52 protein-coding genes (1 of these 52 cut by a window edge) are annotated in these 56,152 nt (G+C 73.6%); 23 read left to right on the top strand and 29 right to left on the bottom strand.

The genetic code is table 11. The features are described 5' to 3' along the window. Window positions 1-1,461, top strand: partial view of a protein kinase gene (locus ACFWA9_RS13850; RefSeq protein WP_380386696.1) — the 3' portion only. 384 nt of this gene lie to the left of the window's left edge; only the last 1,461 of its 1,845 coding nucleotides appear in the window; the start codon falls outside the window, past its left edge; it ends in the stop codon at window positions 1,459-1,461. 67 nt (window positions 1,462-1,528) lie between these two features. Here the strand turns inward: ACFWA9_RS13850 and ACFWA9_RS13845 are convergent, their stop codons facing one another. From ACFWA9_RS13845 to ACFWA9_RS13825, 5 genes are all read right to left on the bottom strand, one after another. Beyond that, on the bottom strand, window positions 1,529-2,626 hold the full coding sequence (locus ACFWA9_RS13845) for an LLM class flavin-dependent oxidoreductase (protein ID WP_352288230.1): 1,098 nt from the start codon (window positions 2,624-2,626) through the stop codon (window positions 1,529-1,531). A 377-nt stretch (window positions 2,627-3,003) separates the two neighbouring features. Continuing rightward, window positions 3,004-4,026, bottom strand: a complete 1,023-nt coding sequence (gene glnII / locus ACFWA9_RS13840; RefSeq protein WP_329490065.1) for a glutamine synthetase — start codon at window positions 4,024-4,026, stop codon at window positions 3,004-3,006. 266 nt (window positions 4,027-4,292) lie between these two features. Beyond that, a complete protein-coding gene (locus tag ACFWA9_RS13835) occupies window positions 4,293-5,318 on the bottom strand; it encodes an SCO1860 family LAETG-anchored protein (protein WP_380386692.1) in 1,026 nt (341 codons plus the stop codon). A gap of 244 nt (window positions 5,319-5,562) precedes the next feature. Further along, window positions 5,563-6,240: a uracil-DNA glycosylase gene (locus ACFWA9_RS13830; RefSeq protein WP_380386689.1), complete on the bottom strand. Its 678-nt coding sequence runs from the start codon at window positions 6,238-6,240 to the stop codon at window positions 5,563-5,565. A gap of 91 nt (window positions 6,241-6,331) precedes the next feature. After that, window positions 6,332-7,423, bottom strand: coding sequence for an amidohydrolase family protein (locus tag ACFWA9_RS13825; protein ID WP_380386686.1), 1,092 nt, complete (start codon window positions 7,421-7,423; stop codon window positions 6,332-6,334). A gap of 167 nt (window positions 7,424-7,590) precedes the next feature. On the opposite strand from ACFWA9_RS13825, the gene ACFWA9_RS13820 reads away from it, so the two are divergent. Beyond that, on the top strand, window positions 7,591-8,718 hold the full coding sequence (locus tag ACFWA9_RS13820) for an aminotransferase class V-fold PLP-dependent enzyme (protein WP_380386684.1): 1,128 nt from the start codon (window positions 7,591-7,593) through the stop codon (window positions 8,716-8,718). A gap of 159 nt (window positions 8,719-8,877) precedes the next feature. Further along, window positions 8,878-10,482, top strand: a complete 1,605-nt coding sequence (locus ACFWA9_RS13815) for a TauD/TfdA family dioxygenase (RefSeq protein WP_380386681.1) — start codon at window positions 8,878-8,880, stop codon at window positions 10,480-10,482. A gap of 48 nt (window positions 10,483-10,530) precedes the next feature. Here the strand turns inward: ACFWA9_RS13815 and ACFWA9_RS13810 are convergent, their stop codons facing one another. Beyond that, the gene (locus tag ACFWA9_RS13810; RefSeq protein WP_380386711.1) at window positions 10,531-11,358 is read right to left on the bottom strand and encodes a GntR family transcriptional regulator; all 828 of its coding nucleotides are present in this window, start codon (window positions 11,356-11,358) and stop codon (window positions 10,531-10,533) included. Window positions 11,359-11,700: 342 nt separating this feature from the next. Between ACFWA9_RS13810 and ACFWA9_RS13805 the strand changes: the two genes are divergently transcribed. From ACFWA9_RS13805 to ACFWA9_RS13770, 8 genes are all read left to right on the top strand, one after another. Then, the gene (locus ACFWA9_RS13805) at window positions 11,701-12,873 is read left to right on the top strand and encodes an ABC transporter substrate-binding protein (protein WP_329490059.1); all 1,173 of its coding nucleotides are present in this window, start codon (window positions 11,701-11,703) and stop codon (window positions 12,871-12,873) included. A gap of 39 nt (window positions 12,874-12,912) precedes the next feature. Further along, window positions 12,913-13,872 carry an ABC transporter permease gene (locus ACFWA9_RS13800; protein WP_380386677.1) on the top strand — a complete coding sequence of 320 codons (960 nt, stop codon included), beginning with the start codon at window positions 12,913-12,915 and terminating at the stop codon, window positions 13,870-13,872. Further along, complete coding sequence (locus ACFWA9_RS13795) at window positions 13,860-14,708, top strand: ABC transporter permease subunit (protein WP_329490056.1); 849 nt, start codon at window positions 13,860-13,862, stop codon at window positions 14,706-14,708. Before ACFWA9_RS13800 ends, ACFWA9_RS13795 begins: the two co-directional genes overlap by 13 nt. A gap of 22 nt (window positions 14,709-14,730) precedes the next feature. After that, window positions 14,731-15,816: an ABC transporter ATP-binding protein gene (locus ACFWA9_RS13790; protein WP_380386674.1), complete on the top strand. Its 1,086-nt coding sequence runs from the start codon at window positions 14,731-14,733 to the stop codon at window positions 15,814-15,816. A gap of 188 nt (window positions 15,817-16,004) precedes the next feature. Next, window positions 16,005-16,649 carry an HAD family hydrolase gene (locus ACFWA9_RS13785; RefSeq protein ID WP_380386708.1) on the top strand — a complete coding sequence of 215 codons (645 nt, stop codon included), beginning with the start codon at window positions 16,005-16,007 and terminating at the stop codon, window positions 16,647-16,649. Window positions 16,650-16,655: 6 nt separating this feature from the next. Continuing rightward, a complete protein-coding gene (locus tag ACFWA9_RS13780) occupies window positions 16,656-16,976 on the top strand; it encodes a multidrug efflux SMR transporter (RefSeq protein ID WP_329490053.1) in 321 nt (106 codons plus the stop codon). Between the two features lie 139 nt (window positions 16,977-17,115). Next, window positions 17,116-17,343, top strand: coding sequence for a phospholipase domain-containing protein (locus ACFWA9_RS13775; protein ID WP_380386670.1), 228 nt, complete (start codon window positions 17,116-17,118; stop codon window positions 17,341-17,343). Window positions 17,344-17,468: 125 nt separating this feature from the next. Beyond that, complete coding sequence (locus tag ACFWA9_RS13770; protein WP_380386667.1) at window positions 17,469-18,119, top strand: HAD family hydrolase; 651 nt, start codon at window positions 17,469-17,471, stop codon at window positions 18,117-18,119. Between the two features lie 77 nt (window positions 18,120-18,196). Here the strand turns inward: ACFWA9_RS13770 and ACFWA9_RS13765 are convergent, their stop codons facing one another. The 4 genes from ACFWA9_RS13765 to ACFWA9_RS13750 all read right to left on the bottom strand — a co-directional run bounded on the left by ACFWA9_RS13765 (window position 18,197) and on the right by ACFWA9_RS13750 (window position 21,603). Beyond that, complete coding sequence (locus tag ACFWA9_RS13765; RefSeq protein ID WP_329490050.1) at window positions 18,197-18,874, bottom strand: phosphonatase-like hydrolase; 678 nt, start codon at window positions 18,872-18,874, stop codon at window positions 18,197-18,199. An 11-nt stretch (window positions 18,875-18,885) separates the two neighbouring features. Beyond that, window positions 18,886-20,007, bottom strand: coding sequence for a TIGR03364 family FAD-dependent oxidoreductase (locus ACFWA9_RS13760; RefSeq protein WP_380386663.1), 1,122 nt, complete (start codon window positions 20,005-20,007; stop codon window positions 18,886-18,888). Between the two features lie 244 nt (window positions 20,008-20,251). Further along, complete coding sequence (locus ACFWA9_RS13755; protein ID WP_380386660.1) at window positions 20,252-20,932, bottom strand: phosphatase PAP2 family protein; 681 nt, start codon at window positions 20,930-20,932, stop codon at window positions 20,252-20,254. Next, window positions 20,929-21,603 carry a VTT domain-containing protein gene (locus ACFWA9_RS13750; RefSeq protein ID WP_352288194.1) on the bottom strand — a complete coding sequence of 225 codons (675 nt, stop codon included), beginning with the start codon at window positions 21,601-21,603 and terminating at the stop codon, window positions 20,929-20,931. Before ACFWA9_RS13750 ends, ACFWA9_RS13755 begins: the two co-directional genes overlap by 4 nt. A 106-nt stretch (window positions 21,604-21,709) precedes the next feature. Here ACFWA9_RS13750 and ACFWA9_RS13745 point away from each other — a divergent pair, with 106 nt between their 5' ends. Beyond that, complete coding sequence (locus tag ACFWA9_RS13745) at window positions 21,710-22,180, top strand: BlaI/MecI/CopY family transcriptional regulator (protein ID WP_380386657.1); 471 nt, start codon at window positions 21,710-21,712, stop codon at window positions 22,178-22,180. A 410-nt stretch (window positions 22,181-22,590) separates the two neighbouring features. Continuing rightward, entirely contained in the window at window positions 22,591-24,081 is a 1,491-nt protein-coding gene (locus ACFWA9_RS13740; protein ID WP_380386654.1) for a GAF domain-containing protein, read from the top strand. Here ACFWA9_RS13740 and ACFWA9_RS13735 read toward each other — a convergent pair. Further along, window positions 24,033-24,533, bottom strand: coding sequence for an SsgA family sporulation/cell division regulator (locus ACFWA9_RS13735; protein WP_329490044.1), 501 nt, complete (start codon window positions 24,531-24,533; stop codon window positions 24,033-24,035). The genes ACFWA9_RS13740 and ACFWA9_RS13735 overlap by 49 nt on opposite strands. A 391-nt stretch (window positions 24,534-24,924) precedes the next feature. Between ACFWA9_RS13735 and ACFWA9_RS13730 the strand changes: the two genes are divergently transcribed. The 3 genes from ACFWA9_RS13730 (at window position 24,925) to ACFWA9_RS13720 (ending at window position 28,193) form a co-directional block, all read left to right on the top strand. Next, window positions 24,925-26,244 (top strand): hypothetical protein, encoded by a 1,320-nt coding sequence (locus ACFWA9_RS13730; RefSeq protein ID WP_380386651.1) that lies wholly within the window; start codon window positions 24,925-24,927, stop codon window positions 26,242-26,244. A 151-nt stretch (window positions 26,245-26,395) separates the two neighbouring features. Continuing rightward, the gene (locus ACFWA9_RS13725; RefSeq protein ID WP_380386705.1) at window positions 26,396-27,625 is read left to right on the top strand and encodes a TerD family protein; all 1,230 of its coding nucleotides are present in this window, start codon (window positions 26,396-26,398) and stop codon (window positions 27,623-27,625) included. A 79-nt stretch (window positions 27,626-27,704) separates the two neighbouring features. After that, window positions 27,705-28,193, top strand: a complete 489-nt coding sequence (locus tag ACFWA9_RS13720) for a GNAT family N-acetyltransferase (protein ID WP_359834510.1) — start codon at window positions 27,705-27,707, stop codon at window positions 28,191-28,193. Window positions 28,194-28,211: 18 nt separating this feature from the next. On the opposite strand, the gene ACFWA9_RS13715 is transcribed toward ACFWA9_RS13720, so the two are convergent. From ACFWA9_RS13715 to pruA, 3 genes are all read right to left on the bottom strand, one after another. After that, window positions 28,212-28,904, bottom strand: a complete 693-nt coding sequence (locus ACFWA9_RS13715; protein WP_352288374.1) for an RraA family protein — start codon at window positions 28,902-28,904, stop codon at window positions 28,212-28,214. 137 nt (window positions 28,905-29,041) lie between these two features. Beyond that, complete coding sequence (locus ACFWA9_RS13710; RefSeq protein WP_380386648.1) at window positions 29,042-29,971, bottom strand: proline dehydrogenase family protein; 930 nt, start codon at window positions 29,969-29,971, stop codon at window positions 29,042-29,044. A 125-nt stretch (window positions 29,972-30,096) separates the two neighbouring features. Then, complete coding sequence (gene pruA / locus ACFWA9_RS13705) at window positions 30,097-31,725, bottom strand: L-glutamate gamma-semialdehyde dehydrogenase (protein WP_359804415.1); 1,629 nt, start codon at window positions 31,723-31,725, stop codon at window positions 30,097-30,099. Window positions 31,726-32,072: 347 nt separating this feature from the next. On the opposite strand from pruA, the gene ACFWA9_RS13700 reads away from it, so the two are divergent. Next, window positions 32,073-33,674 carry a PucR family transcriptional regulator gene (locus ACFWA9_RS13700; protein ID WP_380386645.1) on the top strand — a complete coding sequence of 534 codons (1,602 nt, stop codon included), beginning with the start codon at window positions 32,073-32,075 and terminating at the stop codon, window positions 33,672-33,674. Between the two features lie 132 nt (window positions 33,675-33,806). Here ACFWA9_RS13700 and ACFWA9_RS13695 read toward each other — a convergent pair whose 3' ends face one another. Beyond that, window positions 33,807-35,288 (bottom strand): alkaline phosphatase PhoX, encoded by a 1,482-nt coding sequence (locus ACFWA9_RS13695; protein WP_380386642.1) that lies wholly within the window; start codon window positions 35,286-35,288, stop codon window positions 33,807-33,809. Window positions 35,289-35,627: 339 nt separating this feature from the next. Next, the gene (locus ACFWA9_RS13690) at window positions 35,628-36,773 is read right to left on the bottom strand and encodes a hypothetical protein (RefSeq protein ID WP_380386639.1); all 1,146 of its coding nucleotides are present in this window, start codon (window positions 36,771-36,773) and stop codon (window positions 35,628-35,630) included. A gap of 223 nt (window positions 36,774-36,996) precedes the next feature. Here ACFWA9_RS13690 and ACFWA9_RS13685 point away from each other — a divergent pair, with 223 nt between their 5' ends. Beyond that, on the top strand, window positions 36,997-37,440 hold the full coding sequence (locus tag ACFWA9_RS13685) for a VOC family protein (RefSeq protein ID WP_329490036.1): 444 nt from the start codon (window positions 36,997-36,999) through the stop codon (window positions 37,438-37,440). Window positions 37,441-37,492: 52 nt separating this feature from the next. Here ACFWA9_RS13685 and ACFWA9_RS13680 read toward each other — a convergent pair whose 3' ends face one another. Then, on the bottom strand, window positions 37,493-39,163 hold the full coding sequence (locus tag ACFWA9_RS13680; RefSeq protein ID WP_380386636.1) for a hypothetical protein: 1,671 nt from the start codon (window positions 39,161-39,163) through the stop codon (window positions 37,493-37,495). Between the two features lie 366 nt (window positions 39,164-39,529). On the opposite strand from ACFWA9_RS13680, the gene ACFWA9_RS13675 reads away from it, so the two are divergent. Then, window positions 39,530-40,861, top strand: coding sequence for an MFS transporter (locus ACFWA9_RS13675; RefSeq protein WP_352288165.1), 1,332 nt, complete (start codon window positions 39,530-39,532; stop codon window positions 40,859-40,861). Between the two features lie 58 nt (window positions 40,862-40,919). Here ACFWA9_RS13675 and ACFWA9_RS13670 read toward each other — a convergent pair whose 3' ends face one another. The 9 genes from ACFWA9_RS13670 to ACFWA9_RS13630 form a co-directional block, all read right to left on the bottom strand. Continuing rightward, the gene (locus ACFWA9_RS13670) at window positions 40,920-41,579 is read right to left on the bottom strand and encodes a Uma2 family endonuclease (RefSeq protein ID WP_380386633.1); all 660 of its coding nucleotides are present in this window, start codon (window positions 41,577-41,579) and stop codon (window positions 40,920-40,922) included. A gap of 123 nt (window positions 41,580-41,702) precedes the next feature. Further along, the gene (locus ACFWA9_RS13665; RefSeq protein ID WP_329490032.1) at window positions 41,703-42,083 is read right to left on the bottom strand and encodes a metal-sulfur cluster assembly factor; all 381 of its coding nucleotides are present in this window, start codon (window positions 42,081-42,083) and stop codon (window positions 41,703-41,705) included. 22 nt (window positions 42,084-42,105) lie between these two features. Further along, the gene (sufU, locus tag ACFWA9_RS13660) at window positions 42,106-42,567 is read right to left on the bottom strand and encodes a Fe-S cluster assembly sulfur transfer protein SufU (RefSeq protein ID WP_329490031.1); all 462 of its coding nucleotides are present in this window, start codon (window positions 42,565-42,567) and stop codon (window positions 42,106-42,108) included. A gap of 16 nt (window positions 42,568-42,583) precedes the next feature. Next, the gene (locus ACFWA9_RS13655) at window positions 42,584-43,867 is read right to left on the bottom strand and encodes a cysteine desulfurase (protein ID WP_380386702.1); all 1,284 of its coding nucleotides are present in this window, start codon (window positions 43,865-43,867) and stop codon (window positions 42,584-42,586) included. Further along, a complete protein-coding gene (gene sufC, locus ACFWA9_RS13650) occupies window positions 43,867-44,631 on the bottom strand; it encodes a Fe-S cluster assembly ATPase SufC (RefSeq protein ID WP_359804421.1) in 765 nt (254 codons plus the stop codon). Before sufC ends, ACFWA9_RS13655 begins: the two co-directional genes overlap by 1 nt. Window positions 44,632-44,637: 6 nt before the next feature. Then, entirely contained in the window at window positions 44,638-44,955 is a 318-nt protein-coding gene (locus ACFWA9_RS13645) for a bifunctional 3-phenylpropionate/cinnamic acid dioxygenase ferredoxin subunit (protein WP_352288157.1), read from the bottom strand. A 5-nt stretch (window positions 44,956-44,960) separates the two neighbouring features. Then, a complete protein-coding gene (gene sufD / locus ACFWA9_RS13640; RefSeq protein ID WP_329490028.1) occupies window positions 44,961-46,208 on the bottom strand; it encodes a Fe-S cluster assembly protein SufD in 1,248 nt (415 codons plus the stop codon). A 57-nt stretch (window positions 46,209-46,265) separates the two neighbouring features. Next, window positions 46,266-47,681 carry a Fe-S cluster assembly protein SufB gene (gene sufB, locus ACFWA9_RS13635; protein WP_329490027.1) on the bottom strand — a complete coding sequence of 472 codons (1,416 nt, stop codon included), beginning with the start codon at window positions 47,679-47,681 and terminating at the stop codon, window positions 46,266-46,268. Window positions 47,682-47,690: 9 nt separating this feature from the next. After that, window positions 47,691-48,533 (bottom strand): helix-turn-helix transcriptional regulator, encoded by an 843-nt coding sequence (locus tag ACFWA9_RS13630; RefSeq protein WP_380386627.1) that lies wholly within the window; start codon window positions 48,531-48,533, stop codon window positions 47,691-47,693. A 301-nt stretch (window positions 48,534-48,834) separates the two neighbouring features. Between ACFWA9_RS13630 and ACFWA9_RS13625 the strand changes: the two genes are divergently transcribed. Together ACFWA9_RS13625 and ACFWA9_RS13620 are read left to right on the top strand one after the other, a co-directional pair. Then, window positions 48,835-49,761 carry an ABC transporter ATP-binding protein gene (locus ACFWA9_RS13625; protein WP_352288154.1) on the top strand — a complete coding sequence of 309 codons (927 nt, stop codon included), beginning with the start codon at window positions 48,835-48,837 and terminating at the stop codon, window positions 49,759-49,761. 47 nt (window positions 49,762-49,808) lie between these two features. Beyond that, on the top strand, window positions 49,809-50,528 hold the full coding sequence (locus ACFWA9_RS13620; protein ID WP_329492288.1) for an ABC transporter permease: 720 nt from the start codon (window positions 49,809-49,811) through the stop codon (window positions 50,526-50,528). Window positions 50,529-50,550: 22 nt separating this feature from the next. Here the strand turns inward: ACFWA9_RS13620 and ACFWA9_RS13615 are convergent, their stop codons facing one another. After that, window positions 50,551-51,408, bottom strand: a complete 858-nt coding sequence (locus ACFWA9_RS13615) for a YhjD/YihY/BrkB family envelope integrity protein (RefSeq protein WP_380386624.1) — start codon at window positions 51,406-51,408, stop codon at window positions 50,551-50,553. 435 nt (window positions 51,409-51,843) lie between these two features. Here ACFWA9_RS13615 and ACFWA9_RS13610 point away from each other — a divergent pair, with 435 nt between their 5' ends. Then, window positions 51,844-52,434, top strand: coding sequence for a 1,4-alpha-glucan branching protein (locus ACFWA9_RS13610; RefSeq protein ID WP_380386621.1), 591 nt, complete (start codon window positions 51,844-51,846; stop codon window positions 52,432-52,434). A gap of 84 nt (window positions 52,435-52,518) precedes the next feature. Here the strand turns inward: ACFWA9_RS13610 and ACFWA9_RS13605 are convergent, their stop codons facing one another. Further along, window positions 52,519-53,235 carry an LAETG motif-containing sortase-dependent surface protein gene (locus ACFWA9_RS13605; protein ID WP_380386618.1) on the bottom strand — a complete coding sequence of 239 codons (717 nt, stop codon included), beginning with the start codon at window positions 53,233-53,235 and terminating at the stop codon, window positions 52,519-52,521. A gap of 299 nt (window positions 53,236-53,534) precedes the next feature. Further along, window positions 53,535-54,881, bottom strand: coding sequence for a choice-of-anchor A family protein (locus tag ACFWA9_RS13600; protein WP_380386615.1), 1,347 nt, complete (start codon window positions 54,879-54,881; stop codon window positions 53,535-53,537). Between the two features lie 254 nt (window positions 54,882-55,135). On the opposite strand from ACFWA9_RS13600, the gene ACFWA9_RS13595 reads away from it, so the two are divergent. Continuing rightward, window positions 55,136-56,116 carry a heme A synthase gene (locus ACFWA9_RS13595; RefSeq protein WP_380386699.1) on the top strand — a complete coding sequence of 327 codons (981 nt, stop codon included), beginning with the start codon at window positions 55,136-55,138 and terminating at the stop codon, window positions 56,114-56,116. Window positions 56,117-56,152 lie beyond the last annotated feature (36 nt).

The raw sequence follows: 56,152 nt of genomic DNA, 5'->3' as shown, positions 1-56,152 counted from the left end.
CTGCACGCCGCCCACCGGCAGGAGATCGTGCACCGCGACGTCAAACCGTCCAATCTGATGGTCCGGTCCGAGGGCCGGGTGACGGTGACCGACTTCGGCATCGCGCGGGCGGTCGCCAGCACCCGGATCACCGCCTCCCACGCGGTGATCGGGACGGCGCTCTACATGGCCCCCGAACAGGCCGAGGGACAGGCCATCACCCCGGCCTCGGACCTCTACTCGATCGGCGTGGTCGGCTACGAACTGCTCACCGGACAGCCGCCGTTCGTCGGCGAGAGCGTGCTGGAGGTCGCCCTCAAGCACATCCGGGAGCCCGCTCCGGAGCTGCCGGCGGCCGTTCCGGAGGCGGTGCGCGGGCTGATCGCCACCGCGCTGGCCAAGAAGCCGGAGGACCGCTTCGCCGACGCCGGCGCGATGGCCGCGGCGGCGCGGGCCGCGATCGCCGCCGCTCCCGGCGCCCCCGCGCTGCCGGCGCCGCCGGTCGTTCCGGTGATACCCGCGACGCCCGCCGTAGCCGCGGCCGACGTCGGCAAGGTGGAGTCCCGGGACGCCACCGAACCCGGCACCCGTCGGCGGCGGCGCGGCTTCCTCGTCCCCATCGTCATACCGGTGATCATCACGGCGGGCACCGCGACCGTGCTGCTGATCGACCGCACGCCCTTCACCTCCGAGGCGAAGACGCCCGGGACGCAGCCGTCCGTCACGGTCTCCGGCCCGGCGAACCCCGGCGGCCCGGCAACGCCGGCCGAGAACGCGACGACCCCGCCGCCGACCACCCCCGCGCCGACCGGCACCCCGACCGCGCCCGGCGCCACCGCGACCCCCGGCGCCCAGCAGTCCACGCCCGCGCCGGGCGGCACCGGTGCGGCGAACGGCGGCGGCGCGACCGGAGCGGGCGGCACCCCGCGCGCGACCCAGCCGCCGGCCGGCGTCCCGGCCCCGGCGGCCGGCACCGCCGGGGCCGGGAACCAGCCCGCTCCCGGAACGCAGCCCGGCACGCAGCCCAACCCCCAGCCGGCGGCCACCAGCGCCCCGCCGCAGACGCCCGTCACGCCGCCGGGCTGCGGAGGCACCAAGTGGGGGCCGATCGTCAGCGTGGCCTCCGGCCTCAAGCTCGGCCTGTCCAAGGACAGCCCGTCGGCCGGCCAGTCCGTGATCATGGGCGGCAACACCGCCTACGGCTGGGTGCGTTCGGACCCGGACCCGGGCGGCTGGTACCACCTCTACCCGTGCAACCTGAGCGGCGCGCCGCTCGTCCAGGAGACCGACGGGCGGGTGACGCTCTCGGGCGGCTTCAGCGTCCTGAGCAACTGGAAGGTCAGTGCCGGGAGCACGCCGGGCGCCTTCCGCCTCGCGGACTACATGGGCTCCGCGTGCATGACCGACAACGGCGCGGGCAACCAGGTCACCATGGTCACCTGCACCCCCGGGAACAAGTCCCAGGAGTTCAGGATCCCCTGATCGGAGCCGAAGGGGCGGCGGGCCGGCGGACCGGCAGACCGGTGGACCTACGGGGCCGCCGCCCCGGTCACGGTCGGGTCCAGAGGTTGCGGGCGGCGAGCAGCGGCAGCACGCCCTCGCCGAACCAGTACGCCTCCTCCAGGTGCGGGATCCCGGAGAGCACGAACTCGTCGATGCCCAGCTCGTGGTACTCGGTGATGAGGTCCGCGACCTCCCGGTGGCTGCCGACCAGGGCCGTGCCCGCGCCGCCCCGCAGCAGGCCGATGCCGGCCCAGAGCCCGGGGTGGATCTCCAGCCGCTCGGCCGAGCCGCCGTGCAGCGCGAGCATCCGGCGCTGGCCCTCCGACTCGCTCTCGGCGAGGGCGCGCTGGGTCTCCCGGACGCGCGCCGGGTCCATCGACGCCAGCAGCCGCTCGGTCTCCGCCCAGGCCTGGGCGGAGGTGTCCCGGGTGATCACGTGCAGCCGGATGCCGAAGCGGACCACCCGGCCCTGGGCGGCGGCCAGTTCGCGGATCCAGGCGATCTTCTCGCGGACCTGCGCGGGCGGTTCGCCCCAGGTCAGGTAGACGTCGGCGTAGCGGGCGGCGACGTCGCCCGCCGCCGGGGAGGACCCGCCGAAGTACACCGGCGGCACCTGGTCCGGGAGCCGGTTCAGGGTGGCCCGCTCGACCCGCAGATGGACGCCGTCGTGGTCGACCGTCTCCCCGGCCCAGAGTCGGCGGGTGATGGACAGGAACTCGCCGGTCCTGGCGTAACGGGCGTCCTTGTCCAGGAAGTCCCCGTACGCGCGCTGCTCGGCCGACTCCCCGCCGGTCACCACGTTGAGCAACAGCCGTCCGCCGGACTGCCGCTGGTAGCTCGCCGCCATCTGCGCGGCCAGGGTCGGACTGATCTGCCCGGGCCGGAACGCCACCAGGTACTTCAGCCGCTCGGTCACCTGGGTCAGCATCGCCGTGGTCAGCCAGGCGTCCTCGCACCACGCACCGGTCGGGGTCAGCGCCCCCTCGAAGCCCAACTGCTCCGCGGTGCGGGCGATCTGGCCGAGGTAGGCGATGCTCGGCGGCCGGTCGGAGCCGGCCGCGCCGGGCGTCGAGCCGTGCCCGCCGCCGACGATCTGCCGGCTGTCGCCGTTGGTGGGGAGGAACCAGTGAAAGGTGAGGGACATGGACGGACACGCTCCTGGCGGTGGTTGCCGGCTGCTGGTGGACCTGGTTCGCGTCAGCGGCGACAACCGGCCGTGCACACCCGTCCCAGGTCGACGTGCAGTCGCCGTACAGGGAGGAAGGGGGCCGGAGCGGTCATGGCCCGATTCTCCGGGACTCCCACCCCGCTGGACAAGACACCCGCGTCAGAACACCCGTGTCAGAACACCCACATCAGCCCACCGGGGCCGGAACACCGGGGCCGGAACACCCGCGCCAGTACTCCCCCGCGACCGCGCCGGAAGGGCCCCCGCCGGGCGGCGGACGGCGAACGGCCGCCGGGCCTCCCCTCGGCAGCGGAGGGGAGGCCCGGCGGTTGGTGCGGCAGGGGGGAGGCGGCTCAGACGAGGCCGGCCTTCTCCAGGGCGGCGCAGCAGGTGTTGACCAGGAGGCGGGTCACCACGTACGGGTCCACGTTGGCGTTCGGGCGACGGTCCTCGATGTAGCCCTTCTGGTCGACCTCGACCTGCCACGGGATACGGACCGAGGCGCCGCGGTCGGAGACGCCGTAGCTGTAGACGTTCCACGGAGCGGTCTCGTGCTTGCCGGTCAGGCGCGACTCGATGTCGGCGCCGTACTGGGTGACGTGCTCCAGGACGATCTCCTGCGAGGCGCCGAGCGACTCGCAGGCGGTGATGATCGCGTCGTAGTTCTCGCGCATCGCCTTGGTGGAGAAGTTGGTGTGCGCGCCGGCACCGTTCCAGTCGCCGCGCGCGGGCTTGGCGTCGAGGGTGGCGTCGATGCCGAACTCCTCGGCGGTGCGGTAGAGCAGGTAGCGGGCGACCCACATGTGGTCGGAGACGGTCAGCGCGTCGACCGGGCCGATCTGGAACTCCCACTGGCCGGGCATGACCTCGGCGTTGATGCCGCAGAGCGAGAGGCCGGCGGCGAGGCAGCGGTCCATGTGCAGCTCGACGATCTCGCGGCCGAAGACCTCCTCGGCACCGACACCGCAGTAGTAGCCGCCCTGCGGGGCCGGGAAGCCGCCCTCGGGGAAGCCGAGCGGGCGGGAGCCCTTGAAGAAGGTGTACTCCTGCTCGATGCCGAAGATCGACTCCTGAGCGGCGAACTGCTCGGCGATCGGGCGCAGCAGCGCACGGGTGTTGCTCTCGTGCGGGGTGCCGTCGATCTCGTTCACCTCGCACAGGACGAGGATGTTGTCGCCGCCGCGGATCGGGTCCGGGAAGGTGGCAACCGGCTCGAGGACGCGGTCCGAGGCGTGACCCTCGGCCTGGTTGGTGGAGGAGCCGTCGAAGCCCCAGGTGGGGATCTTGTCCGCGTTGGCCAGGATCCGAGTCTTGGAGCGGAGCTTGGCGGTCGGCTTCGTGCCGTCGATCCAGATGTACTCGGCCTTGATTGCCACGGGGGTGAACCTCGCAAACTGGGTGGTGGGTGCCCGCGTAGCGTTGCAAGCCGCCGTTTCCCGGTTGTTCCTCCTATGTAACACCCAGGTGAACCAACCGTCCGCGTTGGCACGGTCACGGTGCGGGAGTGCCGTGGATGGCACCCCGCACCGATCGGCGCACCGCGACGGGTGTCCCTCCTTCACCGCGACGGGCGTGGGCCCTTCACCGCGGCGCGGGTGGGCCCTTCACCGCGGCGACCCGCAGAGCCCCACCGCGGCGGGTGTCAGTGCTTACGGGCGTGCGCCGCCCGGCGACGGGTGGCCCAGAGCGCGCCGCCGCCGGCCGCGACCAGGGCGGCGGCTCCGGCGGCGAGCGGACCGGTCGCGTCACTGCCGCCGGTCGCGGCGAGGTTGCCGCCGGCGGCGGTGGCGGTGGCCTGCGGCCGGGCGGTTCGGCCGGGCGGCGTGGTGGTCGCGTCGACCGCGGGCTGGACCGCCGGGGCGGTGCCGGGCGCCGTCGGCGTGACCGAGGGGGTCGGCGTGACCGGTGCGGTCGGCTTCTCGCAGCTCACCGAGGCCACGGTGATCTTCCCGGTCACCTTGGCGACGTTGAGGTTGAGCGGGTTCACCTCGATCTGCACCTCCAGGGCCGAGGCGGCGGCCGTGGTCGACGTGGTGGCCCGCTTGGAGAACTCCACCGAGACCCTGCCGACCAGCGGCACGTCCACGTCGGTCGGCCCGTACAGGCTGAGGGTGACCGGCTTGCCGAGCACGGTGAGCTTGGCGGGGGCGGTGACGTCGGCGGTGGGCGGCCCGTCGACCGGGCAGGTCACCGAGGAGCTGAGCGCCTCCAGGCCGAGCAGGGTGGTGGCCGGGAGACCGGGCGCGTGCACGTCGGCGTTGACCAGCTTGACCGAGGCGGCGGTGCCCTTGGCGTCCGACTTCACCACCGAGGTGCCGACATCGGCCTTGACCAGGGTGACCGGGCCCTGCTGGTCGACGCCGTCGACCTTGGCCGTCAGCAGCGAGCCTTCGCGCTGGGCCGGGCTCTCGACCTTGTTGAGCGCGAGGTTCACCGGCACGTCGACCTTGCTCAACAGCTGCACGTCCAGCGCGAGTTCGGCGGTGACGGCGCGCGCCCTGCCCGCCGTGGCGGTCGGCGCGGCGGCCGCGGCGGTCGAACCCGCGGCCGCGGTGGCGGACGCGGGCGTGGGGCCGGTCGCGTGGGCCACCGGCGCCACGACCAGCGCCGACGCCACCGCGGCGGCGACGGCGGAGCCGGCGAAGGACGTGGAACGGGAAGAAGACATGGCGGTACCCCCACAGGTGGTGATCTCGGTAGAGCGCGCCTCCGACATCACCCGCGAGGCGGGGCAAGGGGCCGGTGCTCCGTACGACGAGTCGCCAGTCTTCATCGAACAGTGCGTCACATGAGCCACACAGAACGTCATTTCACTCATTCGGGTGAGGTTGACGCCCAAAGCTGCCCGGCGAAGCACTGCGGCAGGACACCTCCGGCAGGACACCTCCGGCAGGCCCCCTACCGCGGGAGCCCTACGGCAGTCGCCAGTCCACCGGCTGCGCCCCCTGCCGCACCAGCAGCTCGTTGGCCCGGCTGAACGGCCGCGAGCCGAAGAAGCCGCCGTTCGCCGAGTACGGGCTCGGGTGGGCGGACTCGATCGCCGGCACCTCGCCCAGCAGCGGGCGCAGGTTGCGGGCGTCGCGCCCCCAGAGGATCGCCACCAGCGGGCCGCCGCGCGCCGCCAGGGCCTTGATCGCCTGCTCGGTGACCTCTTCCCAGCCCTTGCCGCGGTGCGCGGCGGGCTTGCGCGGAGCGGTGGTCAGGGCCCGGTTCAGCAGCAGCACGCCCTGCCGCGTCCACGGCGTGAGGTCGCCGTTGGAGGGCTGCGGCAGGCCGAGGTCGGTCCCGTACTCCTGGAAGATGTTGATCAGGCTCGCCGGGATCGGCCGCACCTCCGCCCCCACCGAGAAACTGAGCCCGACGGCGTGGCCGGGCGTAGGGTACGGGTCCTGCCCGACGATCAGCACCCGCACGTCGGCGAGGGGCTGCTGGAAGGCGCGCAGGACGTTCGGCCCCGAGGGCAGGTACGTGCGGCCGGCGGCCAGCTCGGCGCGGAGGAAGTCGCCCATGGCGGCGACCCGGCCGGCGACCGGCTCCAGCGCGGCGGCCCAGCCGGGCTCGACGATCTCGTTCAGTGGACGCGGTGCCATGGTCGCCACCCTATCGGCCTACTCGGACAGGCCGTTCACCCGGATGATCATCAAAGCGACCATCGGCCGCACGGCCCCCGGGGAGGACCGCTCAGCCCACCGGCCGCCCGCGCAGCACCACCAGCCGCGGATCGGCGAGCACCCGGACGTCCGCCCGCGGGTCCTCGTCGTACACCACGAAGTCCGCCGACGCCCCCTCCTCCAGGCCCGGTCGGCCGAGCCACCGGCGCGCCCCCCAGGTGGCCGCCGACAGCGCCTCGACGGGAGCGAGCCCGGCCTTGACCAGCTCGGCCACCTCCTCGGCGACCAGCCCGTGGGCGAGCGAACCGCCCGCGTCCGTCCCGACGAAGACCGGGATGCCCGCGTCGTGCGCGGCCCCGACGGTGTCGTAGCGGCGCTCGTGCAGCCGACGCATGTGCGCGGACCAGGCCGGGAACTTGGCCTCGCCGCCGGCCGCGAGGGTCGGGAAGGTGGCGATGTTGACGAGGGTCGGGACGATCGCGACGCCGCGCTCGGCGAAGGCCGGGATCAGCTCCTCGGTCAGCCCGGTGGCGTGCTCGACGCAGTCGATCCCGGCCGCCAGCAGGTCCGGCAGCGAATCGGCGGCGAAGCAGTGCGCGGTGACCCGCGCGCCCTCCTCGTGCGCCGCCGCGATCGCCTCGGCCAGCGCGTCGCCGGGCCAGCAGGCGGCGAGGTCGCCGGTGCCGCGGTCGATCCAGTCGCCGACCAGCTTGACCCAGCCGTCCCCGCGCCGGGCCTCGGCCCGGACGTAGGCGGCGAGGTCACCGGGCTCGATCTCGTGCGCGTAGTTGCGGATGTAGCGCCGGGTACGGGCGATGTGCCGGCCGGCCCGGATGATCCGGGGCAGGTCGTCCCGGTCGTCGATCCACCGGGTGTCGGCGGCCGAACCGGCGTCGCGGATCAGCAGGGTGCCGGCGTCCCGGTCGGTCACCGCCTGCTTCTCACTGGTCGCGGCGTCGACGGCGCCGTGCGCGTCCAGCCCGACGTGGCAGTGCGCGTCCACCAGCCCGGGCAGCACCCAGCCGGTCACCGTGCGCACGTCCGCGGCGGCCGCCGGGCGGTCGAACGCCACCCGGCCGTCCACCACCCAGAGTTCGTCCCGGACGTCCTCCGGCCCGACCAGCACCCGGCCCCTGACGTGCAGCACCGCACCATCGCTCATGCCCCGCACTCTACCGAGCGGGGTCCCGCCCGGGCAGGGCCTTCCCGGCGCGCGGGGAGGATGAGGCAGACTCGTCCCTGTCCGAACCGCCTCCCCTCCTTCGTCCGTTCTCCGTTCCGCGCTCCGTCCCGTTCTCCGTCCCGTTCTCCGAAAGGCCGGCCGCCACCGTGAGCCCGTTCCTCGACCTTCCTCCGCTCAGCGCCGCCGACTTCGCGGCGGTCGAGGACAAGGTCGCCGCGCTGCTGCACACCTCCGCCGATGTGATCGTCACCCAGGGTGAGGCGCTGCTGCCGCTGGAGGCCGCGATCCGCAGCGCCGCGCGGCCCGGCTCCACCGCGCTGAACATCGTCACCGGCCCGTACGGCCAGACCTTCGGCAACTGGCTGCGCGACTGCGGGGCGACGGTCGTGGACCTCGCGGTGCCGTTCGACACCGCCGTCACCGCCGCGCAGGTCGCCGAGGCACTGGCGGCCCACCCGGCGATCGACTTCGTCTCGCTGGTCCACGCCGAGGCCGCCACCGGCAACACCAACCCGGTCGCCGAGATCGCCGCCGTGGTCCGCGCGCACGGTGCGCTGCTGATGGTGGACGCCGTCGCCTCGGTGGCCGCCGAACCGCTGCTCACCGATGCCTGGGGCATCGACCTCTGCGTGATCGGCGGGCAGAAGGCGATGGGCGGCCCAGCCGGGGTGTCCGCCGTCTCGGTCTCCGAGCGCGCCTGGGAGCGGATCGCCGCCAACCCGGCCGCGCCGCGCCGCTCCTACCTCTCGCTGCTGGACTGGAAGGAGCGCTGGACGGACGCCGGGCGCACCGCACTCCCGCACGCCCCGGCCCAGTTGGAGATGCTGGCGCTCGGCGCCTGCCTGGACCGGATCGCCGCGGCCGGCCTGCCCGCCGTGATCGCCCGCCACCGCGCCGCCGCCGCGGCGGTCCGGGCGGGCGTCCGCGCCCTGGGCACCGTCGCCCCGTTCGTCCCGGACGACGCCCACGCGGCGCCGGTCGCCACCACCCTGCGCACCCCCGCCGGCCTGTCCGCCGCCGGGCTCGCCGCGGACCTGCTGCGCCTCGACCCGACCCTCCCCGTCCAGCCCGGCGGCGGCGCCCTCGCCGACTCGATGCTGCGGGTCAACCACTACGGCCCGGCGGCCTCGCTCGCCACCGTCCGCGCCTTCCTGACCGCCCTGGCCACCACCCTCGGCGCCGACACCGGGGCCGACACCGACACCGGGGCCGACACCGGGTCCGCCCTCAAGGCGGCCGACGCCGCCTGGGAGAGCGCCGTCGCCGCCGGCTGAGACCGGTCGCCCGACCACGCCGCGAACCCCTCGGGAGCTCTTGTTCCCGAGGGGTTCACCGTGTGGCCACCCAGATCTCACCGTCACCCGGCAGGCTCCCGCACGAGGAGAAGTTGGCTATACAACTTCACCAAGCCATCTGCCGACCAGGAGAGACCCATGGCGCTCCCGACCCACCTGCCGCCGTACTGGCTGCGCGACAACTGCCCCTGCGCCGAGTGCCGGGACGGGCGCAGCGGGCAGAAGCTGTTCCAGATCACCGACCTGCCGGCCGACCTCGCCCTCGCCGCCCACACCGAGGTCGGCGGGAACCTGGAGGTGCTCTGGTCGGACGGCCACCGGTCGCGCTACCCGCTGGACTGGCTGGCGCGGGACGCCGACGGCGACGGGCGCACCGAGGCGGAGAAGCGGCTCTGGGTCGCGGCCGACTTCCGCCGCGGCATCCCGGAGGCGGCGTGGGAGGCCTACCTGGCCGACCCGGCCGAGCAGGCGGCGGTGCTCGGGGCCGTCCGGCGCTCCGGGTTCGCGGTGCTGCGCGGGGTACCGGCGGTCGAACGGCAGGTGCTCGCGGTGGCCCGCTCCTTCGGCCACGTCCGGGTCACCAACTACGGCGAGCTGTTCGACGTCCGGGTCGAGCCGGACCCGAACAACCTGGCCTTCACCAGCGCCGCGATCGCCCCGCACAGCGACAACCCGTACCGGGACCCGGTGCCCACCCTGCAGCTGCTGCACTGCCTGGAGAACTCCGCGACCGGCGGCGACTCCGGGCTGGTGGACGGCTTCAAGGCGGCGGCGCTGCTGCGCGAGGAGTCCCCGGCGGACTTCGTGGTGCTGACCCGTACCCCGGTCCCCTTCGTGTTCCGCGACCGCGGCACCGAACTGCGCGCCGACCGCCCGCTGATCGAGGTGGACGCGCGCGGCCGGATCCGCGAGGTGCGGTTCAACAACCGGTCGATCAGCACCCTGCGCGGGTCCGCCGAGGAGCTGGACGCCTTCTACGCGGCCTACCGCCGGTTCGCCGCGATCACCCTGCGGCCCGAACTCCGGCTGGACTTCCGGCTCGACCGGGGCGACTGCCTGATCTTCGACAACGTCCGTCTGCTGCACGCCCGGACGGCCTTCGAGCAGGACGGCTCGCGCCACCTCCAGGGCTGCTACGCGGACCTCGACTCGCTGCACAGCACCCTCGCGGTGCTGCACCGGCGCACCGCCGCGCTGGACACGATCGCCGAGCTGTTCGCGGGCGAGGGCGCCGGCGAGTACCTGGGCGAGGCGGTCACCATGGCCGAGCACATGCTGCAGGCCGGGGCGCTGGCGCAGGCCGCCGGGGCCGCGCCGGAGCTGGTCGCGGCCGCGCTGCTGCACGACATCGGGCACTTCTTCGACAAGCACGGCCACGGCGCTTCGCACGGGCGCGACCTGATGAACGGCCAGGACAACCGGCACAGCGACACCGGCGCCGCCTGGCTGGCCCAGTGGTTCGGCCCGGAGGTCACCGAGCCGGTCCGGCTGCACGTGGCCGCCAAGCGCTACCTGTGCACGGCCGAGCCCGGCTACCGCGAGCGGCTCTCCGAGGCCTCGGAGTACACGCTCCGGGTGCAGGGCGGCCCGATGGGCGCGGAGCAGGCCGCCGCCTTCGCGGCCCTGCCCGGCGCGGCCGACGCGGTCGCCGTGCGCCGCTGGGACGAGCAGGCCAAGGACCCGGACGCCGAGACCCCGGGGTTCGAGCACTTCCGCCCGCTGCTGGCCGCCCTCATGCGCTAGGGGGAGTGGGGCGTCGGCCGGTCCGACTCCCCACTCCGGCCCCGGAGTTCAGTCACCCTCCCGGGCGTGCCGCGAAAGGGCCGAGGTGGCCAGCGAGTTGTGGATGCTGAAGGCCACCGTGCCGGGCAGGTAGCGGTCCTGGGACCACTCCACCGGCATCCCGGTCGGGTCGGTGGTCCGGCGCCGCTCGCGCAGCAGCGGGCTGCCCCGGCGGCAGCCGAGCAGCCGGGCGTCCTCCGCGTTGGCGGCGACTATGTCGATGGTGTGGTCGGCGTCGGTGAACAGGATGCCGTGCTCGCGCAGGACTTCGGTGTGCGAGACCACGTCGGCCGGCAGCTGGGCGACGATCTCGCCGACCCGGGGCGGGTAGACCGTCCGCTCCACCATCACCGCCGCGCCGGAGAGCGTGCGCAGCCGGACGGTGGCGTACACCTCGGAGCCGGCCTCCAGGCGCAGCTGCTCGCGCTCGGCGGCGTCGGCCGGCCGGCGCACCAGCGAGTCCAGGATGCCGCCGGGCTCCTCGCCCATCGAGTAGGCCCAGTGCGTGAAGCTCAGCAGTTCGGAGAAGCTCTGCACCCGGGCGGTGCCCAGCACCACCCGCCGGGTGCCGCGCCGGGAGGTGACCAGGCCGTCCGAACGCAGCACGGCGAGCGCCTGGCGGACGGTGCCGCGGGAGACCCCGTACTGCTCGGCCAGCGTGCCCTCGGCGGGCAGCCGGCCGGCCTCGCCGAACGCGCCGGTGGTGATCGCCTCGCGCAGATCGGCGGCGACCTTGCGGTAGAGCGCACCGGCGGCGCGCTCCTGGCCCGGCGCGGCAGGGGCCACGGGGGCGGCGGGTGCCGCAGGGACCGCGGGGCGGTCGGGCTCCAGTGCCACGTCAGTCAATGTCCCTCCTGGGGCGGTGTCCTGCGCAGCCGTACCGGCCCGGACAGCCCGACTTTATCCCGCTGCGCCTTCGAAGCATCGCATTCGGTCGATCACTCACCGAGGCCCTGATTCGACCGTTCCCGTAGCCGCCCCCGGTTCTGGGCCATCCGTTCACCTTCCCGTCACCGGACTCCGGCGTACTTACCTCCGTCAGGCGAAGTTGGCTAGTCAACTCGGACGGTTCCGAACGACTGATCGCCCGGCCCGCCCTTGTGAAGAAGCACCTCTCAGCGAGACGCACCCCCGCGAAACGCACCCCTCGCAGTACGCCCCTGATCAGGAGACTGACCCGTGACCGTGCACCGTGCCCGCGCCGCCGCCTTCGCGGCCGTACTGACCGCCGCCGCGCTCTCCCTCACCGCCTGCGGCTCCGCCGGTTCGACCGCCCCGAAGTCCGGTGACGCCGCCAAGGCCGGCGCGAAGGACGCCAAGGACGCCACCTCGCTCGCCGACTTCGGCGGTCTGGACGGCCTCGTCGCCGCCGCCAAGAAGGAGGGCAAGCTGCACGTCATCACGCTGCCCAGGGACTGGGCCAACTACGGCAAGATCATGGACTCGTTCAAGGCCAAGTACGGCATCGAGATCGAGGACGAGAACCCGGACGGCTCCAGCCAGGACGAGATCAACGCGATCACCTCCCGCAAGGGCCAGGACCGCGCCCCCGACGTCGTCGACCTCGGCAGCGCGTTCGCGCTCCAGGCGGTCAAGGACGGCCTGCTCGCCCCCTACAAGGTGGCCACCTTCGACAAGGTGCCGGACACCATGAAGGACGCGAACGGCGCCGCCGTCAACGACTACGGCGGCTACGTCTCCATCGGCTGCGACGCCAAGAAGATCCCGAACTGCCCGAAGACCTTCGCGGACCTGCTCAAGCCCGAGTACAAGGGCCAGGTCGCCTTGAACGGCAACCCGACCAAGTCCGGCTCCGCGTTCGGCGGCGTCTACGCGGCCGCGCTCGCCAACGGCGGTTCGCTGGACAACATCCAGCCCGGCATCGACTTCTTCGGAAAGCTGAAGGCCACGGGCAACTTCAACCCCGTCGAGTCCACCCCGGCCACCATCGAGAAGGGCGAGACCCCGATCTCGATCGACTGGTCGTACCTGAACGCCGGCTACACCGACGAGTTCAAGGAGAAGGGCGTCGACTGGAAGGTCTCCGTCCCCTCCGACGGCAGCTACGCCCAGTTCTACAACCAGGCCGTCAACAAGTGGGCCCCGCACCCGGCGGCCGCCCGCCTGTGGCAGGAGTACCTGTTCAGCGCCGAGGGCCAGAACCTCTTCCTCGGCGGCTACGCCACCCCCTCCACCTTCGAGGCCCTGAAGAAGGACGGCACCCTCGACACCGCGGCCGCCGCCAAGCTGCCCGCCGTCGAGAAGCCGTTCACCACCTTCCCGACCCAGGACCAGATCACGGCCGCCAAGAAGGTCGTCACCGAGAACTGGACCAAGGCCATCGCAGGCTGACCCCCGGCCGCAGCAACCCGAAACGGGCTGATCCCACTCATGACCACGGCTCCCGCCCCGGTGCCGACCACCCCCGCCGCCACCGTTCACGGTGGCGGCGCGGGGGCGTCCGCCGCCGCTCCCACCCCCACCCCCGCCCGGCCCACCCGCCGGCGCCCGCGCGGCGGCTCCTGGCTCGCCACGGTGCCGCTCTTCCTCTTCTTCCTGATCGGCTTCGGCCTCCCCGCCGTCGCCATCGTGATCGGCGCGTTCACCACCTCCAGCGACGCGGAGGGCGGGGGCGGCCAGTTCACCCTCGACAACATCAGGGACTCCGTCCAGGGCGCGTACTGGACGGCGATGCTCAGCAGCCTCAAGCTGTCCGCGCTGACCGCGCTGCTCGCCACCCTGATCGGCCTGCCGATCGCGCAGGCCGTGGTGACCTCCCGGCAGACCTGGCTGCGCCAGGCGGTGCTGACCGCCTCCGGCGTGCTCGCCAACTTCGGCGGCCTGCCGCTCGCCTTCGCCTTCGTCGCCACCCTCGGCAACGCGGGCGAGGTCACCAAGCTGCTCCACCTGACGGACCACGGCTGGTCGCTCTACTCCTTCACCGGCCTGACCATCGTCTACCTGTACTTCCTCATCCCGCTGATGGTGCTCACCATCACCCCGGCCCTGGACGGCCTGCGGGTGCAGTGGCGCGAGGCGGCCCACAACAACCGGGCCACCACCGTCCAGTACTGGCTGCACGTCGCGCTGCCGATCCTGCTGCCCTCCCTGCTCGGCGGCTTCGTGCTGCTGTTCGGCAGCGCCTTCGCCGCGTACGCCACCGCCGCGGCCATGGTCGGCGCGACCGTGCCGCTGGTCAGCCGCTCGATCGCGGACGCGCTCTCCGGCAACGTGCTGGTCGGCCAGGGCAACCTCGCGCTCGCCCTCAGCCTCAACATGATCGTGGTGGCCGTCCTGGTGATGGCCGTGTACCTCCCCCTCCAGCGCCGGAGTGCCCGATGGCTCAGCTGACCTCCGCCCGCCCCTCCTCGCCGCGCCGCAAGGTGCGCTGGTGGCGCGGCGCCGTCCTGCTGCTCGCGGGCGTCTACTTCGTCGTCCCGCTGGCCGCCGCCGGCTACTTCTCGATCGACGACCCGAAGGGCTACTCCTTCGAGGCGTACACCGGACTGCTCAGCGCCCCCGGCTTCCTGGACAGCCTCTGGCTCACCCTGGGCCTGGCCGTAGTCACCGTCCTGGTGCTGCTGCTCCTGCTGGTACCGGCGCTGATCGCGGTGCGGCTCGGCTCACCGAGGCTGCGCCCGGTGATCGACGTGCTCTGCACCCTGCCGCTGGTCGTCCCGCCGGTCGCGCTGACCGCCGGCCTGATCGGCGTGCTGCGCTGGGGCCCGGACTACCTGATGGACACGCCGTTCTTCCAGACCTTCGTGTTCATCCAGGACCCGGACTTCCCGCTGGTGCTGGTCATCGCCTACGTGCTGATGTCGCTCCCGCTCGCCTACCGGGCGCTGGACGCCGGTCTGCGCGCGGTGGACCTGCGCACCCTGGTCGAGGCCGCCCGCAACTGCGGCGCGAGCTGGCCGCGCGCGGTGTTCACCGTGGTGCTGCCCAACCTGCGCGGCGCGCTGCTGAACGCCTCCTTCCTCACCCTGGCCCTGGTCCTCGGCGAGTTCACCGCCGCCTCGATCCTCGGCTACCAGCCCTTCCCGGTGTGGATCTACTCGGTCGGCAACAGCCAGGCCCACATGTCGGTCGCGGTCTCCATCCTGAGCCTGCTGATCACCTGGCTGCTGCTGCTCCTGCTGGCCACCGTCGGCCGCGAGCGCCGCCACAAGACCACCACTTCCTGAAGCCCCCGGAGCGATCCCCATCATGACCACGGTTACCGCCCCCGTCGCCGGCACCCCCCTCGCACCCGGCGGCGCGACCGTCGAATTCCTCGGCCTGCGCCGCTCGTTCGGTGCCACCACCGCGCTGGACGGCCTCGACCTGACCGTCCGGCCCGGCGAGCTCCTCGCCCTGCTCGGCCCGTCCGGCTGCGGCAAGACGACCGCGCTGCGCATCCTGGCCGGCTTCGAGCAGCACGACTCCGGCCAGGTGCTGGTGGACGGCGAGGACATCACCCGCATCCCCGCGCACCGGCGCGACGCGGGCATGGTGTTCCAGTCCTACAGCCTGTTCCCGCACCTGACCGCCGCCGACAACGTGGCCTTCGGCATGCGGATGCGCGGCACCGGCAAGGCCGAACGCCGCAGGCGCGCCCAGGAGTTGCTGGAGCTGGTCGGTCTGCCGCAGCACGCCGACCGCTACCCGCACCAGATGTCCGGCGGCCAGCAGCAGCGCATCGCGCTCGCCCGCGCGCTCGCCCTGCGGCCGCGCGTGCTGCTGCTCGACGAACCGCTCTCCGCCCTGGACGCCAAGGTCCGCCTCTCGCTGCGCGAGGAGATCCGCCGCCTCCAGCAGGAGCTGGGGATCACCACCCTGTTCGTCACCCACGACCAGGAGGAGGCACTCTCGATGGCCGACCGGGTCGCGGTGCTGCGCGCGGGCCGGCTGGAGCAGTGCGCCACACCGTCCGAGCTGTACGCCCGCCCGGCCACCGCCTTCGTCGCCGAGTTCGTCGGCACCATGAGCCGCATCCCCTGCACCCGCACCGCCGACGGCGTCGAGGTACTCGGCCGCCGCCACGCGGTGGACGGGGCCGCGCCGGCGGACGGCTCGCTCGACGTACTGGTCCGGCCGGAGAACGTGTCGCTGGTCCCGGCCCTGAACGGCCAGGCGCTGGTGGTCTCCGCGTCCTTCCTGGGCGCCGTCACCCGCCTCACCGTCCGGCTCGACGACGGCACCGAGGTCAAGGCCGACCTGCCGACCGACGGCGCCGCGCTCCTGCCGGTCGGTTCGCGCGCCGCGCTGTCGCTGCCGGAGCGCCCGGTCCTGGTCGACCGTCGTACGGTCTGACCTGTCCGCTCGTCCGACGAACCACCGAAGGTACCGCCATGCCTGATACCGCTCCGCCCGATTCCGCACACCCGGGTTCCGCTCAGCCGGGTTCCGCTCAGCCCGATTCCGCACAGCCGACCCCGGCCCAGCCCGACCCCACGAAGGCCGACCCGGCGAAGCCCGGATCCGCCGCGCCCGCCGCCGTCCTGTTCGACATGGACGGCACCCTCGTCGACACCGAGCACCTCTGGTGGCAGGCCGCCGCCGAACTCGCCGACGAGCTGCGCCACCCGCTCACCGACCAGGACGCGCCCGAGGTGCTCGGCCAGGCCATCGAGCACACCGCCGCCCACCTGCACCGGGTCAGCGGCACCAGCCTCAGCGAGGCCGAACTCGCCGACCGCCTCGGCGAGTCCTTCGCCGGCAAGGTCGCCGCGCAGACCGTCCCGCGGCCGGGGGCGCTCGCCCTGCTCGCCGAGCTCCGGGACGCCCGGGTGCCCACCGCGCTGGTGTCGGCCTCCCCGCGCCGGGTGGTCGACCTCGTGCTGTCCACCATCGGCCGCGACTGGTTCGCCGTGACGCTGGCCGCCGAGGACACCCCGCGCACCAAGCCCGCGCCCGACCCCTACCTCGCCGCCGCCGAGCGGCTGGGCCTCGACCCGGCCGACTGCGTGGCCGTCGAGGACACCCCGACCGGCGTCGCCTCGGCCGCCGCCGCGGGCTGCGCGGTGCTCGCCGTCCCCTCGACCGCCACGCCCATCCCCCGGGGATCGCGCGTCACCCTGCTGGACAGCCTGGTGAACGCCGACCTCGCGCTGCTGGGGAAGCTCGGCGCCGCACCCGCGGTGTGACCGGCCATGCCCTATCTCCTGCTCGCCCTCGCCATCGTCAGTGAGGTCTGCGCCACCAGCGCCCTCAAGCTCACCGAGGGCTTCACCCGCCTCTGGCCGAGCCTCGGCGTCGCCGTCGGCTACGTGCTCTCCTTCGCCCTGCTCGGCAGGGCCCTGAAGCACATACCGGTCTCGGTCGCCTACGCCGTCTGGTCCGGCGCCGGTACGGCCGCCGTGGCGGGCATCGGCGTGATCGCCTTCGGCGAGTCGCTGGGCCGGCTCCAGTGGCTCGGCCTGGCCCTGATCATCGTCGGCGTGGTGGTGCTCAACCTGAAGGGCACCCACTGAGCCGCCCGCCCGCCGGGGCCCGCCCCGCGCGCACGGCGGCGGGGCGGGCCCCGGGGCACCTCGCCGTAGCCGCGACGCGTGTGCCGGGCGCGCCGGATGCGACTCCCCCGCTCGTCAACGGCCAGCAATCATCGGCGAGTTGTCCCCCGACACCGTCCACCCCGCCACCGTGTACGCCTTCGCCGGCCCGCCCTCCACCGTCGCCCCCGGCGTCACCCGTACCCACACCTGGGACGCCGCCACCACCGACGGCCGGTACGACGTCACCACCCACGGCCCCGACGGCTTCGTCCGCCGCCACGACGTCAACGTCACCGCACCCACCGGCACCCGCTTCGCCCAGCGCTCCGCGAGCACCCTGCACTGAGCCGCCCCGGCGGAGCGGAGCGCCGGCCCGTCCGGCGCCCCGCTCCCCCGGCGAAGGCGCCCCGCTCCCCCCCCGGCGAAGGCGCCCCGCTCCCCCCGGGCGAAGGCGCCCCCTATCCTGCGGGGATGATCAAGCCGATAGAACTGGTGATTTTCGACTGCGACGGCGTGCTGGTCGACAGCGAGCGCATCGCGGCCCGCGTCCAGGTCGCCCTGGGCGCGGAGCTGGGCTGGCCGCTCACCGAGGCGGAGGTGGTCGAGCGGTTCATCGGGCGCTCCCACGCCTCGATCGGCGAGCAGGTCGCCGCCCGGCTCGGGGACGCCACCGCGGCGCTCTGGAGCAGTCGCTTCGAGCAGCTCCACCGGGAGCAGGTGGACGCCGGGCTGGCCCCGGTCGACGGGCTCCCCGAGGCGCTGGCCGCCCTCACCCTGCCGACCTGCGTCGCTTCCAGCGGCTCGCACGAGAAGATGCGTCACACCCTGGGCCGCACCGGCCTCTACGAGCACTTCGCGGGCCGGATCTTCAGTGCCACCGAGGTCGACCGCGGCAAGCCCGCGCCGGACCTCTTCCTGCACGCCGCCCGGCGGTCGGGCGTCGACCCGGCCGCCTGCGCGGTGGTCGAGGACAGCCGTCCCGGTGTCGAGGCCGCCCGCGCCGCCGGCATGCGCGCCTTCGGCTACGCCGGCGGCCTGACCCCCGCCGAGCGGCTCGCGGGCCCCGGCACCGTCGTCTTCCACGACATGCGCGAACTGCCCGGCCTGCTCGCCGCCCACTGAGCCCGGGCCGACCGCGGGATGATCCCGGGGAGAAGCCGGCCGGGCGGGTCGGCGCACCCCGCCCGGCCGTCGCACGCTCAGCCCGCGAGGACGCCCGGCAGGTCGGCGATCGACTTCAGGACGTGCGTCGCGCCGTCGGCCCGCAGCCGGGCCTCGTCGTGGGCCCCGGTCAGCACACCGGCCACCACCGAGGCACCGGCCCGGGTGCCGGTCAGCATGTCGTAGCCGGTGTCCCCGGCGACGGCCATCTGGCGGACGGAGTCGGTGGAGGTCCGCAGCAGGGCGGTGAGCGCCAGGTCCGGGTACGGGCGGCCGCGGCCGGCCTCGGCCGGGCAGAGGGTGAGGTCGGCGATCGACTCCCAGCCGAGTGCCCGCAGGATCCGGTCCTGGGTGGCCCGGGAGAAGCCGGTGGTGAGGACCACCTTGCGGCCCTGGCCCCGGAGTTCGGCGATGGCCTCGGCCGCGCCCGGCAGCGCGGCGCAGTGCCCCGCGTCGACGAGGTCGTGGTAGGCGGCCTCGAAGGCGGTGTTGGCGGCCTGCGCCTTCTCCTCCGCGCCGAACAGGTGGCGGAAGACGGAGATCTTGGACTCGCCCATGGTGAGCCGGACGTGCTCCAGCATGCGGGCGTGCTCGGGGCTGCCGGCCTCGACGCCGAGCGAACCGGCGGCGGCCCGGAAGGCCTGCTCGACCAGGCCGTCGTCGGCGACGGTGGTGCCGGCCATGTCGAGGACGACCAGGCGGATGTCAGCGGACATGTTCACATTCCTTACAGGTTGGCGAGTTCGGCGGTGGTCTCGGCGATGGCCGGCGAGCAGGTCATGCCGCGGCCACCGGGACCGGTGACCAGCCAGACGGCGTCCCGGACCCGCTCCCGGTGGACCACCCGGGTGGTGTCCACGCACTGCGCGTACACCCCGGCCCAGCGGCGGCGCACCCGGGGCAGCGGCCGGCCGAGCAGCTCCTCGGCCACGCCGACCAGGTGGTCGTACGGGTCCTCGACGACGTCGAAGCCGAACGGGTGGTCGTACTCGTGGGTGTCGCCGATGGTGAGGCCGCCGTCCTTGCGCTGGACCATCAGCAGCTGCATCTTGTGCTCGGCGGCGACCGGCGGCTGCGGCTGCGCGGCCTTCAGCCGCTCCAGCGCGTCACCGGCGAAGGCTGGGTAGTAGCGGAAGCTGTCGCCGTCGGCGACCGAGGTGGTGAGCTCCTCGCCGAGCGGGTCGGTCTGCATCATCTGCAGCCGCACCCTGCGGACGGGCAGCTCGGGCGCCAGCTCGCGCACCAGCCCGCCCAGCCAGGCGCCGGTGCAGAGGATCACCAGGTCACCGGTGTGGACGTCGCCGTGGTCGTCGCGGACGGCGTTCCCACCGATCACCTCGCGGACCTCCCGCCCGGGGAGAAAGGTGTACCGGCCGCCGGCCAGCAGTGCGGCGCGCAGCGCGGGCTGGGCGGTGCGCGGCTCGACGGCGGCGTCCCGGTCGCACCGCAGCGCGCCGAGCAGCTTGCCGCGCAGGGCGGGGTTGGCGGCTCTGGTCTCGGCCGCGTCGAGCAGCCGGTAGCCGCGCGCGGCGGCGTCCGCCCGGGTCAGCGCCTGTTCGGCGACGGCGAGTTCGGCCTCGGTGCGGATCGCGGTGAGCGAGCCGTTGGCCCGGAAGCCGAGCTCGGGCACCCTCGCGCCGATCTCCTCCCACAGTTCGCGGGCCCGCAGCGCGGTGTCCAGTTCCTCACCGCCCGACCGGCCGCTGACCCAGACCAGCCCGAAGTTGCGCACCGAAGCGCCGCGCGCCTCGGACTCGCGCTCCAGGTGGACGACCTCGTGGCCGCGCTCGACGGCCTGCCAGGCGTGCATGCTGCCGAGCACGCCTGCTCCTACGACGATGACTCTCATGCGGCCAGGCTGATGCCGCGAGGTGGCCGAGCGGAGTCCGAACGGCGGCGCGCAGGTGAACCGACCGAAAAGTTGTACAGCCAACACCGCTCAGGCGGGCCGGGCCGCGCCTGCCCCGGCCGGGCCCGCCGGCGGGGGCCGGGTCAGCGCACCACGGTCGCCCGCAGGCGGGTGCCCCTCCGAAGGGCCCGCGCCCGGCTCGCACGCTCGCCCCGCCACCCCGGCCGCACAAGGGCCGGGCAGGTCACGGAACCCGGCGCCGCTGGGTCGCCGGTGACGGCCCGCCGTCGGCCGCCGGCGCGGCGTCGCCCGCGCCCAGCAGCGGCCGCAGCGGGCCCCGGCGGGCCCGGTCGACCAGCGGTGCGGCCCGGCCGGCCGCCAGCGCGAGCGCGGCCGCCGTCAGAACGCCGACCAGCGCACCGACCAGTACGTCGTGCGGGTAGTGGACGCCGACCCAGACCCGGGAGGCACCCATCAGCGCGGCAGCGGCCACCGCGAACGCGCCCAGCCGCCGGTCCGCGAACCAGAGCGCGGTCGCGGCGGCGAAGGCGATCACGGTGTGGTTGCTCGGGAAGGACCAGTCACCGGCGCCGGGACAGGTCTCCAGCGTGCCGGGCACACCGAGCTGGGTGCACGGACGCACCTCCTCGACCACGCTCTTGAGCCCGGAGTTGAGGACGAAGGCGACGACCACGATCAGCGGCGAGGCCAGCACCCGCGCCATCACCGCCGGACCGGCGTCGCGCGCCCGCCACCACGCCCGGAGCATGACGACGGCGAACAGCCCCAGCCCCAGCGCGGACCAGATCCGGATCACCTGGTCCAGCCAGGCGGGCGCGGCGTCCGCCCACCCGATCACCCGGCCGTAGAGGCCGCCGTCGATGCCGCTGCCGTCGTAGACGGCCAGCGCGCGGGAGGGCGTCACCGGGCGTCACCGCCACGGCGCCGGGCCCTGCGGGCGCGGAACATTTCCAGAACGATCGGGATCACGGAGACAACTACTACCAGACCGATGATGGGGAGGAGGTAACGGTCGATATCAGGCACCGAGGAGCCGAGCGCGTACCCGGCCAGCACCACGCCGACGGTCCAGACCACGCCGCCCACCACCTGCCAGAGGGTGAACGTGCGCACCGGCACCTCCAGCACGCCGCAGAGCGGGTTGAGCACCGTCCGGACCACCGGGATGAAGCGGCCGAGCACGATCGCCTTGCCGTACCCGTACCTGACGAGCAGTTCCTCGGCCCGCTCGGCCCCGTGCCGCAGGCTCTTCCGCTCGGTCCGCCGCAGCAGCGCGCGGCCACCGCGCCGGCCGATCAGGAAGCCGACCTGGGCGCCGATCAGCGCACCGGCCAGGGCCGCCGGCAGCACCTGGGAGAGCTCCAGCCGCGGGCCGTCCGCGCCGCCGGGGGCGCAGAGCAGACCGGCGGTGAACAGCAGCGAGTCGCCGGGCAGGAAGAACCCGACGAGCAGCCCGGTCTCGGCGAAGAGCACGACGGCGATCCCGAGCGCCCCGAAGGCGGCGAGCAGCGACGAGGCGTCCAGCGGGTTCACCGCGAGGGCGTGAACGGCCGGAGTGGCGGACGACTGGAACAAGGCCGGCGGACCTCCCGTACGGGAGGGCGGCGCGGCCGCCCTCGATCGTCTACAGTGCCGTAGACGGTCTACACGACTGTAGACGAATCGGGGAGGAACGGCCGCCATGTCCGACGTACCGCCGGCCCGCCGGCCCGCCGGGGAGCTGGAGGCCGAGGTGCTGGCCGCCCTCTGGGCCGCCCGCGAGCCGCTGACGCCGCAGGACGTCCAGACGGCCCTCGGGCGCGGCCTCGCGCGGACCACCGTCGCCACGATCCTGGCCCGGCTGTACGACAAGGGCACCGTGGAACGCACGCGGGCGGGGCGCGCCTACGCGTACACCCCGACCGTCCAGGACCGGGCCGGGCTCGCCGCCCGCCGGATGCACATCGAGCTGGGGCGGGAGGCGGACCGGTCCACCGTGCTGGCCCGCTTCGTCTCCGACCTCTCCGGCGAGGACGAGCGGCTGCTGCGCGAGCTCCTCGGCGACGGCACCGGAGACGGCGACGGCACCGGCGCCGGGGCCGACACCGGCGGGGACGGTCCCCCCGACGGGAGCGCGGGCCCGCGGGGCGCCACCGGGCCGGTCACCCCGTGATCCTGACCGTCCGGGTGCCGCTGCCGCTACCCCTCCTCGCCGTCCGGCCGGCCCGCCGCCCGGCCGACCAGCATGTGGACATGCGCCCCCCGCGCGCCTCCATGCGCCGAGCGCGCACCGAGGCCGCCCGGGAGACCCGCCGCCCGCACGCCCTCGCGCACCACCTCCGCGCCCTCCACCTCCGAGCCCTCCGCGGCCGGGCCCGCGCCCTGCTCCACTCCCCCGGACCGCACCGCCCCGGTGGTCGATTTTCGGCCGCGCGGCACTCATAACTTGTTGGCATGTCCACTCTGATACCGGTGACCGGCCCTAGTTGGCCGACCCCGTCCCCAGGACCGGGCGGCCCCCGTACGCTTTCGTCAGCGCGTCGGCCCCGACGCGCCCTCGATCGGCGGCGAGGAGCAAACCGAGTGCGGCAGACCGGACGGCAGAACCGACGGCCAGAGCCCCGAAGTCCGTCGAGCCCGGCGGAGCTCGCCAGGCTGCACGACCGCGCCCTGGCCGAACCCGTCACCCACGGACCGGCCCGGGAGGCCGGCCCGGGAGGCACCGAGCCGCTGCCCGGGCCCCGCCCGGAGATCGGCGACTCCTGGGCCCGGCTGCGCCGCCTCGGCCTGGACCCGGACGCCGGCGCCGCCACCGTCCACCTGGGCCCGGCCGAGGTCGAGCACCGCCGCCGCGCCAGCGGCCTCGACATCCTGCTGCCGGTGCTGCGCGACACCCTGCTCGCCCCGGCCGACCACGTCCCGCTGATCCTCGCCATCGCCGATGCCGAGGGCCACATCCTCTGGCAGGAGGGCGAGCGCAGCCTGCGCCGCAGCGCCGACCGGATCGGGTTCCTGACCGGCGCCCGCTGGATCGAGGAGAGCGTCGGCACCAACGGCATCGCCTCCGCCCTGCGCGCCCAGCGGCCGATGCAGGTCCACTCCGCCGAGCACTACCTGCGCAGCCACCACTCCTGGACCTGCGTCGCCGCCCCCGTGCACGACCCGGGCACCGGCCGGCTGGTCGGCGCCATCAACCTCAGCGGCCCGGCCGGCAACGTCCGCCCGTACCTGCTGCAGCTGACCGCCACCGCCGCCCGGCTCGCCGAGACCGAACTGCGCGCCCGCCGCCTGGAGTCGCTGCACCACCTGCGCACCCTGGCCGCCCCGCTCCTGGCCCGGGTGGACGGCCCGGCCCTGGTGGTCGACGCGGCCGGCTGGATCGCCTGCGCGGCCGGCCTGCCGCCACCGGTCCGGCTGCGGCTGCCCGCCGAGGGCTGGAGCCCGGCCGCGGCGCACTGGCTGCCCGGCATCGGCGAGTGCTCCGTCGAGCCGCTCGCCGACGGCTGGCTGGTCCGGCCGCTGGGAGACGAACGGACGGCGGACGGCGCCGCCGCGGTGACCGCCGAACAGGCCGAGGGGGCCCGGCTCCGGCTCGACCTGCGCCGGCCGGACCGCCCCGAGCTGTCGGTGCGCGGCGCCGCGGGCAGCTGGTCGCACGCGCTCAGCCCGCGCCACGCCGAACTGCTGCTGCTGCTCGCCACCGAGCGCTCCGGGCACAGCGCGGCGCAGCTCGCCGACGCGCTCTTCGGCGACCCGGCGCGGACGGTGACGGTCCGCGCCGAACTCTCCCGGCTGCGGCGGTACCTGGGCGGCCTGCTGGCCCACCGGCCGTACCGGTTCGCCGATTCGGTCCTGGTCACCGTGGACGGACCGGACGACCCGTACGACCTGCTGCCGGTCTCCTCCGCGCCGGCCGTGCGCCGGTTGCGGGCGGCTCTGGCCGCGGGCGCCGTCCGGCTGCCGGGCGGTCCCCCGCTGCCGGCCCCGCGCGCCCCGGGCGACGACGTCGCCCCGGCGTCCCGGCCTCAGCCGCCGGCCAGCAACGCGGACAACTGGGCGTCGGTCGGGCCGTAGGCCTGCTCGGCCTCCTCGGAGACCAGCGCGTACGTCCGGTCCAGCCACGCCTGAACCCTGGGCTTGGAGACCTCCAACAGGGCACTGCCGTGGGGGGATTCGAGGGCCAGGTGCAACGTCGAGCCGTGGCACGGACAGTAGGCCGGCCACAGCTTGACGTCGCCCTGGCCGCTCAGCGAGCGCAGGCCGTCGCGCAGCAGATCACGCGAGAACACCCAATCGGCCTCGTCCGGCCGCCCCAGATGGAACGTCAGCAGTACCTCGTACGGACGCTCGGCATCGAACCGGAATCGCGTCCGCACCTCGCCGACGACTTCCTCGCCCAGCGAGATCCGCAGTGTCAGCACCTCCTCCACCGCCGCCGGAGCGGCGGTGGAGCCTGCCTCATCGCCGCCCGTGGGGGTGGCGGCGAGAGGGGCACTGGAGGGTGCTGACAACGGGTCGGACGGCATGACGGGCTCTCCGGGACGGCGTGGGATTCCCCCACCTTGCGCCACCGGAGGCCGGACCGGCAAGGGTTGCAAGGAGGTTGCAATAATCCGCGCACCGACGGCCCGGGCAGCGCAGGGCTTGTCAGACGGACCGTCAACTTCCGCTCAGCGAAAGGCCGTCCACGGATTTGGTCGATCCCGCACGAGGGCTGGCCAGGGCCCGGGCAGCCGCTGGTACGCTCGTCCCCCTGCCGGCGCGGGCTCCTGCGCGTCCACCGGCGGACCCGCACGAGCGACCCCGGCCGAACCCGGGCGAACCGGCGGCAGTCCGCCCATGACGGCGATTCGGGCCTGTCGGCAGCGCATGGGAGAATGCGGCGACTCAGCGACGGCTTCGGGGAGGGAGGGTCGGGTGGCTCTGCGCGAGGAGATCGGGCCGGACGCGCGGCACGAGCGCGACCTGCCGCGCGAGCGGCACGGCCGGCACGGCCGGCCCAAGCCGTTCGGGGGCCGGCTCCGGCTGCCCACCCTGCGGTTCTCCGGCGCCGCGATGGCGATGTCCACCGTGGTCGGCATCAGCATCGCCACCACCTGGCTGCTCCACGAGCAGCAGGGCGTCGGACGCCGCGCCGGAGTGGCCCAGGTCGGGTCCAGCCCGCCGCCCACCCCCGGCGCCGACCGGGCCGACGCCGCCTCCGCGCCCGACTCCTCGCAGGCGCCGGCCGCGCCGCTGCCGTCCGGGCGGCCCTCCGTCCGCCCCGCCGGCCCCGCCACGTCCGAGTCGCACGCCTCGCACCCGCCCGTCTCCGGCGTCCCGGCACCCCGCTCGCCCGCCCCGGGCTCGGCCGTGCCGCTCGCCGAGGGCCGGACCGGCGGCCGGAGCACCTCCGACACCCCGTCGACCCAGGCCCTCGGCCCCTCCCCGCAGCAGGACGGCCTGACCGCCGCCACCGCGCCGCCGCCCACCGACGGGCCGTCCCACCAGCGGCCCGAGCCCGTGGAGTCCGGCCAACCGCTCGCGGCCCGATCGCCCGAGCCGCCCAAGCCGCTCGCCCCCGCGCCCGGCGTCCGGCCGCCCGCCGACCCCACCGACGGCTGGACCGGCCTGCCGCCCGGCGCCCAGGACCCGACCACCGCCCCCAAGGACCCGACCGGCGGTACCGCCCCGGGCCCGGGCGGCCCCGACGGCACGGTCGACCACGCGCTCACCGGCGCCGCACTGGTCCAGTCGCTCGGCCGCGACGGCACCCGGCACGTCCTCACCCTGACCGTCACCGAGCCGCTCACCGCGCTGCAGGCCGAACTCCGGCTCGCGCCGGACGCGGCGGCCCCGGGCGGTCCGGCACCGGACGCCACCGCCGCAACCTCCCCCTCCGGCACCGCCTGGACCGACCTGGCCGGCGCCGTGGTCACCACCCACCACGAACGCGGCACCCTGGTCTACCGCTTCACCACCCCGCCCGGCACCGACGTCCCGCCCGGCCGCTACACCTTCGGCGTCCGGCACACCCGCCCGGCCGCGACGCCGGGCACCGAGGCACCCGCCACCGGCGCGCCCACCACCGGCGTCCCCGGTGCCGCGCCCGCACCGGCCGCACCGGGGCGCGGGGAGAGCGCGCCCACCGGCCCCGGCAAGGCCGCCCCGGCCGAGAGCTGGAGCGCCTCGGCGTTCGGCATCCACCACCCGCGGGCCGTCGCCGCGCTGGGAGCGTTCGCCGTCGGACCGAGCTGACCGACCGTCCGACAACCCGACAGGTCACCGCCTTGATCGGGCTCGTCTCGACAACCCCGTTCGTTACTGTGGGTACCACTCGGCACGGCGCCCCGACTCGGGTCCCGCACGCCGTGCCACCGCATCCGAGGAGGAGTTCGTGTCCACGGTCCTGACCCAAGGCGGCAACGCCCCGCTGACCGCCGCGCGGGTGACCGTCGAGGTCACCGCACCCAAGGCGCTGGACGTCTCCGGCCTGCTGCTGACCGAGGCCGGAAAGGTCCGCTCGGACGCCGACTTCGTGTTCTTCAACGCCCCGCACGGCCCCGGTGTCACCCACCGCCCGGCCTCCGGCGGGACCCCGGACGCGATCACCATCGACACCGCCGCCGTCCCGGCCGGCATCACCAAGATCGTCGTCACGGCGAGCCCCGACGAGGCCGGCGCCACCTTCGCCGGCATCGAGCCGACCGCGACGGTCCGGGACGCCGACTCCGGCCAGGTCCTGGTCACCTTCACCGCTCCCCAGCTGGGCCGCGAGACCGCGCTGATCGTGGTCGAGGTCTACCAGCGCGGCGGCGCCTGGAAGGTCCGGGCGGTCGGCCAGGGCTACGCCAACGGCCTGGCGGGCATCGCCACCGACTTCGGCGTCACCGTGGAGGACGAGCCCGCCCCGGCGGCCGCCACCGCCGCCCCGGTCGCCCCGCCGGTCACCGCCCCGGCCCCGGCTCCCGCCCCGGCCCCGGTCGCCCCGCCGCTGCCGCAGAGCGCTCCCCCGATGCCGCCGGCCCCGCCCGCGGCGCCCGCCGCCCCGCCGGCCCTCACCAAGATCACCCTGGACAAGGGCCGGGTGAACCTCACCAAGGGCGGCTCGGTCTCCCTGGAGAAGAACGGCAAGCCCTTCCTCTCCTCCGTCCGGATGGGACTCGGCTGGGAGCCCGCCGGCCGCGGCCGCAACATCGACCTGGACGCCTCCTGCATCGCCTTCGACGCCAAGCGGGAGAAGCTGGACACCGCCTGGTTCATGAAGCTGGGGATCTTCAACGGCGCCGTCGCCCACTCCGGCGACAACCTCACGGGCGCGGGCGGCGGTGACGACGAGTCGATCACCGTCCACCTGGACGGCCTGCCGCCCGAGGTCTGCGGCCTGGTCTTCGTGGTCAACTCCTTCTCCGGCCAGAAGTTCACCGACGTCAAGAACGCCTACTGCCGCCTGGTGGACGCCGGTTCGGACCAGGAGCTGGTCCGCTTCGACCTCACCCAGTCCGAGCCGCACACCGGCGTGGTGATGTGCAAGCTGGTCCGCCAGTACTCCGGCGAGTGGGTGATGACCGCGATCGGCGAGTACGTGGACGCCAAGACCGCCCGCGCCATGGTCAAGCCCGCCGCCTCGATGCTCTGACCCCCCGGGTGCCCGGGCCCACCGCCCGGGCACCCGAAAACCGCTGGCCGGCGGCCGGTCGGCGTGCCATCCTGTCCGGATGTTGATCAGGGAAGCCACCCCCGAGGACTGGCCGTCCATCTGGCCGTTCTTCCACGTCATCGCCGCCGCGGGCGAGACGTTCACCTACCCGCTCGACCTGACCTTCGAGCAGGGCCGTGAGTGGTGGCTCCTCCCCGCCCCGAGCCGCACCGTGGTCGCGGTCGCCGAGGACGGCACCGTCCTCGGCAGCGCCAAGATGAACCGCAACCACCAGGGCAACGGCTCGCACATCGCGAGCGCCAGCTACATGGTCGACCCGGCGCACTCCGGCCGGGGCGTCGGGCGCGCGCTCACCGAGTACACCCTGGACTGGGCGCGTGCGGCGGGCTACCGCGCCATGCAGTTCAACGCCGTGGTGGCGAGCAACGAGCGCGCGGTGGGGCTGTACCGGTCGCTCGGCTTCGAGATCCTGGGCACCCTCCCCGAGGGCTTCCGCCACCCCGTCCACGGGTACGTCGGCCTGCACGTCATGCACCGCGCGCTCTGAACTCCGGCCCGCCGCCCGCTACTCCTCGATCGCGCCGCCGACCCGTCGCAGGTGCTGGCGGAAGCTGTACGACGGATCGGCGGCCCGCCGCACCAGGTAGTCGTCGAACGCGGTCTGCCGGCGCAGCGTGTCGCCCGAGCGGATCCGCTCGGCCTGCGCGCGCTCCGTGCGCGCGATCCCGCCCGCCACCTCCAGCACCTCGTCGACCCGGGCGGCCGGCACGAACAGCACGCCGTCGGCGTCCCCGAACACCACGTCCCCGGCGCTCACCAGGTGCGTCCCGAACCGGGCGGTGACCAGCGCCTCCGGCTCCCGCTCGTCGAGCCGCAACGGGCCCAGCGGCAGCGCGCCGTAGCTGAACAGCGGCAGCCCGATCTCCACCAGCTCCGGCGTGTCCCGGTGCAGGCCCCACACCACCACCCCGGCCACCCCGGCGGCCTTCGCCTCCAGTACCGCGAGGTCCCCGACGCAGGCCTCGTCGACCCGCCCGCCGTTGTCGACGACCAGCACGTCCCCGGGCTCGGCCGCGCCGAACGCCTCCAGGAACACGTCCACGCTCCCGTAGTGCCGCACCGGCAGCACCCGCCCCGCGACCCGGCGCCCCGCCACCACCGGCCCGACCCCCGCCGGCGCCACCCGCAACCCCACCCCCACCCGCACACACGCATCCGCCACCAACGGCGTCGACAACTCCGCGAAGGCCTTCAGCACCTCAGTCACCTGCCCAACTCGACGCGACCCGACCACACTTCACCGCCCCCGATCCTAGGCCGCCCCGCCGCCCCCGACGACGGACGGCCCGCACCCCCCTTCCACAAGGGGTGCGGGCCGTCCGTACGGCAGGGGCCTCAGCCGCGGGTCGCCATGGCCCGCAGGAAGAAGGTCAGGTTGGCCGGGCGCTCGGCGAGGCGGCGCATGAAGTAGCCGTACCACTCCTCGCCGTACGGCAGGTACACCCGCATGGTGTTGCCGTCGCCGGCCAGGCGCAGCTGCTCCTCGGGGCGGATGCCGAACAGCATCTGGTACTCGAAGGAGTCGCGCTCGCGGCCGTTCCACTGGGCGAGCTGGCCGGCGATCTTGATCATGTTGGGGTCGTGCGAGGCGATCATCGGGTAGCCCTCGCCGGCCATCAGGATCTTCAGCGCGCGGACGTAGGCGAGGTCCACCTCGTGCTTGCCCTGGAAGGCGACCGACTCGGGCTCCTTGTAGGCGCCCTTGCAGAGCCGCACGCGGGAGCCGGGGCCGGAGAACTCGCGGCAGTCGGCCTCGGTGCGGCGCAGGTAGGCCTGGAGCACGACGCCCAGCCAGGGGAAGTCGGCCCGCAGCTCCCGCGCGATGGCGAGGGTGGAGTCCGTGGTGGTGTGGTCCTCCATGTCGAGGGTCACCGTGGTGCCCGCGTCGGCGGCCGCCTCGCAGATCCGGCGGGCGTTCTCCAGCGCGATCTTCTCGCCGTCCACCGGCAGGAACTGGCCGACGGCCGACAGCTTCACCGAGACCTCGGCGCCGGCCGCCAGGCCGGTGTCCTTGAGCGCGGCGAGCAGGTGCTCGTACGCCTCGGCGGTCCCGGCGGCCTGGGCGGCGTCCTTGGTGTCCTCACCGAGGTGGTCCAGGGTGACCTTGCGGCCGGTGGCGACCAGGTCGTCGCAGGCGGTGACGGCGTCGTCGAGGGCCTCGCCGGCGACGAACCGCTCGACTATCGCGTGGGTCGGCGGGAACTTCTCGACGACGGTGCGGACCTGCGGGGAGCGGGAGGCCGCGAGAAGGGCGGAACGGAGCATCGTGACTCCTGGAGCTGGTGCTTCTAAGGGTGGCAGAAGGAGGTGGCGGGGGCGGGCGGCCAGGGGGTGGGGCCGCCCGCCCCCGCGGGGACACCCGGCTGCGGGACCGGGCGTCGGCGGGGCACTCAGCCCATGTGCGGGTAGCGGTAGTCGGTCGGCGGGACGAAGGTCTCCTTGACCGAACGGGTCGAGGTCCAGCGCGCCAGGTTCTGCTTGGCGCCCGCCTTGTCGTTGGTCCCGGACGCCCGGCCGCCGCCGAAGGGCTGCTGGCCGACGACCGCGCCGGTCGGCTTGTCGTTGATGTAGAAGTTGCCGGCCGCGAACCGCAGCTTGTGCATCGCGTCCTGGGCGGCCGCGCGGTCCTGGGAGATGATCGAGCCGGTCAGGCCGTAGGGCGACACCGACTCCATCTGGGCCAGCATCTCCTCGTACTTCTCGTCCTCGTAGACGTGGACGGCGAGGATCGGGCCGAAGTACTCGTCCTTGAAGTACTCGCTCGCCGGGTCCGCGCAGACCAGCACGGTCGGGCGGACGAAGTAGCCCACCGAGTCGTCGTACGTGCCGCCGGCCAGCACCTCGACGGAGTCGTCCGCCCGGGCCCGGTCGATCGCGGCCTTGTTCTTGGCGAACGCGCGGTCGTCGATGACGGCCGACATGAAGTTCGACAGGTCGTTGACGTCGCCCATGGTGAGGCCCTCGACCTCGTCGCGGAAGGCGTCCTTGAGGCCGGCCCAGAGCGAGGCCGGGACGTAGGCGCGGGAGAGCGCCGAGCACTTCTGGCCCTGGAACTCGAAGGCGCCGCGGGTCATCGCGGTCTTCAGCACGGCCGGGTCGGCGGACGGGTGGGCGACCAGGAAGTCCTTGCCGCCGGTCTCGCCGACGATCCGCGGGTAGGTGCGGTAGCCGGAGATGTTCTCGCCGACGGTGCGCCACAGGTGCTGGAAGGTCGGGGTGGAGCCGGTGAAGTGGATGCCGGCCAGCGCCGGGTGCTTCAGCGCGACGGCGGAGACGTCCAGGCCGTCGCCGGTCACCATGTTGATGACGCCCTTGGGCAGCCCGGCCTCCTCCAGCAGCTGCATCAGCAGGTGCGCGGAGAACTGCTGGGTCGGGGAGGGCTTCCAGAGCACCACGTTGCCCATCAGCGCCGGCGCGGTCGGCAGGTTGCCGGCGATGGCGGTGAAGTTGAACGGGGTGATCGCGTAGACGAAGCCCTCCAGCGGGCGGTGGTCGCTGCGGTTCCAGACCCCGTCCGAGGAGATCGGCTGCTCGGCCAGGATCTGCCGGGCGAAGTGCACGTTGAAGCGCAGGAAGTCGACCAGCTCGCAGGGGGTGTCGATCTCGGCCTGCTGCGCGGTCTTGGACTGGCCGAGCATGGTGGCCGCGGCCAGCGTCTCGCGCCAGGGGCCGGCCAGCAGGTCGGCGGCCCGGAGGAAGATCGCGGCGCGCGAGTCGAAGGAGAGCGCCTGCCAGGCCGGAGCGGCGGCCAGGGCAGCGTCGATGGCGTCCTGCGCGTCGGCCTGGGTGGCGTTGCGCAGCGTTCCGAGCCTCGCCGCGTGGTTGTGCGGCTGGACGACGTGGATCTCGGTGCCGCCGCCGAGGCGGCGCTCACCGTTGATCGTCATGGTCAGCTGGACCGGCTCCTGGCCGCCCAGCTCCTTCAGCTTGGCCTCCAGGCGGGCCCGTTCGGGGCTGCCGGGGGCGTAGCTGTGGACCGGCTCGTTCACCGGCGCGGGGACCTGGGTCACAGCATCCATGAGCGCACGCTCTCCTTCGGTTCATGCGGGGGATGCCGACGCGGGTCGCACGTCGGCCACAGGACGAACGCTATTCCTGCACCGGGCTCCACTTGATTGGCCGGGCGGCTAAAGTCCCCCGTACGGCGTTGTCCGGCCCGACGAAGGGGTCACGGCGCGGTCACGGCCACCGCCGGGCGGGCCACCGGACCCGCCGGCCGCCGGCCGGGCCGCTCGCCCACTCCCGAGGCCTGTCCGCCCCGCTAAAATCGGCGGTACGCGATGGTCCGTTCGCACGATGCTCGACGGTCCGTTCGCACCATTCGCACTGATCCGCCCCGGTTCGCACGAGCGTGAAGGAGCCTCCGGTGTCGCAGCCCGCCGGCCTCCCGCTCCGTCAGCTGCTGATGTCCCTCGGCGAACCGCTGGTCGAGCTCCAGGCCGCCCCGCTGGGCCTGGACGTCGCGGTGCGCGACGTCGCGATCCTCGACCCGGAGGACCCTCCCACCGCCGCTCCCGGCGAACTCGTGCTCGCCATCGGTGCCCGGGGCCGGGCCGCGCTCCCCGCGCTGCGCGCGGCCGGCCGGGCGGGCGCCGCCGCGGTCGCGGTGAAGCTGGACGGCCCCGGCCAGGCCGACGCGCTGCGGGAGGCGGCCACCGAGGCGGGGGTGGCGCTGCTCTCGGTCCGCCGGGAGACCCGGTGGGAGCACCTGGACTCGCTCGCCCGGGCGATCATCGCCGGCCCGGACACCGCGGACGCCGCGGGCGCCCCCGAGCACAACGCGGGCGACCTCTTCTCGCTCGCCCAGACCGTCGCCGTGCTCACCCACGGCATCGTCTCGATCGAGGACACCTCCAGCCGGGTGCTGGCCTACTCCCGCTCCTCGGACTCCGACGAGGTGGACGACCTGCGCCGGCTCTCCATCCTCGGCTGGCAGGGCCCCGAGCCCTACCTCTCCAAGCTGCGCGAGTGGGGGATCTTCCAGCACCTGCGCACCTCGGACTCGGCCATCGCGGTGGACCCGCACCCGGAGCTGGGCCTGCGCCGGCGTCTGGCGATCGGCATCCGGACCGGCGCCCAGCCGCTCGGGACGATCTGGGTGCAGGAGGGCGCCCAGCCGCTGGCGCCGCTCGCCGAGCAGGCGCTGGTCGGCGCGGCCCGGGTGGCGGCGGCGCAGCTGGTCCGGCGGCGGCGGGAGCTGTCGGCGGACGTCCGGCTGACCCGCACCCTGCTCACCGGCCTGCTGGAGGGCTCGACCGGGCCGCAGTCGCTCGCCACCCATCTGGGCCTGGACCTGCGCCGGCCCGCCACCGTGCTGGCGTACAGCGCGCCGACCACCGAGGCGCTGACCCGCGCCGAGGTGACCGGCCTGATCTCGGTGCACACCGCCGCCCGCCACCGCAGCGCGCTGCTCGCCCCGATCGAGTCCCGGGTCTACGTGCTGCTGCCCGAGCTGCCGGCCGGCCTGCCGATGACGACGGTCCGCGACTGGGCGCAGGAGGTGGTGGAGGCGGCCCGGGACCACCTGGGCGTCCCGCTGCGGGCGGCGATCGGCTCCACGGTGGACGGCCTGGCCCAGGTGCCCGACTCCCGGGCGCAGGCGGACCGGATCCTGGACGCCATGGGCCGGGGCGGGGTGGACCTGGAGGTCGCCGCACTGATCGACGTCCAGGCGGAGGTCCTGGTCAGCGAGATGCTGGCCCTGCTGCAGGAGCGCTCGGGCCTGCGCGACCCGCGGCTGACCGCCCTGACCGCGTACGACCGCCGGCACGGCACCCGGCTCGCCGAGTCGGTGCTGGCCTGGCTGGACGCGCTGGGCGAGGTCCGGGTCGCGGCGGACGCCCTGCACATCCACCCCAACACCCTGCGGTACCGGGTGCGCCGGGCCGAGCAGCTCACCGGTGTCGACCTCGCGCAGCCGCAGCAGCGCCTGCTGGCCATGCTCCAGCTGCGCCTGCCGGAGGAGTGACGCCCGCGCCCCGGCACGACGCCCGCCTCCGGGGGCTCGGGCAAGCCGGACCAGGAAAGCACGATCGGGACAACACGATCGGGAAAGCCGGGAGGGGCCCGCCGGAGCGGGCCCCTCCCGGCCTCAGCCTGATCAGGCGCCGTAGCCCTGACCGCGCTTGTGCTCGTTCAGGCGGTGCCACGGGCCGGTGATGGCCAGCTGGATGCCCGGGGTCTGGATGTTGGCGAACAGCGTCTTGCCGTCGTCCGAGAAGGTGACGCCGGTGAACTCGCTGAACTCCGGCTTCTCTGCGGAGCCGATGTTGAGCTCGTTGCGGGCGATCGGGTAGGTCAGCCCGTCCTCGGTGGCACCGAACAGGTGCGAGACGCCCTCGCCGTCCTCGGCGATCACGATGCCGCCGTACGGCGAGACGGTGATGTTGTCCGGGCCGTCGAAGTTGTCGTGGTCGCCCCAGACGTCGGTGTTGACGCCGAGCAGCACCTTCAGGGTGATGGTGCGGCGGACGGGGTTGAAGAACCAGACCTGGCCGTCGTGCTGGAGCGGGCTCTCCGAGCGGGCGAAGCTGGAGACGAAGTAGAAGCCGCCGTCACCCCACCACATGCCCTCCAGCTTGCGGGCGCGGGTGACCTCGCCGTCCTTGAACTGCTTGCGGACGGAGACGGTCCTGGCGTCGCGGTCCTGGACCTTGACCCAGTCCACGCCGTAGGTGGTGCCGACCTTGGTGGCGCGCGACAGGTCGTCGATGAACTTGCCCTGCGCGTCGAAGACCTTGAAGGCCTCCAGCGTGCCGGCGTCGTCGGCGAGCTTGCGCAGCTGGTAGCGGCCGTGCTTGAAGCCGGCCGGCGGGGTCCAGCGGAACAGCAGCCCGTTGGGGTTCGAGGCGTCCTCGGTCAGGTAGACGTGGCCGCGCTTCGGGTCCACCACGACGGCCTCGTGCGCGTAACGGCCGAAGGCCTTCACGGGCTTGGGGTCGAGGTTGTACTCGTCGTCGAACGGGTCGACCTCGAAGATGTAGCCGTGGTCCTTGGTGAAGCCGTTCTTGCCGGCCTTGTCCTCGGTCTCCTCGCCGGACAGCCAGGTGCCCCACGGGCTCACGCCACCGGCGCAGTTGGTGGCGGTGCCGGCGATGCCGACCCACTGCTCGACCGTGCCGTTGCGCTTGGCGTGCACGATGGTGCAGCCGCCGGCCGCGCCCGGGTCGTAGACGTGGCCCTCGGTCAGCGGCACCGGGTACGCCCAGCCGGAGCGGGCGCCGCTCAGCTCGTGGTTGACGACCAGCAGGTTGCCGCCGCGCTCGTCCTCGAAGGCGGAGGTGCCGTCGTGGTTGCTGGGCGTGAACTCGCCGGTGCGCAGCTTGGTGACGCCCGCGCGGTTCACCACCTTGTAGCTGAAGCCCTTGGGCAGCGCGAGCAGGTTCTCCGGGTCCTTGACCAGCGCGCCGTAGCCGACCGCGGCACGCTCGGCGTCGGCGGTCGCGGCGTCCCGCACCTCGCCGCCGACCGGGGCGGCGATCGCGCCCGGGGCGCTGGCCAGCGCCTCGGCGCTACCGGCGATCAGCACGCCGGCCCCGACGAGGGTGGAACGGTTGACGAAGTCCCGACGGGACAGCGACATGTGAGTCACTCCTGAGAGGTGGGGCGCCGACCGGAGCGGAGCCCGGTACGTGGCGTGCGAGGTGTCGAGGTAGCTCGTCGACGCCTGCAGACTCCGCCGGTGTGATGAACGCCCGGTGAAGCGGACACCGCGTCCGGGTGTTCATTTGCCGACCGTATTCGAATCCATGACCCGTTCTTTGCCCCGTGCACCGCAGGTCACGGCCGCGCCGCAGAACAGAACCGCGGAACAGCGCCACCGAACAGCCACGGAACAGCGCCACCGAACAGCCGCGGAAACGGAGCCGGAGAACAGCCGCGGAACGGAGCGGCACCCCGCACGGCGGTCCGTCGGCGGCGCTCACCGCCCCGCGCGGGCCGCCCGCCACTGCTCCCAGGCCGCGAGCCAGAGCTGCTCGCCGATCCGCTCCTCCTCCCAGCCGTCGCCCGCCGCGCCGGCACCGTCCGCCCGGTCCCGCCAGAGCTGCTCCCAGGCACGCTGCGCGGGCAGGCTCGCCACCTCGCTGGCGAAGACCGTGTAGCGGATGACCTCCTCGACCGCGGCCACCCCCTCCACCGTGCCGACCACCCACTGGGTCTGCCGGGACAGCCGGTTGAGGTGGTTGACCATCGCCGTGACCGCCGCGACCGCCTCCTCCCGGCTCTCCGAGCCGAGCCGCATCTGCTGGCGGACCGCGGCCTCCCAGCGCAGCGCGCCGGTCTCGCCGCGCAGCCCGCGCGGCAGCCGCGGCGTGCGCCCTGCCCGGACCTGCGCCTCGATCGCCGCGGACTCGGCGATGCCGTGCTCGATCACCGCCCGGTGCGCCTCCAGCCCGACCGTCGGCGGGAGTTCGCGCTCCTCGACCGGGACGTACCGGGCCCGGCGGGCGGCGAGGCCGCGCAGCAGCGCCGTCCGGCCGCGCAGATGCCGCTCGACGTCCTGGATCGGGGCCAGTTCGAGGCTGCCCGGCACCACCCCGCGCCCGCAGACCGTGACGGTCAGCCCGTCCACCCGGAACCGGCCCGCCCAGACCGGGCCGGCACCGGGGGCGGCGCCGAGGCCGGGCAGCGGGGCGTCCGGCCGGTCCCAGGGGTCGCGCAGGTCCTCGTGGACCTCCACCGCGCACGGCTCGCCGTCCACGGTGATCCACTCGCGCAGCGCCCGGACCCGGCCGGGGCAGTCGCCCTCGTCGACGCCGAGCTGCTCGTAGACCCGGTCGCGCTCGTCCTCGACCACGTCCTCCAACTCGGGCAGCGCGCCCGGCCGGTCGGCCCCGGGACGGTAGGTGCGCACCGTGACGTACGGGCCGTCGGCGGAGGTCCAGTCGCCGGAGCAGACCTCGACCCAGGACAGCCGGCCGTCACAGGTCTCGAACGCGGTCAGCGCGTCACCGCCCGGGTCGGCGCCGCGCACGACGCCGTACACCGGGAAGCCGGCCGCGGCCAGGGTGCGGCGGGAGAACTCCTCCTGGTCGGTGAAGCGGTCCTCCCGTCCGCACGGGTCCATCCACCGCGCGCCGTCCCCCCGGAGACCGTCCTGCCTGCCACCGCTCTCCCGCGTCATCCCGCGCCGCACCCCCGTGTCCTCGCCGCCCGCACACCGCCTGCGGGACACGATACGTGGCCCGACCTGCCGGGTCATCAGCTCCTTTGCCCCGCCGGACGGATCGCCACCCGCGCCGTCGTGTCAGGACGCGCGTTTGTCAGTGCCGCTTCCTACGCTGTCGGGCATGACAGCAACCCAGGACTTTCCCGCCCGCATCAGCATCGTCACCCTCGGGGTGACCGATCTCGACCGCAGCGCCCGGTTCTACGAGGACCTCGGGTGGCGCCGCTCGTCGGTCTCCAGCCCGGAGATCGTCTGGTTCCGCACCGCCGACTCGGTGCTCGGCCTCTTCCCGACCGACGAGCTGGCCGCCGACGCCGGGGTCCCCGCCCTCGGCGAGCCGTCGTTCCGGGGCGTCACCCTCGCGGTGAACCTGGAGTCGACCGAGCGCGTGGACGCCGCCCTGCGGACGGCCGTCGAGGCGGGCGCCACGGTGGTCAAGCCCCCGACCGCGACCAGCTGGGGCGGCTACTCGGGCTACTTCGAGGACCCGGACGGCCACCTGTGGGAGCTGGCCCACAACCCGTTCTTCCCGTTCACCGCGGAGGGCTCACTGGACCTGCCGTGACCGGCCGGGCATCCCGCCCCGGCCGGCCCGGCCCCGCACGCCCCCTGGGCCCTCAGCTCTTCGAACGCGCCTTGAAGGCCGCCTTGCGGGCCTCCTTGGCCACCGTCCGGTCGAGGTGCAGCTCGCCGACCGCCTCCAGCACGTCCGCCGTGTAGGGGTGGTCGACCCGCCAGAGCTCGCCGAAGTAGCTCGCCGGGTTGCCGGTCACCGGCAGGTCGGCGATCAGCTCGCGAAGCAGTTCGGCGTCGCCGCCGGTGTCGAGCAGCTGGGCGGCGAAGGTGTCGATCACCGTCCACAGCGCCATCCCCCGCTCCGGCGCGGGCACATCGGTGGCGCCGAGATCCACCAGCCAGGCCCGTGCGGCCCCGCCCAGCTCCGGGTCGTCCAGCACCTCCCGGACGGCGGGCTCGGCGGGCCGGCCGATCATGCCCAGCGCCAGCCGGCTGAGCATCCGGCGCATCGGGGCGTACGCGTCGTTGCCGCGCGACGCCGCGAGCAGCTCGCGGGCCGCGTCCACCGGCTCCCGGCCGGTCACCCAGACCTGCAGCTCCTCCTCGGGCAGCACGTTGGCGGCCTCGCAGATCCCGCGCAGCAGCTCGGCGGCATCCCCCTGGGCCAGCTCGCCGACCAGCGGCGCGTCGTAGCCGTCCTCCAGCAGCCACTGCCGGATGCCGTACTGGCCGAGCGGGGTGAGCCGGACCAGGCCGAAGCGGGCCGACTCCTCCTCGTCCAGCGGCTCGTCGCCGACCCCGCCGCCGAGGGGCTCCTCCCCCTCCTCCTCGTCGAACAGCTCCGGGTCGATCGGGCGGTAGTCCAGCACGCCGAGTTCGGCGAGGTCGTTCAGCATCGGGTCCAGCGCGACCATCACATCGGTGATGTCCCCGAGCAGTTCCTCGCTCGGCTCCTCGCCCTCCGGGACGACCAGCAGCGCGGCCAGCACGCCCAGCGGCACGGTCTCGGTGCCCGGGTCGGCGAAGGCGGTCGTCTCGTAGAGCACCTGGAGCGCCTCGTCGAGCAGCTCGGCGGCCTCCTCCCGGGCCTCCTCGACCCGCGCCAGCCGCTCCTCGTCGTCGTCGTCCTCCGACTCCGGCTCCGGCTCCGCCGCGGCCCCGGCGCGCTCGGCCGCCTCCTCGGCGGCCTCCTCCTCCGGCAGCGAGTCGGCCTCCACGGCCAGCTCCCGGACGATCCCGGCGGCGGTCAGCCAGAGCTCCAGGACGGTCTCCGCGTCCCCCCGCTCGGCCGGCTCCAGGTCCGGCCCGGGAATGGCCACGTGCTCACCGGCGGCGGTGGTGCCGATCTCGATGAGGTCCAGGTCGCAGGCCAGCGACCAGGCCCGCATCGCCTCGACCACGGCCTCCTCCGGCGCCTCCCCCTGCTCGGGCGCGAGGCCGAGCAGCCGGGCGGCGGGCGCCCGGTCCGGACCGGTGAGGTCGCCGAACTCGTCCACCTCCCGGTGCGGGGCCGTCCAGCGGGCCAGCTTCAGCGCGTACCCGAACATCGGCACGGCCTTCGCCTGGTCGGCCAGCTCGGACTCGGCCGGCAGCCGGACCGGTGGCACCAGCACGGCGGCGTCGTCCAGGTCTTCGTCGTCCAGCCCGTGCGCGGCGAACGCCCCATAGAGGTCCTGCAGCTCCAGGTCGGCGGGCAGCACAGCGCCGACCGCCCCCTCGTCCGGCGCACCCGCCGACGAAGCCCCAGCGTTCTTACGACGTCGTCCGGCCATTGTCGCGCGTTCTCCCTACAGCCAGCGGTCGGCCGATCCGTTCCGGCCGCAGTGGATCAGCTCCCTGTGCCGGTCCACTACCTCAGCGTATAGGCCGGGCACCCCCGATGCCCGGCCTCCAGGGGCGCGCGCCGCAACCGTGCGCCCACCCCTTATCCTTCGAATCGGCACCGTGCACACCCCGCGCGGGCCACCGGGCAACGAAGCCCCTCCACCCTCCTCGCCCGGCTCCGGGACGGAGGGTCCCATGCTCACCCGCTCCACCAGGAAGTCCCCGCACCGAGGCCACCACCACAGCGCCACCGGACGGGCGCGCCGGCACACCCCGCCGACCTTGGTGGCGCCCGGCCACAGGAGACCCCTGCCATGGCGGACCTCTCCCCTGCCGGCTCCGGCCTGCGCACCGCGCAGTTCGACGGACGCCGACTGTCGGAGGCCCTGCTTCCCCTGGAGCTCGCCCCGCGCGCCCAGCTCCAGCTCGCCGCGATCAGCCGATGGAACGCGCTCCGCGGCGTCCGCGTCGGCCTCGTCGCCGGCGCCCTCCTCCTCATGCTGATCGGTGCCAACCTGGCCACGCCGATCTACCCGCTGCTCCAGCAGCGGCTCTCGCTGACCGCGCTCGACACCACGATCCTCTTCACGGTGTACGTGTTCGCGCTGGTCCCGGTGCTCGCCGCGGTCGGCCACTGGTCCGACCACCTCGGCCGGCGCGCGCTGATCCTGCCCGCCGTGGCCCTGGCCGCCGCCGGGGACGTCGTCTTCGCCACCTCGGGCAGCTTCTGGCAGCTCGCCCTCGGCCGCGCCGTCCAGGGCGTCGCGGTGGGCCTGTCCACCGGCGCCGCCGGAGCCGCCCTCGGCGACCTGCTGCCCGACCACCCCACGCTGGCGGCCAAGCTCACCCTGGCCTGTTCGGCGGGCGGCGTGGCGATCGGCCCGGTGGTCGGCGCCCTGCTGGCCGGCGGCTCCGACCCGCTGATGACGCCCTTCCTGCTGCACGCCGTCGCCCTGCTCGCGCTCTGCGTGCCGCTCGCGCTGGTCCACCCCCGGATGCCCGGCCGCAGCCGCCCGCCGGCCTCCCCGCCGCGCATCACCACCCCGGCGCACCTGCGCCCCCAGCGCCTCGCCCTGCCGTCCACCGGCCGCCGGGCGTTCCTGCTGGCCTCGGCCGCCGGGTTCATCTCCTACGCGGTCTTCGGCGTCTACCTCAGCCTGGCCCCGGCCTTCTCCGCCAAGCTGCTGCACACCGACTCCCGGCTGACCGGCGCCGTGGTGGCCGCGCTGCTGCTCGGCTCCTCCGCCGTGGCCCAGCTGCTCGTCCCGCCGACCGCCGACCGGCTGGTCATCGCCCTCGGCATGACCGGTCTGGCGACCGGCCTCGGCCTGGTCGTCACCGCCCAGTACACCGGCACACCGGCGCTGCTGTTCATCGGCAGCGTCCTCGGCGGCTCCTGCCAGGGGGTCGCCTTCCGCTCGCTGTTCACCGGCGCGGTGGCCGCGATGAACCCGGAACGCCGGGGCTCCGAGCTCAGCTCCCTCTGGGTCATCGTCTACCTCGGCAGCTCGCTGCCGATCGTCGGCGTCGGCGCCCTCGTCCAGCGCTACGGCCTGCTCCCGGCCACCAGCGGCTTCGTCGGCCTCGCCGCCGTCCTCTGCGTCGCCCTGGCCGTCGCCGTCGCCCGCCGGCCCCGCACCGCCTGACCGACGGGAACGCCGCTGCCCGGTACGGATCCCGTACCGGGCAGCGGCGTTCCCGGACCTACTCCGCCCAGGGCTTCCAGGTCTCCGTGGAGACCTCGAACCCGAACGGCTCCGGCAGCCGCAGCGGCTCACCGAACTTCCACTCGCCGAGCACCCGGTAGCTCCCCTCGCCCCGGTCCGGCTCACCGAACAGGGTGATGCCGGGCTGCCCCGGATCACGGTCGACCAGGAGGTAATACGGCACGCCCGTCCGCGCGTACCCGCTCCACTTGGTGGGCTTGAGTCGACGGCCGAGCAGCGGACGGCGGTCGTTGCGGGCGTTGGACGGCGAGGTCACCTCGATCACCAGGTCGAGGTCCTGCGGCTGCAGGAAGAGCACGTCCTCCGCCCTGCTCTTGGCGTCGGTGTCCTGGTGGACGACCACCATGTCGGGGATGTAGCCGTCGCCGATCTCCACCAGATCGAGGTTGACGGTCTGCACGGCACGCCAGGGGAATGCCGCGTCCGCCACTCTGGCGGACAACACCGCCTCCTGGATGTCCGTGAGGATCCCCGCATGCAGGTACACAGGCGCCGGTGACACGACGAACTCCCCTCCGATCACCTCGACCCGTGTGCCGTCGTCCGGGATGCGCAGGTACGCCTCCAGCTCCCCCCGGACCCACATGGCATACGGCGAGGCGGGCAACGTCCAGTGCCCGATTGCTTCCACAGCCATCCCGTCGCTCCCTTCGCGGTCGCGCCACCAGCGTGGCCGCCCGCTCGCAGATATACCACTGCCGCGCGAATGATTCCCCCGAAGGAGAGACTCGCGCGGCAGCGGGTTGACGCAGGACGTCCGTCAGACGTTGAAGCCGAGGGCGCGGAGCTGCTCGCGGCCGTCGTCGGTGATCTTGTCCGGGCCCCACGGCGGCATCCAGACCCAGTTGATGCGCAGGTCCTGGACGAGGCCGTCGGTGGCGGTCTTCGCCTGGTCCTCGATGACGTCGGTCAGCGGGCAGGCCGCCGAGGTGAGCGTCATGTCGATGGTGGCCACGTCGGACTCGTCGATGTGGATGCCGTAGATCAGGCCCAGGTTGACGACGTCGATGCCCAGCTCGGGGTCGACGACGTCCATCAGGGCCTCGGTCAGGTCCTCGACGGAGACGGTGCCGGCGGTGGTGCCGACGATGACGGTCGGACCCTCCTCAGCGGAAGGGGCGGGCGTCTCGGTGTCACTCATGTGTCTGTCCTCCTCTTCTGCTTCAGTCGTTCAGGTCGTGCACGGCGGGCTGCTCGGCCAGGGCCTTGGCGGTGGCGTCCTTCCAGGCCATCCAGCTGAGCAGCGCGCACTTGACCCGGGCCGGGTACTTGGAGACGCCGGCGAACGCGACCGCGTCCTCCAGCACCTCCTCGTCCCCCTCGCCCTGGCCCTTGCTCTGCATCAGCTCCAGGAAGGCCTCCTGGACGGCCTGCGCCTCGCCGACGGTCTTGCCGACCACCAGGTCGTTCAGCACCGAGGCGCTGGCCTGGCTGATGGAACAGCCCTGCGACTCGTACGAGACGTCCACGACTGTGGCCCCGTCGAGCCGCACCCGCAGGGTGATCTCGTCCCCGCAGGTCGGGTTGACGTGGTGCACCTCGGCGTCGCCGTCCCGCAGCCCCTTGCCGTGCGGGTTGCGGTAGTGGTCCAGGATGATGTCCTGGTACATCGAGTCGAGCTTCATGTCGTGGGCCGTCCCGTCAGCCGAAGAAGTTCCGGACGTGGTGCAGGCCGTCGATCAGGGCGTCGACCTCGCCCGGCGTCGAGTACAGGTAGAACGACGCCCGCGTGGTCGCGGGAATTCCGTACCGCAGGCAGACCGGCCGCGCGCAGTGGTGGCCGACGCGCACGGCGATGCCCTGCTCGTCCAGCACCTGGCCCACGTCGTGCGGGTGGATGTCGCCCAGCGTGAAGGAGATCGCGGCGCCCCGGTCCACGGCCGTGCGCGGACCGATGATCCGCAGGTCCGGGACCTCCAGCAGCCGCTCCACCGCGTACGCGGTGATGGCGTGCTCGTGCGCGGCGATCCGGTCCATGCCGATGTTCGACAGGTAGTCGATGGCCGCGCCGAGCCCGACCGCCTGGGCGATCGGCGGGGTGCCGGCCTCGAACTTGTGCGGCGCCGGGGCGTAGGTGGACGAGCCCATGGTGACGGTCTCGATCATCTCGCCACCGCCGAGGAACGGCGGGAGGTCCTCCAGCAGCTCCTGGCGGCCCCAGAGCACGCCGATGCCGGTCGGGGCGAGCATCTTGTGGCCGGTGAAGGCGACGAAGTCGGCCTCCAGCGCCTGCACGTCCAGCACCATGTGCGGCGCGGCCTGCGAGGCGTCGATGACGACCAGCGCACCGACGTCCTGGGCCTTGCGCACGATGGCCTCGACCGGGTTCACCGTGCCGAGCAGGTTGGAGACCAGGGTGAACGAGACGACCTTGGTCTTCTCGGTGATCAGCTCGTCGATGTTGGACAGGTCGAGCCGGCCCTCGTCGGTCAGCCCGAACCACTTCAGCTTCGCGCCGGTGCGCTGCGAGAGCAGCTGCCACGGGACGATGTTGGAGTGGTGCTCCATCTCCGTGATGACGATCTCGGAGTCGGCGTCCACCCGGTACGGCTCGTCCGCCCAGGTCAGCATGTTGGCGACCAGGTTGAGCGACTCCGAGGCGTTCTTGGTGAAGACCACCTCGTTGCGGCTCGGCGCGTTGACGAAGGCCGCGACCTTGTCACGGGCGCCCTCGTACAGCGCCGTGGCCTCCTCGGCGAGCACGTGGACGCCGCGGTGCACGTTGGCGTTGTGCCGCTCGTAGTAGGCGTTCAGCGCCTCCAGCACCTGGCGCGGCTTCTGCGAGGTGGCGGCGTTGTCCAGGTAGACCAGGGGCTTGTCGTCGTGCAGCAGGCGCTGCAGGACGGGGAAGTCCTTGCGGATCGCGTCGGTGTCGAGCAGACCCGGCAGGCCCGTGGCGGGGCCACTCGTCTCGGGGGTATGGATCACTCGGAAGCGCCACCCTTCACGTAGGACTCGTAGCCCTCTTCCTCCAGCTTGTCGGCGAGCTCGGCGCCGCCGGACTCGACGATGCGGCCGGCCGAGAAGACGTGGACGTGGTCGGGCTTGATGTAGCGCAGGATGCGGGTGTAGTGGGTCACCAGCAGGGTGCCGACCTCGCCGGTCGAGCGGACCCGGTTGATGCCCTCGGAGACGACCCGCAGCGCGTCGACGTCCAGACCGGAGTCGGTCTCGTCGAGGATCGCGATCTTCGGCTTGAGGAGCTCCAGCTGGAGGATCTCGTGGCGCTTCTTCTCACCGCCGGAGAAGCCCTCGTTGACGTTGCGCTCGGCGAAGGCCGGGTCCATCTGGAGGGCCGCCATCGCCGCCTTGACCTCCTTGACCCAGAGCCGCAGCTTCGGGGCCTCGCCGCGGACGGCGGTGGCGGCGGTGCGCAGGAAGTTGGAGACCGAGACGCCGGGGACCTCGACCGGGTACTGCATGGCCAGGAAGACACCGGCCCGGGCCCGCTCGTCGACGGACATCTCCAGGACGTCCTCGCCGTCCAGCAGCACCGAGCCGCTGGTGACGGTGTACTTGGGGTGTCCCGCCAGCGAGTACGCCAGGGTCGACTTGCCGGAGCCGTTCGGACCCATGATCGCGTGGGTCTCGCCCTGCTTCACGGTCAGGTCGACGCCCTTCAGGATCTCCCGGGGGCCGGTCTCCGCCTCGACGGAGACGTGCAGGTCGCGGATTTCAAGGGTTGCCATATGTACTCAGGACTCCTGGTTGACGGAGACGAGCACATCGTCCCCTTCGATCTTTACGGGGTAGACAGCGACCGGCTTGGTGGCGGGCAGTCCGGAGGGCTTGCCGGTGCGCAGGTCGAAGCTGGAGCCGTGCAGCCAGCACTCGATCATGCAGTCCTCGACCTCGCCCTCGGACAGCGAGACGTTCGCGTGCGAGCAGGTGTCGTTGATCGCGAACACCCCCTCGTCGGTGCGGACGACCGAGACGGGCACGCCGTTGAGGTCGACGCGCCGGGGCACGTCCTCCTGGAGCTCGCTCAGCGCGCAGGCACGGAGAAAACTCATCGGCCTCAGACCGCCGCTTCCAGCTCGGCCTCGATCTTCTCCATGAGCTGCTCCTGGATCTCGGCGACGCCGATCTGCTGGACCAGTTCGGCGAAGAAGCCGCGCACCACCAGGCGGCGGGCCTCGTCGGCCGGGATGCCGCGGGCCCGCAGGTAGAACAGCTGCTCGTCGTCGAAGCGGCCGGTCGCGGAGGCGTGGCCGGCACCGACGATCTCGCCGGTCTCGATCTCCAGGTTGGGGATCGAGTCGACCCGGGCACCGTCGGTGAGCACCAGGTTGCGGTTGAGCTCGTAGGTGTCGGTGCCCTCGGCGGCGGCGCGGATCAGCACGTCGCCGACCCAGACGGCGTGCGCGTCCTGGCCCTGCAGCGCGCCCTTGTAGACGACGTTGGAGCGGCAGTGCGGGGTGTCGTGGTCGATGACCAGACGGTGCTCCAGGTGCTGGCCGGCGTCGGCGAAGTACAGGCCGAACAGCTCGGCCTCGCCGCCGGGAGCGGAGTAGGAGACCCGCGGGTGGATGCGGACCACGTCGCCGCCGAAGGTGACCACGACGGACTTCAGCGAGGCGTCCCGGCCGACCAGGGCGGTCTGCTGGGCGGTGTGCACCGCGTCGCGGTCCCAGTCCTGGACGGAGACGAAGGTCAGCTTGGCGCCGTCGCCGAGCAGCAGCTCGACGTTGGCCGCGCGGGTGCCCGTCCCGGTGTGGTTGATCACCACGACGGCCTCGGCGAACGGCTTGACGTCGATCACCACGTGGGCGAAGCGGGTGCCGCCCTCGCCGTGCACGTCGATCTTCACCGGCTCGGTGAGCACCGTCTCCTTGGGCACGGTGACCACGAGCGCCTGCTCGAAGGCGCTGAACGCCTGGGCGGCGACCCGGTCGACCGGCTTGCCGGCCTTGCCCAGGCGGGCGTCGTCGCGGCCGACGGTCTCGGCGGTGACACCGTCCGGCAGGCTCAGCTCGACCTTGTCCGCGCCCTTCTCCGCCTCGGCGGCGCTGCCGTCGTGCAGGCCCTTCAGGCGGTGCAGCGGGGTGAACCGCCAGTCCTCCTCGCGGCCGGTCGGCACCGGGAAGTCGCCGACCTCGAAGGAGGGCTTGACGGCGACGCGGGCGTCGATCGGCTGCTGGACGGTCGCGCGGCCGGTGCCGGGGCCGGCGAGCTGCGCGCCCGCCCCGGCGGTGCCGACCTCGATCGAACCGGCGGTGGTGGAACCGGCGGTGGTCCCAGCGACATTCAAAGGCGTGTCAGCCATGGCTGTCGTAGTGCTCTCTTCCTCAAAGTTGGTGGCTGGACTGCGTGCGGCTGTGCGTCAGCCGACGGAGCCCTCCATCTGCAGCTCGATCAGCCGGTTCAGCTCCAGCGCGTACTCCATCGGCAGCTCGCGCGCGATCGGCTCGACGAAGCCGCGGACGATCATGGCCATCGCCTCGAACTCGGTCATGCCCCGGCTCATCAGGTAGAAGAGCTGGTCCTCGCTGACCTTGGAGACGGTCGCCTCGTGGCCCATCGACACGTCGTCCTCGCGGACGTCCACGTACGGGTAGGTGTCCGAGCGGGAGATGGTGTCGACCAGCAGGGCGTCGCAGAGCACGTTGGACTTCGCGCCCTTGGAGCCCTCGCCGATCTCGATCAGACCGCGGTAGGAGGTGCGGCCGCCGCCTCGCGCCACCGACTTGGAGACGATGTTGGAGGAGGTGTTCGGCGCCATGTGGACCATCTTGGCGCCGGCGTCCTGGTGCTGGCCCTCACCGGCGAAGGCGATCGACAGGGTCTCGCCCTTGGCGTGCTCGCCCATCAGGTAGACGGCCGGGTACTTCATGGTGACCTTGGACCCGATGTTGCCGTCGATCCACTCCATGGTCGCGCCCTCGTACGCCACGGCGCGCTTGGTGACCAGGTTGTAGACGTTGTTCGACCAGTTCTGGATCGTCGTGTAGCGGCAGCGGCCGCCCTTCTTGACGATGATCTCCACGACCGCGGAGTGCAGCGAGTCCGAGGAGTAGATCGGCGCGGTGCAGCCCTCGACGTAGTGGACGTAGGCGTCCTCGTCGACGATGATCAGCGTCCGCTCGAACTGGCCCATGTTCTCGGTGTTGATCCGGAAGTAGGCCTGCAGCGGGATGTCGACGTGGACACCCTTGGGCACGTAGATGAAGGAGCCGCCCGACCACACCGCCGTGTTCAGCGCGGCGAACTTGTTGTCGCCGGCCGGGATGACGGTGCCGAAGTACTCCTCGAAGATCTCCGGGTGCTGCTTCAGCGCGGTGTCGGTGTCCAGGAAGATGACACCCTGCTCCTCCAGGTCCTCACGGATCTGGTGGTAGACCACCTCGGACTCGTACTGCGCGGCCACACCGGCCACCAGCCGCTGCTTCTCCGCCTCCGGGATGCCGAGCCGGTCGTACGTCGCCTTGATGTCGGCGGGCAGGTCCTCCCAGGACTCGGCCTGCTTCTCGGTCGAGCGCACGAAGTACTTGATGTTGTCGAAGTCGATGCCGGTGAGGTCCGAGCCCCAGGTGGGCATGGGCTTCTTGCCGAACAGCTTGAGGCCCTTGAGCCGCAGGTTCAGCATCCACTCGGACTCGCTCTTCTTCGCCGAGATGTCGCGGACGACGTCCTCGCTGAGCCCGCGCTTGGCGACGGAGCCGGCGGCATCCGGGTCCGCCCAGCCGTACTCGTAGGTGCCCAGGCCTTCGAGCTCCGGGTGCGAAACGGTGTCAGTCATGCGAGCTTCCTAACGCGCGGACGCTGAATCTTCGGTGGACGTACCGGCAGTCGGCACTGCACCGGAACCCGGACCCGCGCTGCGCAGGGAGGGCGACGATGCGGCACCGGGTGCCGGCACATAGGTGGTGCAGACCCCGTCGCCGTGGGCGATGGTGGCCAGCCGTTGCACATGGGTGCCCAGCAGTTGGGAGAAGACCTCGGTCTCCGCCTCGCAGAGCTGCGGGAACTGCTCGGCGATGTGCGCGACCGGGCAGTGGTGCTGGCAGAGCTGGGCGCCCGCCGGGGCTTTCGCCGCGGCCGACGGAACCCGCCGCACCGTGGCAGCGTACCCGTCGGCGCTGAGCGCCCGGGCGAGTGCCTCGGTCCGCTCACCGGCCTCGGCCTGGCGCAGGGCGTCCAGGTACTTCTCACCCTGCTTGCCGAACCGGGCGCGGGCGAAGGCGGCGACCGCCTCCTCGCCCGCCGCGCCGCCGCCCACCGCGTCGGAGATCCAGCGCAGCGCGTCGGCCGCGAGCTGGTCGTACGCCTGGTAGAAGGCGTCCCGACCGGACTCGGTGAGGGCGAAGACCTTGGCCGGGCGACCCCGGCCGCGGCTGCCGTAGACCCGCTGTTCACGGGCGTCGACCAGTCCTGCGGCGGCTAGGCCGTCCAGGTGACGGCGGACGGCGGCGGTCGTCAGACCGAGCCGGTTCGCCAGGTCGGCGGCGGAGGAGGGACCGTGGTCGAGGATCGACCGGGCCACCCGGTCCCGGGTCGCGCGGTGACCGTCGAGCAGCACCTCGGTCGCGTTCGCGGGCACGGCGCAGCCGGGGGCCGGCTCGGCCTCCTGCTGCGGGGAGTGCTCGCGCATGTTTTTCACAACACGATTGTTGCGTAATTACTTCCGCCGGGACAAGCCGTGATGCAGGCCTCACTCGTGTCATCTGTCACGCAGGTAAGCCTTACCTGACCTGCGAAAACGATCACCTGGCACCGGTTCCGGCGGTCGTTCCGGCCCTCCTCGCCCCCCGGCGGACCCCCGGACGGCCCGCCGACCAGGCCATCGACCCGCTCCACCCGCCAGCCCTTCGGCTGCCCGTCCGGTGCCGCGTCCAGCCCGGCGCGGCGTCCCGCTCCGGGCCGCCGTGTTCGCGCCTCATACACTCGCCGGTATGCATTCCGAACCCGCGGTCCGGGTCACCGGGCTGGTCAAGCGCTACGGCACCAAGACGGCGGTGGACGGTCTCGACCTGACCCTCGCGCGCGGCGCCGTCACCGCCGTGCTCGGTCCCAACGGCGCCGGCAAGACCACCACCATCGAGATCTGCGAGGGCTACCGCCGCCCCGACGCCGGCACCGTCCGCGTCCTCGGCCTCGACCCGGTCGCCCAGGGCGCCGAGCTCCGCCCCCGGATCGGCGTGATGCTGCAGTCCGGCGGCGTGTACGCGGGAGCGCGCGCCGTCGAAATGCTCCGGCACACCGCCAAGCTGCACGCCCACCCGCTGGACGTGGACGCCCTGGTCGAACGCCTCGGCCTCGGCTCCTGCGGCCGGACCACCTACCGCCGGCTCTCCGGCGGCCAGCAGCAGCGGCTCGCCCTGGCGATGGCCGTGGTCGGCCGGCCCGAGCTGGTCTTCCTGGACGAGCCGACCGCCGGCCTGGACCCGCAGGCCCGCCGCGCCACCTGGGAGCTGGTCCGCGACCTGCGCCGGGACGGCGTCACCGTGGTCGTCACCACCCACCACATGGACGAGGCCGAGCAGCTCGCCGACCGGGTCGCCGTCGTCGACCGCGGCCGGGTGATCGCCGAGGGCACCCCGGACGAGCTCTGCCGCGGCGGCGCCGAGTCCTCGCTGCGCTTCGACGGCCCGCCCGGGCTCGACCTCGCCCCGCTGCTCAAGGAGCTGCCCGACGGCGCCACCGCCGCCGAGGCCTCGCCCGGCAGCTACCGCATCGAGGCGCCCGTCGATCCGCAGCTGCTGGCCACCGTCACCGGTTGGTGCGCGGCCTCCGGCATCCTCCCCGAGCGGCTCGCCGTGCAGCGCCGCAGCCTCGAAGACGTCTTCCTCGACCTGACCGGACGGGACCTCCGCTCGTGACGACCACCGACTACTCGCCCGCGCCCGGCGCCGCCCCGGTTGGCCGGATGCTGCTCGCGCAGACCGCCTTCGAGACGAAGATGCTGCTGCGCAACGGCGAACAGCTGCTGCTGACCGTCATCATCCCGACGGTGCTGCTCGTGCTCTTCTCCGCCGTCGACATCGTCGCCGTCGAGGGCCCCGGCAAGCGCGTCGACTTCCTGGCACCCGGCCTGCTGGCGCTGGCCGTGATGTCCACCGCGTTCACCGGGCAGGCCATCGCCACCGGCTTCGAACGCCGCTACGGCGTGCTGAAGCGGCTCGGCGCCAGCCCGCTGCCGCGCTGGGCGCTGCTCACCGCCAAGACCGGCTGCGTGCTGGTCACCGAGGCGCTCCAGGTCGCCCTGCTGAGCGTGATCGCGCTCGCCCTCGGCTGGTCCCCGCACGGCGACCCGTTCAGCGTCGTCGCCCTGCTCGTCCTCGGCACCGCGGCCTTCTCCGGCCTCGGGCTGCTGATGGCCGGCACCCTCAGGGCGGAGGCCACGCTGGCCGCCGCCAACCTGGTCTTCGTCCTGCTGCTGCTGGCCGGCGGCGTGATCGTGCCGCTGAGCAGGTTCCCGGCCGCCGTCCAGTCGGTGCTGGAGCTGCTCCCGATCGCCGCGCTGTCGGACGGCCTCCGCTCGGTCCTCCAGACCGGCGCCGGTGTGCCCTGGGCCGACCTCGGCATCCTGGGCGCCTGGGCGGTCGTGGCCCTGGCCGCCGCCGCCCGCTTCTTCCGCTGGGAGTGACCCTCGGGGCGGCCCCCGAGGGTCAGGGCGCGCCCGGCTCGTCCGGGTCCTTGGACCGGCGGTAGCGGGCGATCTGCCGCCGGGTGGTGTGCCACCGGGACCGCGCCTGCTCGATCACGGTGTGCCACTCGCGGCGGATCTCGTCGTCGGGCGGGCGCTCACCCCGGGCGATACCGACGAGCTCGTCGCGCACCTCCCGCCCGAGCGCGGCCGAGCCGACGGTGACGAGCATGGCGCCGAAGAGTCCCGAGAGCGTCGCGAAGACGGCGCCCACGGCGCCGTACCGGGCGGCCGAGGAACTGAACAGGTGCGGCAGGTAGACCGTCGCACCCACCGAGTAGACCGCCGCCAGGACGCCCCCGACGACGCCGAACGGCAGCAGGGCCCGCCAGGCGACCCGCCGCGCGGTGAGGATCCAGCCGCCCCAGACGAGGAAGGCCGCGGTCACCGGCGCCTCGGCCGCGGCCGCCCCCAGCTGCAGGCGCCCCCGGCCGAGGAAGCCGTAGACCAGACCGGTGGCCATCAGGTAGCCGGTGAGACCGGCCACCCACCACAGGTCGTTCAGCGTGTTGCGCACACTGAGCGGTCTGAGCTCCCAGGTCTGCTCGAACAGGCGCTGGACCGCCCGGGCGAAGCTCAGCACCGAGATCACGAGGAACACCGCTCCGAAGGCACCGATGGTCGCGGCCGTGCCGGACGAGGGCGCGAACACCTGCCGGATGGCGTCGGCGCCCTCGCCGGTGAGCTGGTAGCGGCCGATGATCCGCTCCGCCGTGTCCGCGTGCCCCGTGCGCGCCAGGACGCCGCCGGTGAGGATCGAGAGCGGGACGGTCGCCGCCAGCGCGCCGGCGGCCAGGGCCATCGAGCGGTCGAAGCCCACGAGCTTCTGGAAACGGCTGACGCAGCGCAGGGCGAAGGCCGGGCGAAGCCAGAACGTCAGCGTTCTGATGACGCGTTCGCGGCTGGTCCGGGCCGTCGCGCCCTCCTCGGATCTCCTCGGTCCCGTGCTGGCTGCGAGCGTAGCCCGCCCGGCCGTCGGCGGGAGCCCGCGACGCGGCCGTACCGGCGGGTCCCGCCCTACGGGGCGAAGCCGGTCCCGCGTTCGGCGAAGACGCCCATCGCCTCCCCCAGGAACTCCACCATCCTGGGGTGGTAGGAGTTGTGGAAATCCCTCATGTCGATCCGTTTTGTTCGGCCCGGCGCCGAGCGCCCGGCCCAGTTCGGCACCGCCCCCGCCCGCACCGGGTGATGCCGTCCGATACGTTCGACCGCATCCCGTGGCAGGACGGGCCCGGATCTACGCGCGAGGGAAGTCATGGCCGCCATCCACCGCACCACCATGAAGCCCACCAAACTGGAGCTGCTCACCGGCTGGCTGCCGAAGCAGAGCTGGTACGTGGGCACCGCAGGCACCCCGGAACTGACGACGGCCGGCGGGTTCCGGCTGGACGATCCGGCGGGCGAGGTCGGGATCGAGTTCATGGTCGTGGTGGACACCTCCGCGTCGGAACCGGTCGCGTACCTGGTGCCGCTGGCCTACCGGGGTACGGCGCTGGCGGACGCTCCCGCCGAGGCGCTGATCGGCACCTCCGAGCACGGGGTGCTCGGCACCCGGTGGATCTACGACGGGGCCCACGACCCGGTGGTGACGGCGCAGTCGCGCGCGCTCCTGCGCGGCGGGGCCGTCCCGCAGCACCAGAGCCTGAGCGACACCCCCGACCCCGGCGTCACCGTGCACGGCGCACCGGCCGCCGAGGCGTTCGACGTCCGGCTCAACCGCGTCCTGCGGCCCACGGAGGCCGCGGAGGCCGCAGAGGGGGGCCCTGCCGCGCGCCTGGTCGCCGGGTGGACCTGGCCGGACGGCACGCCCGCCCGGGGCGTCTTCGCGACCGTCACCCCGGGCTAGCAGGGCACGCGAAACCCCCGCACAGAACACGGTGGCCCCCGCTCGTCGTGCGAGCGGGGGCCACCGTGCGATCGGCCGCGGGCGTCAGCTCTCGCTGCCGCCGCTGCGGCGCTTGCGGGCCAGCAGGACGAGCGCGCCGCCGAGCAGGACGACGCCGCCACCGGCCGCGGCGATGATCGGGGTGGCGTCGCTGCTACCGGTCTGGGCGAGCACCGGGCCCGGGGTGGCGGTGCTCGGCGCCGGGGTGGGCGTCCGGGTCGGGGTGGGCGTCGCCGTGGGGGTCTTGGTCGGGGTCGGCGTCGGGCTCGACGTCGGGGTCCTGGTGGGCGTAGGGGTCAGGGTGGGCGTCGGCGTCGGGGTCGCCGTGGGGGTGGGGGTGGGAGTCGGGGTCTTGGTGGGCGTGGGGGTCGGGGTGGGCGTCGGGGTCTGGCAGACCTCGATCGTCTTGGTCTCCGTCTTGTTCCAGTCGGCGTTCTTCGGGTCCTCGGTGGTGGTGACCACGAAGGTCGCGCTGACCGGCTTGGCGTGGTCCTTCACCGGGAACGTCCCGTGGAACTCCTTGCCGAACGGCTTCTGGTCGAGCACCTTCTCGCCGTCGACGGTCAGGCTGACGACGTTCTTCACACCGCTCGCGTCGCTGTAGTTGGTCAGATCGATCACGATCTTGTCGCAGGTCACCTGCCACTTGGGCGCGTGCGCCGAGGCGCTGGTCGCCAGTGCCAAGGGCAGCAGGACGGCGGCTGCCGCCGTCCCCGCCAGTGCCGCGTTCCTGATGCCGATCTGCCGCCGCTGTCGCGCCATTTCGTTGTCCCCTCCGAACGGTCTTGCGCAGCAGGCTTGTTGAAAGGCTCGCGGTGGCCCGCCACGACTGTCCGGGGGACTCTACCGGCACACCCTCACCTCCCCACACCCCGCCGTACGACCGGATTTCGACTGTCCGTCCGGCCTCGGTTGTGCAAGGAGCAGCCCATCACGGCGGCGACCTCGCACGACACCCGTTCGGCGAACTTGAACGTATTCCGTCACGGTGGCGCAAACGCACTGCCCCCGGCGGTCGAATCCGACCACCTGGGGCAGCACTACGGTCGCCCGGCGGGCCGTCAGGCCTTCCTGGCCGCCCGGCGACGGGTGGCCACCACGATCGCGCCACCGGCGGCGATCACGACGGCGCCGGCGATCGTCAGCGGGACGACCGGGCCGGAGCCGGTGTGGGCGAGGCCGCCTCCGGTGGTCGCCTCCGCCGACGGGGCGGCCGAGGCGCTCGGCACCACCGCCGCCGACGGGGAGGCGGAGGCCGCCGGGCTGCCCGTGGCGCCCGGGCCCGGTGTGCCGGTCGTCGAGGCGGACGGGCTGCCGGGGCCGCCCGGGGTCACCGAGGCGCCGGGCGTCGCCGGCGTGCTCGGGGTCACCGACGCGCTCGGCGTGGAGGACGGCGACGGCGAACCGCTCGGCACCACCGGCGGCACGGTCGGCACGGTGGTCGGCGGCACTTCGGTGTTCAGGCAGCCGGTGAACGGGTAGTGGTGCGTCTCCGCGCCGCCCTTGCCGGTCAGCGACTTGGCGATCACCGAGCCGTTGACCGGTCCGCCGCTGCCGAGGTCGAAGGCGGCGTTCGGCGCCAGCACGGTGCCGGCCCAGGCGGCCTGGCTGTTCTTGACCACCTTGGTGGCGGTCGGGAAGTTCCAGAGCAGCTTGGCCCGGACCGCCCCGCCCGACGCGCTCTGCAGCTTGTCGTCCAGGACGTAGGTCTTCCTGCCCTCGTCCCACAGGTGGAAGCCCGTGGTCCGGGCGGCGGCCATGTCGTAGCTGTCGCCGGTCACGGTGACGACGGTGACCGAACCGACCGGCACCTTCACGAAGACGTCGGTGGCGCCCTGGAGCGTCGCCGCGCTGACGGAGAAGCTGTTGAGCGTGGCGTCGGCGCTGCTCAGGTAGAGCTGCGCGCCCTTCGCCTCGACCTTGGCGCCGGCGGTCTGCGCCCCGGCCGCGAGGGCGGTGGCGGCCGAGCGGAGCTTGGCGAACTCGGCCTTGAAGTCGATCGGGGAGGCGCCCTGGCTGATCTTGCCCTGGTGGGCGTCCACCACGGCGCCGGGGGCCTTCGAGCCGTAGACGCCGTTGCCCTTCATCACCTGGGTGTTGTGCCCGGTGATCTTGCCGGCGACGACCAGCGCGTTGCCGCCGGGAAGTGCCGCGACCTGGTCCGCGGTCAGTTCCTGGCCGACCGAGAAGCCGCCGGTGAAGTCCGCGTTGCCGCCGACCGCCACCGCGCCCTCGGCGTCCGGCGTGTGGGTGTCGTCGCCCTCGATGAACTCCCCGTAGAGATTGGCGACGCCGAGGCTCTGGCACTGCCGGCCGGGCTCGGCCGCGTGCGCGGCCGGGGCGATCAGACCGGCCAGGGCGAGGGATCCGCCGAGAGCGAGCGCTGCGGCGGGTGTGGGTATGCGCATGTGCAGGATCTCCGCTTACGTGCGGGGGTGGGAGCGGTCCCGGAAAGAGGTATGGACCAATCCGCACTCTTTCGGCCAACCGAGTGATTGGTCAAGACCAATGTCCGCCTTGCCCGAACAGTCCCGTTCGGGCCGAACGGCCCGCACCGGGGCCCGTCGGACGGCCCCCGGGGCGACGGACCGGCGACGGGCCGGACGGCGCCCGCCCGGCGCGACCCCGCCCCGCCCCAAGATCGGCTGTAAGGCCGCCTACGATTGACCCCGTGCCTACCCCCTTCTCCCTGCTCGCCGACCGCTGGCAGCCGTCCGCCGCCATGGTCCGGCGCGCCGCGTTCGCCGCGCTGGTGATGAGCGTGGTGATCGTCGTGACCGGCGGAGCCGTCCGGCTCACCGCCTCCGGCCTCGGCTGCACCACCTGGCCCCGCTGCACCGGCGAGAGCATCACGCCGACGCCCGAAATGGGCCTCCACGGCATCATCGAGTTCACCAACCGGATGCTGACCTACGTGCTGAGCGCCGCGGTCGGCTGGGCGATCCTCGCCGCCCGCTGCCACCGGCCCTGGCGGCGCGGTCTGAGCAGGCTCGGCTGGGCCCAGTTCTGGCTGGTGATGAGCAACGCCGTGATCGGCGGCATCACCGTGCTGACCGGCCTCAACCCCTACACGGTCGCCGTCCACCTGATCTCCGCGATGGCCCTGGTCTGGGTCGCGCTGCTGATGTGGGAGCGCTCGCGCGAGGGCGACGGCCCGCCGCGGCCGGCGGTGGCCGGTCCGATCGTCCGGCTCTCCTACGTCCTGGTCACCGTGATCGGCCTGCTGGTGGCGGCCGGGACGCTGGTGACCGGCGCCGGGCACCACCCCGGGACGCCCAAGGACAACAAGCTGGTGCCGCGGATCCCCCTCGACTACGACCGCCTCGCCCAGGTGCACGCCGACCTGGCGTTCGTCTCGGTCGGCCTGGCGGTCGCGGTGCTCTTCGTGTTCGCCGCCGTGAAGGCCCCGCCGGCCGCCCGCGCGCGGGCCCGCGAGCTGCTCGCGGTGCTGCTCCTCCAGGGCGTGCTCGGCTTCGTCCAGTACTTCACGGACGTCCCGGAGCTGCTGGTCGGCATCCACATGCTGGGCGCCACGCTCACCTGGATCGCCGTCCTGCGCATCCCGCTGGCGCTGCGCGTGCGCGAGGGCGCCGCGCCCACCGCGCCGCTGCCCGCGCAGGCGCCGCGGACCGCCGCGGTCTGAGCGCATGCCGCGCGCCTGCGGCAGGCATCCCTGATG

Origin of the sequence: Kitasatospora sp. NPDC059973, from assembly GCF_042737525.1 — a bacterium.
Classification (GTDB): Bacteria; Actinomycetota; Actinomycetes; order Streptomycetales; family Streptomycetaceae; genus Kitasatospora.
The sequence above is the reverse complement of the archived record's forward strand: the minus strand, read 5'-3'. Positions and strand labels throughout refer to the sequence as shown.

Coding starts and splice junctions, on each gene's coding strand:
- ACFWA9_RS13745 (WP_380386657.1), top strand. CDS start 21,710: ATGTCCGACGTACCGCCGGCCCGCCGGCCCGCCGGGGAGCTGGAGGCC.
- ACFWA9_RS13735 (WP_329490044.1), bottom strand. CDS start 24,533: ATGCCGTCCGACCCGTTGTCAGCACCCTCCAGTGCCCCTCTCGCCGCC.
- sufB (WP_329490027.1), bottom strand. CDS start 47,681: ATGACTGACACCGTTTCGCACCCGGAGCTCGAAGGCCTGGGCACCTAC.
- ACFWA9_RS13770 (WP_380386667.1), top strand. CDS start 17,469: ATGATCAAGCCGATAGAACTGGTGATTTTCGACTGCGACGGCGTGCTG.
- ACFWA9_RS13800 (WP_380386677.1), top strand. CDS start 12,913: ATGACCACGGCTCCCGCCCCGGTGCCGACCACCCCCGCCGCCACCGTT.
- ACFWA9_RS13665 (WP_329490032.1), bottom strand. CDS start 42,083: ATGAGTGACACCGAGACGCCCGCCCCTTCCGCTGAGGAGGGTCCGACC.
- ACFWA9_RS13790 (WP_380386674.1), top strand. CDS start 14,731: ATGACCACGGTTACCGCCCCCGTCGCCGGCACCCCCCTCGCACCCGGC.
- ACFWA9_RS13765 (WP_329490050.1), bottom strand. CDS start 18,874: ATGTCCGCTGACATCCGCCTGGTCGTCCTCGACATGGCCGGCACCACC.
- ACFWA9_RS13845 (WP_352288230.1), bottom strand. CDS start 2,626: ATGTCCCTCACCTTTCACTGGTTCCTCCCCACCAACGGCGACAGCCGG.
- ACFWA9_RS13835 (WP_380386692.1), bottom strand. CDS start 5,318: ATGTCTTCTTCCCGTTCCACGTCCTTCGCCGGCTCCGCCGTCGCCGCC.
- ACFWA9_RS13675 (WP_352288165.1), top strand. CDS start 39,530: ATGGCGGACCTCTCCCCTGCCGGCTCCGGCCTGCGCACCGCGCAGTTC.
- ACFWA9_RS13610 (WP_380386621.1), top strand. CDS start 51,844: ATGGCCGCCATCCACCGCACCACCATGAAGCCCACCAAACTGGAGCTG.
- ACFWA9_RS13760 (WP_380386663.1), bottom strand. CDS start 20,007: ATGAGAGTCATCGTCGTAGGAGCAGGCGTGCTCGGCAGCATGCACGCC.
- sufD (WP_329490028.1), bottom strand. CDS start 46,208: ATGGCTGACACGCCTTTGAATGTCGCTGGGACCACCGCCGGTTCCACC.
- ACFWA9_RS13645 (WP_352288157.1), bottom strand. CDS start 44,955: ATGAGTTTTCTCCGTGCCTGCGCGCTGAGCGAGCTCCAGGAGGACGTG.
- sufU (WP_329490031.1), bottom strand. CDS start 42,567: ATGAAGCTCGACTCGATGTACCAGGACATCATCCTGGACCACTACCGC.
- ACFWA9_RS13825 (WP_380386686.1), bottom strand. CDS start 7,423: ATGAGCGATGGTGCGGTGCTGCACGTCAGGGGCCGGGTGCTGGTCGGG.
- ACFWA9_RS13625 (WP_352288154.1), top strand. CDS start 48,835: ATGCATTCCGAACCCGCGGTCCGGGTCACCGGGCTGGTCAAGCGCTAC.
- ACFWA9_RS13710 (WP_380386648.1), bottom strand. CDS start 29,971: ATGCTCCGTTCCGCCCTTCTCGCGGCCTCCCGCTCCCCGCAGGTCCGC.
- ACFWA9_RS13685 (WP_329490036.1), top strand. CDS start 36,997: ATGACAGCAACCCAGGACTTTCCCGCCCGCATCAGCATCGTCACCCTC.
- ACFWA9_RS13780 (WP_329490053.1), top strand. CDS start 16,656: ATGCCCTATCTCCTGCTCGCCCTCGCCATCGTCAGTGAGGTCTGCGCC.
- pruA (WP_359804415.1), bottom strand. CDS start 31,725: ATGGATGCTGTGACCCAGGTCCCCGCGCCGGTGAACGAGCCGGTCCAC.
- ACFWA9_RS13720 (WP_359834510.1), top strand. CDS start 27,705: ATGTTGATCAGGGAAGCCACCCCCGAGGACTGGCCGTCCATCTGGCCG.
- ACFWA9_RS13795 (WP_329490056.1), top strand. CDS start 13,860: ATGGCTCAGCTGACCTCCGCCCGCCCCTCCTCGCCGCGCCGCAAGGTG.
- ACFWA9_RS13830 (WP_380386689.1), bottom strand. CDS start 6,240: ATGGCACCGCGTCCACTGAACGAGATCGTCGAGCCCGGCTGGGCCGCC.
- ACFWA9_RS13605 (WP_380386618.1), bottom strand. CDS start 53,235: ATGGCGCGACAGCGGCGGCAGATCGGCATCAGGAACGCGGCACTGGCG.
- ACFWA9_RS13600 (WP_380386615.1), bottom strand. CDS start 54,881: ATGCGCATACCCACACCCGCCGCAGCGCTCGCTCTCGGCGGATCCCTC.
- ACFWA9_RS13630 (WP_380386627.1), bottom strand. CDS start 48,533: ATGCGCGAGCACTCCCCGCAGCAGGAGGCCGAGCCGGCCCCCGGCTGC.
- ACFWA9_RS13680 (WP_380386636.1), bottom strand. CDS start 39,163: ATGGCCGGACGACGTCGTAAGAACGCTGGGGCTTCGTCGGCGGGTGCG.
- ACFWA9_RS13690 (WP_380386639.1), bottom strand. CDS start 36,773: ATGGACCCGTGCGGACGGGAGGACCGCTTCACCGACCAGGAGGAGTTC.
- sufC (WP_359804421.1), bottom strand. CDS start 44,631: ATGGCAACCCTTGAAATCCGCGACCTGCACGTCTCCGTCGAGGCGGAG.
- ACFWA9_RS13695 (WP_380386642.1), bottom strand. CDS start 35,288: ATGTCGCTGTCCCGTCGGGACTTCGTCAACCGTTCCACCCTCGTCGGG.
- ACFWA9_RS13815 (WP_380386681.1), top strand. CDS start 8,878: ATGGCGCTCCCGACCCACCTGCCGCCGTACTGGCTGCGCGACAACTGC.
- ACFWA9_RS13670 (WP_380386633.1), bottom strand. CDS start 41,579: ATGGCTGTGGAAGCAATCGGGCACTGGACGTTGCCCGCCTCGCCGTAT.
- ACFWA9_RS13620 (WP_329492288.1), top strand. CDS start 49,809: ATGCTGCTCGCGCAGACCGCCTTCGAGACGAAGATGCTGCTGCGCAAC.